Origin of the sequence: Frigoriflavimonas asaccharolytica, from assembly GCF_013294015.1 — a bacterium.
Lineage (GTDB): Bacteria > Bacteroidota > Bacteroidia > Flavobacteriales > Weeksellaceae > Frigoriflavimonas > Frigoriflavimonas asaccharolytica.
In genome coordinates this window covers 1-57671 of record NZ_JABSNO010000012.1, presented here as the reverse complement: position 1 = coordinate 57671, position 57671 = coordinate 1, and the positions used below count along the sequence as shown (strand labels likewise).

General features: G+C 32.2%; 54 protein-coding genes (1 of these 54 running past the window's edge). 37 read left to right on the top strand and 17 right to left on the bottom strand.

Annotated elements, in window-relative coordinates; genetic code table 11:
• Positions 1-1711: the 5' portion of a DNA helicase RecQ gene (gene recQ, locus HNQ03_RS09180; RefSeq protein WP_173779379.1), read on the bottom strand. Its footprint begins 494 nt before the window's first position; 1711 of the gene's 2205 nt are visible here — the first part of the coding sequence; its start codon is at positions 1709-1711; its stop codon lies off the left edge, out of view.
• A 102-nt stretch (positions 1712-1813) separates the two neighbouring features.
• On the opposite strand from recQ, the gene HNQ03_RS09175 reads away from it, so the two are divergent.
• From HNQ03_RS09175 to HNQ03_RS09155, 5 genes are all read left to right on the top strand, one after another.
• Positions 1814-2770 carry a KpsF/GutQ family sugar-phosphate isomerase gene (locus HNQ03_RS09175; protein WP_173779378.1) on the top strand — a complete coding sequence of 319 codons (957 nt, stop codon included), beginning with the start codon at positions 1814-1816 and terminating at the stop codon, positions 2768-2770.
• 90 nt (positions 2771-2860) lie between these two features.
• Positions 2861-3703, top strand: coding sequence for a twin-arginine translocase subunit TatC (tatC, locus tag HNQ03_RS09170; RefSeq protein WP_173779377.1), 843 nt, complete (start codon positions 2861-2863; stop codon positions 3701-3703).
• A gap of 93 nt (positions 3704-3796) precedes the next feature.
• The gene (gene tyrS, locus HNQ03_RS09165) at positions 3797-5089 is read left to right on the top strand and encodes a tyrosine--tRNA ligase (RefSeq protein ID WP_173779376.1); all 1293 of its coding nucleotides are present in this window, start codon (positions 3797-3799) and stop codon (positions 5087-5089) included.
• A 26-nt stretch (positions 5090-5115) separates the two neighbouring features.
• A complete protein-coding gene (locus HNQ03_RS09160) occupies positions 5116-5790 on the top strand; it encodes a hypothetical protein (protein ID WP_173779375.1) in 675 nt (224 codons plus the stop codon).
• 89 nt (positions 5791-5879) lie between these two features.
• Positions 5880-6632 (top strand): acyl-CoA desaturase, encoded by a 753-nt coding sequence (locus HNQ03_RS09155; protein ID WP_173779374.1) that lies wholly within the window; start codon positions 5880-5882, stop codon positions 6630-6632.
• A gap of 87 nt (positions 6633-6719) precedes the next feature.
• Here the strand turns inward: HNQ03_RS09155 and HNQ03_RS09150 are convergent, their stop codons facing one another.
• The gene (locus HNQ03_RS09150) at positions 6720-7136 is read right to left on the bottom strand and encodes a hypothetical protein (RefSeq protein ID WP_173779373.1); all 417 of its coding nucleotides are present in this window, start codon (positions 7134-7136) and stop codon (positions 6720-6722) included.
• Between the two features lie 174 nt (positions 7137-7310).
• Here HNQ03_RS09150 and HNQ03_RS09145 point away from each other — a divergent pair, with 174 nt between their 5' ends.
• The 4 genes from HNQ03_RS09145 to HNQ03_RS09130 all read left to right on the top strand — a co-directional run bounded on the left by HNQ03_RS09145 (position 7311) and on the right by HNQ03_RS09130 (position 11284).
• A complete protein-coding gene (locus tag HNQ03_RS09145) occupies positions 7311-7865 on the top strand; it encodes a LemA family protein (RefSeq protein ID WP_173779372.1) in 555 nt (184 codons plus the stop codon).
• A gap of 3 nt (positions 7866-7868) precedes the next feature.
• Positions 7869-9791 (top strand): DUF2207 domain-containing protein, encoded by a 1923-nt coding sequence (locus HNQ03_RS09140; protein WP_173779371.1) that lies wholly within the window; start codon positions 7869-7871, stop codon positions 9789-9791.
• 208 nt (positions 9792-9999) lie between these two features.
• Positions 10000-10533 carry a YciE/YciF ferroxidase family protein gene (locus tag HNQ03_RS09135; RefSeq protein WP_173779370.1) on the top strand — a complete coding sequence of 178 codons (534 nt, stop codon included), beginning with the start codon at positions 10000-10002 and terminating at the stop codon, positions 10531-10533.
• Positions 10534-10645: 112 nt separating this feature from the next.
• Positions 10646-11284 carry an alpha/beta hydrolase gene (locus HNQ03_RS09130; protein WP_173779369.1) on the top strand — a complete coding sequence of 213 codons (639 nt, stop codon included), beginning with the start codon at positions 10646-10648 and terminating at the stop codon, positions 11282-11284.
• Positions 11285-11483: 199 nt separating this feature from the next.
• Here the strand turns inward: HNQ03_RS09130 and rlmF are convergent, their stop codons facing one another.
• Both rlmF and HNQ03_RS09120 read right to left on the bottom strand, forming a co-directional pair.
• Complete coding sequence (rlmF, locus tag HNQ03_RS09125) at positions 11484-12392, bottom strand: 23S rRNA (adenine(1618)-N(6))-methyltransferase RlmF (RefSeq protein WP_173779368.1); 909 nt, start codon at positions 12390-12392, stop codon at positions 11484-11486.
• 245 nt (positions 12393-12637) lie between these two features.
• Complete coding sequence (locus HNQ03_RS09120) at positions 12638-13414, bottom strand: DUF1223 domain-containing protein (RefSeq protein ID WP_173779367.1); 777 nt, start codon at positions 13412-13414, stop codon at positions 12638-12640.
• 103 nt (positions 13415-13517) lie between these two features.
• Between HNQ03_RS09120 and HNQ03_RS09115 the strand changes: the two genes are divergently transcribed.
• Complete coding sequence (locus HNQ03_RS09115; protein ID WP_173779366.1) at positions 13518-14390, top strand: DUF808 domain-containing protein; 873 nt, start codon at positions 13518-13520, stop codon at positions 14388-14390.
• 1 nt (position 14391) lies between these two features.
• Here the strand turns inward: HNQ03_RS09115 and HNQ03_RS09110 are convergent, their stop codons facing one another.
• Entirely contained in the window at positions 14392-14745 is a 354-nt protein-coding gene (locus HNQ03_RS09110) for a hypothetical protein (protein WP_173779365.1), read from the bottom strand.
• Positions 14746-14836: 91 nt separating this feature from the next.
• Positions 14837-15340, bottom strand: coding sequence for a 5-(carboxyamino)imidazole ribonucleotide mutase (gene purE, locus HNQ03_RS09105; RefSeq protein ID WP_173779364.1), 504 nt, complete (start codon positions 15338-15340; stop codon positions 14837-14839).
• Between the two features lie 63 nt (positions 15341-15403).
• Here purE and HNQ03_RS09100 point away from each other — a divergent pair, with 63 nt between their 5' ends.
• Positions 15404-16312 carry a DMT family transporter gene (locus HNQ03_RS09100; RefSeq protein ID WP_194305175.1) on the top strand — a complete coding sequence of 303 codons (909 nt, stop codon included), beginning with the start codon at positions 15404-15406 and terminating at the stop codon, positions 16310-16312.
• A gap of 17 nt (positions 16313-16329) precedes the next feature.
• On the opposite strand, the gene HNQ03_RS09095 is transcribed toward HNQ03_RS09100, so the two are convergent.
• The 3 genes from HNQ03_RS09095 to HNQ03_RS09085 all read right to left on the bottom strand — a co-directional run bounded on the left by HNQ03_RS09095 (position 16330) and on the right by HNQ03_RS09085 (position 19972).
• Positions 16330-17439, bottom strand: a complete 1110-nt coding sequence (locus tag HNQ03_RS09095) for a 5-(carboxyamino)imidazole ribonucleotide synthase (RefSeq protein WP_173779363.1) — start codon at positions 17437-17439, stop codon at positions 16330-16332.
• Positions 17440-17526: 87 nt separating this feature from the next.
• A complete protein-coding gene (locus tag HNQ03_RS09090; protein ID WP_173779362.1) occupies positions 17527-18081 on the bottom strand; it encodes a DUF1543 domain-containing protein in 555 nt (184 codons plus the stop codon).
• 22 nt (positions 18082-18103) lie between these two features.
• Positions 18104-19972 (bottom strand): SulP family inorganic anion transporter, encoded by a 1869-nt coding sequence (locus tag HNQ03_RS09085; protein WP_173779361.1) that lies wholly within the window; start codon positions 19970-19972, stop codon positions 18104-18106.
• A 249-nt stretch (positions 19973-20221) separates the two neighbouring features.
• Here HNQ03_RS09085 and rpsF point away from each other — a divergent pair, with 249 nt between their 5' ends.
• The 15 genes from rpsF (at position 20222) to HNQ03_RS09010 (ending at position 35070) form a co-directional block, all read left to right on the top strand.
• On the top strand, positions 20222-20563 hold the full coding sequence (gene rpsF, locus HNQ03_RS09080) for a 30S ribosomal protein S6 (protein ID WP_173779423.1): 342 nt from the start codon (positions 20222-20224) through the stop codon (positions 20561-20563).
• Positions 20564-20587: 24 nt separating this feature from the next.
• Positions 20588-20890 (top strand): 30S ribosomal protein S18, encoded by a 303-nt coding sequence (gene rpsR / locus HNQ03_RS09075; protein WP_173779360.1) that lies wholly within the window; start codon positions 20588-20590, stop codon positions 20888-20890.
• Positions 20891-21052: 162 nt separating this feature from the next.
• The gene (rplI, locus tag HNQ03_RS09070) at positions 21053-21601 is read left to right on the top strand and encodes a 50S ribosomal protein L9 (protein ID WP_173779359.1); all 549 of its coding nucleotides are present in this window, start codon (positions 21053-21055) and stop codon (positions 21599-21601) included.
• Positions 21602-21701: 100 nt separating this feature from the next.
• Entirely contained in the window at positions 21702-23063 is a 1362-nt protein-coding gene (locus tag HNQ03_RS09065) for an aldehyde dehydrogenase (protein ID WP_173779358.1), read from the top strand.
• Between the two features lie 73 nt (positions 23064-23136).
• Positions 23137-24012 (top strand): lysophospholipid acyltransferase family protein, encoded by an 876-nt coding sequence (locus HNQ03_RS09060; protein ID WP_173779422.1) that lies wholly within the window; start codon positions 23137-23139, stop codon positions 24010-24012.
• Between the two features lie 4 nt (positions 24013-24016).
• Positions 24017-24985 carry a glycosyltransferase family 2 protein gene (locus HNQ03_RS09055; protein WP_173779357.1) on the top strand — a complete coding sequence of 323 codons (969 nt, stop codon included), beginning with the start codon at positions 24017-24019 and terminating at the stop codon, positions 24983-24985.
• A 388-nt stretch (positions 24986-25373) separates the two neighbouring features.
• A complete protein-coding gene (locus HNQ03_RS09050) occupies positions 25374-25610 on the top strand; it encodes a YdcH family protein (RefSeq protein ID WP_173779356.1) in 237 nt (78 codons plus the stop codon).
• Between the two features lie 256 nt (positions 25611-25866).
• Entirely contained in the window at positions 25867-26724 is an 858-nt protein-coding gene (locus HNQ03_RS09045; RefSeq protein WP_173779355.1) for an alpha/beta hydrolase, read from the top strand.
• 27 nt (positions 26725-26751) lie between these two features.
• Positions 26752-27519 carry an alpha/beta hydrolase gene (locus HNQ03_RS09040; protein ID WP_173779354.1) on the top strand — a complete coding sequence of 256 codons (768 nt, stop codon included), beginning with the start codon at positions 26752-26754 and terminating at the stop codon, positions 27517-27519.
• Between the two features lie 4 nt (positions 27520-27523).
• Positions 27524-28081, top strand: a complete 558-nt coding sequence (locus HNQ03_RS09035; protein ID WP_194305174.1) for a 3'-5' exonuclease — start codon at positions 27524-27526, stop codon at positions 28079-28081.
• Between the two features lie 124 nt (positions 28082-28205).
• Positions 28206-29354, top strand: a complete 1149-nt coding sequence (locus HNQ03_RS09030) for an alpha/beta hydrolase (RefSeq protein WP_173779353.1) — start codon at positions 28206-28208, stop codon at positions 29352-29354.
• A gap of 129 nt (positions 29355-29483) precedes the next feature.
• Complete coding sequence (locus HNQ03_RS09025; RefSeq protein ID WP_173779352.1) at positions 29484-31994, top strand: cation-translocating P-type ATPase; 2511 nt, start codon at positions 29484-29486, stop codon at positions 31992-31994.
• A gap of 287 nt (positions 31995-32281) precedes the next feature.
• Complete coding sequence (locus HNQ03_RS09020) at positions 32282-33232, top strand: YARHG domain-containing protein (protein ID WP_226927477.1); 951 nt, start codon at positions 32282-32284, stop codon at positions 33230-33232.
• A 157-nt stretch (positions 33233-33389) separates the two neighbouring features.
• Positions 33390-33809: a hypothetical protein gene (locus tag HNQ03_RS09015; protein ID WP_173779350.1), complete on the top strand. Its 420-nt coding sequence runs from the start codon at positions 33390-33392 to the stop codon at positions 33807-33809.
• Positions 33810-34002: 193 nt separating this feature from the next.
• Positions 34003-35070: a CNNM domain-containing protein gene (locus HNQ03_RS09010; protein WP_173779349.1), complete on the top strand. Its 1068-nt coding sequence runs from the start codon at positions 34003-34005 to the stop codon at positions 35068-35070.
• A gap of 211 nt (positions 35071-35281) precedes the next feature.
• Here HNQ03_RS09010 and apaG read toward each other — a convergent pair whose 3' ends face one another.
• The 7 genes from apaG to glgB all read right to left on the bottom strand — a co-directional run bounded on the left by apaG (position 35282) and on the right by glgB (position 46127).
• Positions 35282-35668 (bottom strand): Co2+/Mg2+ efflux protein ApaG, encoded by a 387-nt coding sequence (apaG, locus tag HNQ03_RS09005; protein WP_173779348.1) that lies wholly within the window; start codon positions 35666-35668, stop codon positions 35282-35284.
• Positions 35669-35743: 75 nt separating this feature from the next.
• Positions 35744-36976, bottom strand: a complete 1233-nt coding sequence (gene odhB, locus HNQ03_RS09000) for a 2-oxoglutarate dehydrogenase complex dihydrolipoyllysine-residue succinyltransferase (protein ID WP_173779347.1) — start codon at positions 36974-36976, stop codon at positions 35744-35746.
• Between the two features lie 114 nt (positions 36977-37090).
• Positions 37091-39901: a 2-oxoglutarate dehydrogenase E1 component gene (locus tag HNQ03_RS08995; protein ID WP_173779346.1), complete on the bottom strand. Its 2811-nt coding sequence runs from the start codon at positions 39899-39901 to the stop codon at positions 37091-37093.
• 111 nt (positions 39902-40012) lie between these two features.
• Positions 40013-41044, bottom strand: a complete 1032-nt coding sequence (locus HNQ03_RS08990; RefSeq protein WP_173779345.1) for an SRPBCC family protein — start codon at positions 41042-41044, stop codon at positions 40013-40015.
• Positions 41045-41121: 77 nt separating this feature from the next.
• Positions 41122-42390, bottom strand: coding sequence for a glucose-1-phosphate adenylyltransferase (locus tag HNQ03_RS08985; protein ID WP_173779344.1), 1269 nt, complete (start codon positions 42388-42390; stop codon positions 41122-41124).
• A 61-nt stretch (positions 42391-42451) separates the two neighbouring features.
• Positions 42452-43858 carry a glycogen synthase gene (locus HNQ03_RS08980; RefSeq protein ID WP_173779343.1) on the bottom strand — a complete coding sequence of 469 codons (1407 nt, stop codon included), beginning with the start codon at positions 43856-43858 and terminating at the stop codon, positions 42452-42454.
• A gap of 19 nt (positions 43859-43877) precedes the next feature.
• Positions 43878-46127, bottom strand: coding sequence for a 1,4-alpha-glucan branching protein GlgB (glgB, locus tag HNQ03_RS08975; RefSeq protein WP_173779342.1), 2250 nt, complete (start codon positions 46125-46127; stop codon positions 43878-43880).
• Between the two features lie 187 nt (positions 46128-46314).
• Between glgB and HNQ03_RS08970 the strand changes: the two genes are divergently transcribed.
• The 11 genes from HNQ03_RS08970 to HNQ03_RS08920 all read left to right on the top strand — a co-directional run bounded on the left by HNQ03_RS08970 (position 46315) and on the right by HNQ03_RS08920 (position 57061).
• The gene (locus tag HNQ03_RS08970) at positions 46315-47439 is read left to right on the top strand and encodes an alpha/beta hydrolase (protein ID WP_173779341.1); all 1125 of its coding nucleotides are present in this window, start codon (positions 46315-46317) and stop codon (positions 47437-47439) included.
• A gap of 13 nt (positions 47440-47452) precedes the next feature.
• Positions 47453-48877: a leucyl aminopeptidase family protein gene (locus HNQ03_RS08965; protein ID WP_173779340.1), complete on the top strand. Its 1425-nt coding sequence runs from the start codon at positions 47453-47455 to the stop codon at positions 48875-48877.
• 142 nt (positions 48878-49019) lie between these two features.
• The gene (locus tag HNQ03_RS08960) at positions 49020-50231 is read left to right on the top strand and encodes an ATP-grasp domain-containing protein (protein WP_173779339.1); all 1212 of its coding nucleotides are present in this window, start codon (positions 49020-49022) and stop codon (positions 50229-50231) included.
• Between the two features lie 30 nt (positions 50232-50261).
• Positions 50262-50975, top strand: a complete 714-nt coding sequence (locus HNQ03_RS08955; protein WP_173779338.1) for an alpha/beta hydrolase-fold protein — start codon at positions 50262-50264, stop codon at positions 50973-50975.
• Between the two features lie 167 nt (positions 50976-51142).
• On the top strand, positions 51143-52099 hold the full coding sequence (locus tag HNQ03_RS08950; protein WP_173779337.1) for an ATP-grasp domain-containing protein: 957 nt from the start codon (positions 51143-51145) through the stop codon (positions 52097-52099).
• A 77-nt stretch (positions 52100-52176) separates the two neighbouring features.
• Positions 52177-53286 (top strand): carboxylate-amine ligase, encoded by a 1110-nt coding sequence (locus HNQ03_RS08945; protein WP_173779336.1) that lies wholly within the window; start codon positions 52177-52179, stop codon positions 53284-53286.
• A 46-nt stretch (positions 53287-53332) separates the two neighbouring features.
• On the top strand, positions 53333-54166 hold the full coding sequence (locus HNQ03_RS08940) for a type 1 glutamine amidotransferase (protein WP_173779335.1): 834 nt from the start codon (positions 53333-53335) through the stop codon (positions 54164-54166).
• 255 nt (positions 54167-54421) lie between these two features.
• Positions 54422-55603 carry an ATP-grasp domain-containing protein gene (locus HNQ03_RS08935; protein ID WP_173779334.1) on the top strand — a complete coding sequence of 394 codons (1182 nt, stop codon included), beginning with the start codon at positions 54422-54424 and terminating at the stop codon, positions 55601-55603.
• A gap of 85 nt (positions 55604-55688) precedes the next feature.
• Positions 55689-55913 carry a hypothetical protein gene (locus HNQ03_RS08930; protein WP_173779333.1) on the top strand — a complete coding sequence of 75 codons (225 nt, stop codon included), beginning with the start codon at positions 55689-55691 and terminating at the stop codon, positions 55911-55913.
• Positions 55901-56200 carry a type II toxin-antitoxin system RelE/ParE family toxin gene (locus HNQ03_RS08925; RefSeq protein WP_173779332.1) on the top strand — a complete coding sequence of 100 codons (300 nt, stop codon included), beginning with the start codon at positions 55901-55903 and terminating at the stop codon, positions 56198-56200. The genes HNQ03_RS08930 and HNQ03_RS08925 overlap by 13 nt, the downstream gene beginning before the upstream one ends.
• A 369-nt stretch (positions 56201-56569) precedes the next feature.
• Positions 56570-57061, top strand: coding sequence for a hypothetical protein (locus tag HNQ03_RS08920; RefSeq protein WP_173779331.1), 492 nt, complete (start codon positions 56570-56572; stop codon positions 57059-57061).
• 226 nt (positions 57062-57287) lie between these two features.
• Here the strand turns inward: HNQ03_RS08920 and HNQ03_RS08915 are convergent.
• A partial coding sequence (locus tag HNQ03_RS08915; protein WP_226927476.1) for a transposase occupies positions 57288-57671 on the bottom strand: 384 nt, incomplete at its 5' end.

Sequence of the window (57671 nt, the reverse complement as noted above, 5' to 3'; positions counted from 1 at the left end):
GACTTGGTTCCATAAAAACCGTATATGGTGGTACTCCATGCTTTTCTCCGACTTTCTTTTGTATTTTTTTCAAATGAGCAAAAAGTACTTCGTCTAAAACTCCCGATGCACTATTTTGAGCATTATCAGAAGCAAATTTTAATTGTTCTAAGTCATATTCTTTATCTTGAGCTATTAAAAAAGATTCTTTAAATTTTCCACTAATTACTATTTCAGCCTTTTCAGAAATTTTTAAAACGCCATATGTTTCTATATCTTTCGTAAGGAAACCTTGCACTGTAGCTTGACGGATAATACTTTTCCAATAATTTTCTGATTCCGCTTTTCCAATATTGAAAAACTCTGAAGTTTCTAATTTGTATGCCTTGGTGACTGCACTTTCTTTACCAACCAAAACATTGATTAGATCTTTGGTTTTAAATTTTTCGTCTAATTTCATTACCATATTTAGCACAACTTTTAAATCTTTCGTCGCGTCTAACAAAGTTGGTGGATTGAGGGAATTGTCGCACATTTTTGCACCTTCTCCTTTTACAGGATCAAATTCTTCCCCAAAATAATTTAAGATATATTGTCGTCTGCTCATAGAAGTTTCTGCATAACCGACTACTTCATTTAGCAATTGCAGACCAATTTCTCTTTCTGATACTGCTTTTTGTGCCAGAAATTTTTCTAATTTTTCTATATCTTTTGGATCATAAAATGCTAGGCAAATTCCTTCTCCTCCATCTCTACCAGCTCGCCCAGTTTCTTGGTAATAGCTTTCTAATGATTTTGGAAAATCATAATGGATTACAAACCGCACATCTGGTTTGTCTATTCCCATACCAAATGCTATGGTTGCAACGATGATGTCACAATCTTCCATCAAAAATTTATCTTGATTGGCAACTCTCGTCTTTTGGTCCAAACCTGCATGGTAAGGAAGAGCGTCGATGCCATTTACTTGCAAAATTTGAGAAAATTCTTCTACTTTTCTTCTGCTTAAACAATATACGATACCAGATTTGCCTTTATGATTATTGATAAATTTCACAATTTCTTTATCAATATTTATTTTTGGACGAATTTCATAGAATAAATTAGCCCTGTTGAAGCTTTCTTTAAAAACGACAGCATTGTTCATCCCCAAAGTTTTTTGGATGTCGTCTTGTACTTTTGGGGTAGCAGTTGCGGTAAGTGCAGCAACAGGAACATCTGCAATTTTATCAATAATAGATTTCAAATTTCTATATTCTGGACGAAAATCATGTCCCCATTCAGAAATACAGTGCGCTTCGTCTATTGCTACGAAAGAAATTTTTACATTTCTTAAAAACTCCATATATTCTTCCTTCACCAAAGATTCTGGTGCTACGTAAAGTAATTTGGTAATGCCGTTCGTAATATCATCCATCACCATTTTCGTTTGTCCTTTGTTGAGAGAAGAGTTGAGAACGTGTGCAATACCTTCTACATTAGAAAGTCCATTTACTGCATCCACTTGGTTTTTCATCAAAGCAATCAACGGAGAAACTACGATCGCTGTGCCTTCCAAAATTAATGCAGGAAGTTGATAACAGAGAGATTTCCCACCTCCTGTTGGCATCAAAACGAAAACATCTTGCCCATCCATCAAGGATTTTATTACTGACTCTTGGTTTCCTTTAAATTTTGAAAACCCAAAATATTTCTTTAATTCTTTTTTTAAATCTATGCTTTTTGTATCCATCTAAAATTGTTTGCTAAATTTGCATCTTATTCCAAAGTTATAAAATTATTATTAAACATTATAAAATGGCTTTGTAGCTAATTTAAAAAAAAAATACTTAACTTGAAAAATTCTACCATTCTTTCTCTAGCAAAAAATTCTATTGAAATAGAAATAGAATCTCTGGAAAATCTTAAAAACAGATTAAACGATAATTTTGCGAAAGCTGTATCCGTAATAAACGAAGCAAAAGGTAAATTAATAATTGTAGGTATAGGAAAATCTGCTCATGTTGCAAATAAAATAGTTGCAACCTTAAATTCCACAGGTACGCCATCTCAATTTTTACATGCTGCAGAAGCGATTCACGGAGATTTAGGTGTCATCCAAAAGCAAGATGTTGTTTTGTGCATCAGTAATTCTGGAAATTCGCCAGAAATTGTGATGCTACTACCCTATTTAAAATCTTACTCGTCCGCATTGATAGCAATGACGGGAAATCTTGAAAGCAAATTAGCCCAAAGTGCCAATATCGTTTTGGATAGTTCTGTAGAAAAGGAAGCCTGCCCGATAAAATTGGCGCCAACAAGTTCTACAACTGTGCAAATGGCTTTGGGAGATGCTTTGGCTGTCTGCTTGATGGACATTAATGGATTTAAAGATAAAGATTTTGCAAAATTTCATCCTGGTGGAAATATAGGTAAAAATCTTGCATCCGTTTCTCAATTTGTTTCAGACCAAAAACCTTCTGTACTAGAAAATTCAAGCATAAAGGAAGTTATTTTTTCTATTTCCAGTTCTAGACATGGTGTAACTGCTGTTACAGAAAACAATAAAGTTATCGGGATTATTACAGATGGAGATTTGAGAAGAATGCTTTCAAAAACAGACGATATTTCAAAAATTACCGCAAAAGATATCATGAGTACTTCGCCAAAAACCATTGAGAAAGATGCACTCGCAAAAGAAGCGATGCAAATTTTAAAGCAAAAAAATATTGGACAATTAATCGTTACAGTAAATTCTACCTATTTTGGAATTATAGATATTCATAGGTTGTTGGACGAAGGAATTAATTAAAAAACATATCGAACAAAAAGTAGTTTAGAAAATTATATTGATTAATTTTGCAAAATAATAGATGTTTCATCCTAATCCTTATAAAATAAAGTGAGCGAAGAAAAAGAAATGTCCTTTCTTGGGCATATTGGAGAATTAAGAGGTCATTTGGTGAGAGCTGCAATAGCGATATTTGTAGGTTCACTTGTAATTGGTTTTAATATTAACTTTATAATGGATCACATTTTTTTTGGTCCCACGAGGCAAGATTTCATTACTTTTCGTACTATTAATTTTTTTTCTAGGGAATTAACTGGTGAAAATAGCATTAATCTTCCAGGCACTTTTGCAGTACAACAAAAAAAGTTGCTAGAACAATTTAATGTAATGATGTCCGTATCCATTTTTGGTGGAATGGTGCTTGCTTTTCCATATTTAATTTGGGAACTGTGGCGTTTCATAAGACCAGCACTACATCCAAGAGAGAGAAAAAACTCTGTTTTTGTCATCAATTTTGTTTGGATTTTATTTATGATGGGAGTAATGTGTGGTTACTTTTTAATATTACCATTGGCCATAAATTTCGGATTGGTTTTTAATATTTCTTCATCCATCACGCAATTATTTGATCTTACAGATTATTCCGCCCTTTTTCTACAAGTTGTATTGGGTATGGGCTTGATATTTCTCTTCCCCATAATAGTTTATTTCCTTACGGGAATAGGAATTATAACGCCAATGTTTTTAAAGACATATAGAAAACATGCTACTATTGTAATTTTGGTTGTAGCAGCATTAATAACTCCAGCAGATGTGTTCAGTATGTTTGCCGCAGCTATTCCCTTGCTTTTACTTTATGAATTTAGTTTATTTATGAGCGGAAGAGTTTACAAAAGATTGCTAAAAGAAGAAGCTTTATTAAATGCTTCCCTTCAAAAATCTGCGAATCAGTAAATTAAATTAGCTTTTTAAATTCATCTATTTTTAAAAATTCTTCTACCGAATTTTTAACCCAATTTCATTATCTTTGCTGCAAATTATTTAAAAATGAACTCATTTGTAGAAGAACTAAAATGGCGCGGATTATTTTCGGATATGATGCCAGGAACGGAAGATCAACTCAATAAAGAAACTACGACAGCATATATTGGTTTTGATCCTACAGCAGATTCTTTGCATATCGGAAGTTTAATTCAAATAAAAATTCTAGCGCACTTTCAACAGCATGGTCACAAACCAATTGCTTTGGTTGGTGGTGCAACAGGTATGATTGGAGATCCTTCTGGTAAAGCTGCAGAAAGAAACCTTTTGGATGAAGCAACCTTAAATCATTATGTAGATTGTATCAAAAACCAACTCTCGCACTTCCTAAAATTTGAAGGAAATGAAGAAAATACAGCAAAACTAGTAAACAATTACGATTGGATGAAAGACATCTCTTTCCTCGATTTTGCTAGAGATATTGGAAAACATTTGACCGTAAATTACATGATGGCAAAAGATTCTGTGAAAAGAAGATTGACCGGTGAAGATGGTGCCGAAGGTATGAGTTTTACTGAATTCACCTACCAATTGATGCAAGGTTATGATTTTCTGCACTTATACCAAAACGAAGGTGTGAAATTGCAAATGGGCGGTTCTGATCAATGGGGAAATATCACGACTGGTACAGAGTTAGTTCGTAGAAAAGCACGCGGAGAAGCTTTTGCTTTAACGGTACCTTTAATTACAAAAGCAGACGGATCTAAATTTGGGAAAAGTGAAGCAGGTGAAAATTATTGGTTAGATAAAAAGAAAACTTCGCCTTATAAATTTTACCAATTTTGGTTGAATGCTACAGATTCTGATGCCGAAAGATTTATTAAATTTTATACTTTTTTATCAAAAGAAACGATAGAAGATTTAATTATAAAACATCAAGAAGCTCCACACGAACGTTTGTTGCAAAAAACTTTAGCTAAAGAAGTTACGATTTGGGTTCATAATGAAGAAGAATTTGAAAAAGCAGTAAAAGCCTCTGGAATTTTATTTGGAAAATCTACAGCAGAAGATTTGGTAAGTTTGGACGAAGAAACTTTTCTAGAAATTTTTGGCGGCGTACCTCAAAAAGAACTACCAAAATCTGAGATAATCGATGCAAATATTGTTGATTTATTAACAAAAAGTGAATTTCTAAAATCCAATGGTGAAGCTAGAAGAGAGCTTGCAGGAAATTCTATTTCTATAAATAAAGAAAAAGTGACCGAAGAATTTACAGCAAATGAAAAAGATTTAATAGACGGTAAATTTTTGCTTCTGCAGAAAGGGAAGAAAAATTATTTCATCTTGAAAGCAATCTAATTTTTGAAAATAGCGTAAATAGTTTTATGAACTCTGAATTTATTACTTTTCGTACATTTCATGATGATGAAAGTCTTACTTTTTTTAAAAAATTTTTAGAAAACCAAGATATTCCATTCATTGTAGAGAATCACTCCCAAAGGTTTGATCCGTCTTTTGCCTACAATAGTTTTAACAAAGAGTACAGCGTAAAAATAGCAGCAGAAAATTTTGAGAAAATTTATTCTTTGGAAGAAAAAGATGTAGAAATGCAATTAGAAAATATTCCGAAAGATTATTATTTATTAGATTATTCCATCGAAGATTTACAAAAAATAACTTCTGCACGAGATGAGTGGAATGCTTTTGATTATCTGCTTGCGAAAAGATTATTAAAAGAAAAAAATGCTTTTTCAGAAGAAATTACTGATGATAAAAAATTAAAAAATAGAGTTGAAAACTTGAAAAACGTTTCGGGTATTAAAACGATCTGGCTTATACTTTTTTACATTATAGCTTTCTTTGGTGGATTTTTCGCTATTTTCATTGGGTATTACATTAAAGTTGCTAAGAAAAATTTACCAAACGGAGAAACAATTTCTAAATTTACAAAACGAGATGTTTTGCACGGCAATATTTTGTTTTTCGCGGGTATTTTCTTTCTTGTTTTTTGGATCGTTCGAGGATACTATTTCTTTCCATTTCTCCATTTTAAATATTAAAAAATCAATGCTTTACATACAAATCGATGCTAAATTTAGAACTATACCATTCTATATTTCGTAAATTTGATTAAAATCTTTCAAAATATATGACTATTATTATTTTCATCATCGTTCTCTGGTACTCCGGTTTATTTTTTCAAACTTTTTTCTTGCATCGATATGCTGCACATCAAACCTACTACATGTCTAAATTTGGCGAAAAGTTGTGTTTTATTTTAACGTGGATTACGCAAGGTTCTAATTATCTTTCTGCATACGGATATGGCGTAATGCACAGAATGCACCATGCATTTGCAGATACAGAACTAGATCCGCATTCTCCGAAATATGACCCAAATTTATTCGCAATGATGTGGCGTACAAAAAACATCTACGCAGATATCAATAATGAAAAGATTGAAGTAGAAGAAAAATTTACTAAAAATGTGCCTCAATGGAAATCCTTTGATAAGTTTGCTAGCTCTTGGGTAAGCAGAATTGGCTGGGCAATAGTGTACATCACATTTTTTGCAATATTTGCAGATGCTTGGTGGCACTGGTTATTTTTACCAATGGCATTATTTATGGCGCCAATACATGGGGTAATCATCAACTGGTTTGCACATATCTATGGTTATACAAACTTCAAGGTATCTGATACTTCTAAAAATTTGTTAAAATTTGATTGGTTGATGATGGGCGAAGGTTACCATAACAATCACCACAAATTTGGCGGAAGAGCTAATTTTGGTGGAGTAAGATGGCATGAAATAGATGTTACGTATTACATCATGATTGTTTTAGATAAATTAAAACTTATAAAACTAAAACCAGGACCTGTTGTAACCAGAGAAAAATAAATAAAAAAAACCGAAACAAATAAATGTTTCGGTTTTTTCATGGTTAAAATTTATCAGAAAATTTAAATAAATTAAATTTATATCTATTTATTTTATAAAATTGTATTGAGCTTTTGCAGTAAGCGAACCGCCACCTTGTGCCAAATCAATTGCTTTTTCTTGTCCGTTTACAATAATTTTTGCTGTAACCTTTGAATCTGCATCTACTCCAGTTGCAGTTACGGCTAAATGCAAAGCGCCAACAGATGTACTCACAATTCTTGGTACAGAATTATAGGCATTGCTAGTGAAAGTAAATTCTTGAGCTTGGTCTACACCAATTTGTGTTACCACAGCTTTCAATACTACTCCTGCTGTAGATTCTACTTTAAATTGAATAGTTACATCTTCGAAAGGATCAGTTTCTTCATCTTTACAAGAAGATAAGATTGCAAAAGTAGATAACATTATTAATGCTAAAAAACTAAACTTTAGTTTGTTGGATAAAAAATAAACTTTTTTCATGAGCTAAATTATTTTAAGTATTCAAATATAGTTTTTTTTAATATATTTTCTACAATATAATTGTCTAATTTTAAAGTAGTACGCATTTTGGTAACATTTAAATATAATTAATATTAAATTAATTGTTTAATCATTATCTTTAGCATAAAATATTTAACTAAAAAACTATAAATTATGATCTATTTTTTAATTGTTGTCGGTATTGTCGCACTTATTTTTTTCTACGGAGTTGGTATTTACAATAGACTTGTAAAGCTTAAAACACTAGTAGAAGAAGCATTTAGTAGTGTAGATGTTATGCTTAAAAAACGCCACGATTTGATACCAAATCTTGTAGAAACTGTGAAAGGATATGCAACCCACGAAAGAGAAACTTTTGATAGCGTAACGAGAGCAAGAGCTGCAGCAATGGGTGCAAATACTGTAGGTGAAAAAGAAATTGCAGAAAAAAACCTGAGCCAAGCAATGGTCAATTTAAATGCTGTTGCAGAGCAGTACCCAGATTTGAAGGCCAATACAAATTTCATGCAGCTTCAATCCGAACTTTCTAATATTGAAGGAGATATAGAAAAATCTAGAAGATATTACAATGGAACCGTGAGAGAAAATAATATTTTGGTAGACACTTTCCCAAGCAACATTATTGCGAATATGTTTAAATTTTCTAAAGCTACCTTTTTTGAATTGGAAAATGAAGCAGAAAGAAACGTACCGCAAGTAAAATTTTAATTAATGAAAACTTTCTTTTTTACTCTATTTCTACTAGTTTTTAGCTTTGGAGCTGCTCAAGATACTGATGCTGCACCAGAATTAATTAATTATGAGCATATTCTTTCCTTTCATTCAGATATTTCTATAGATAAAAATGCACAAGTAAGCATAATAGAAAAAATAAAAGTATATGCAAGTGGAAATATTATAAAAAGGGGTATTTTTCGTTCTCTTCCAAAATATAGAAACATTAATGGAAAAGAGGAAAAAATTAAATATAATATTATTTCTGTAAAAAGAGACGGCGAAGAAGAGGAATACCACACAGAAAGTTCAACTTCAGATTTTCAAATTTACGTGGGAGATAAAGATATATTCTTAGACCCAGGATTATATGAATATGAAATCACCTACAAATCTTCTAATCAAATTGGCTTTTTTAGTGGATATGATGAGTTTTACTGGAATGTGAATGGCAATCTTTGGGATTTTGCTGTAGATGAAATTTCTGCAAAGGTTGTATTTCCAGACAATGCGAAAATTTTACAAAACTCATGTTATACTGGTAGTTATGGAAGTTCCGAATCAAATTGTACCGTAAATAAAATTTCTGATAGTAGTATAGAATGGTCTGCAAAAAATCTACAACCAAACGAAGGATTGACAATTGCTGTCGGTTTTGCAAAAGGACTTTTTGCGCCTCCACCTCCACCAACGGATATAGAAAAATATGGGGTTTTATTTGCGATGATTCTCACTGGTTTGGGCTTGCTTTTTCATTTCTATTTTCAATGGCAAAAGTGTGGTGTAGATCCAGAAAAGCCTACTATTTACCCACAATTTAATGCTCCGCAAAATCTTTCTCCCGCTTCTATTGGATATTTACAGCAAGGATATTATTCCGGAAATATGATATCTGCTGCGATCGTCAGTTTAGCAACTCAAGGTTTTTTAAAAATTATTGAAGACGACAAAAGAATTCTTGGCATATTTGGCGGAAGAGAATATTCTCTAGAGAAACAAAAAGAGCAAGATCAAACTTTATCAAAAGAGGAAATTAACTTGATGAATAATTTATTTTCTAATGGAAAAAAAAGGGTAACATTTGATGGAAAATTTGATGAGGATATCAAAAATGCTGTAGATGATTTTAAAGTTACTTTAAGTTTCCAGCATGATAAATTTTTGAATAAGGGAAACAATTCATCAAAACTAATACTTCCAGCACTTATTATTGTAGGAGCTTATATCATTGGACTTTTTTTAAGTTTTAATTTCACAGATAATGATGCACTTCTAGGAATTGGTGTTGGTTTAGGAATAGCAGTATTAATACTTACTATTTTATTTTCAGTTTCATACGAAAGATACCTATCTGCAAGAATTTTGTTTTGGATAATTTCTACCATTATGATTTTGTTCATCGTATTTATTTCTGCTAAAAATGATAGAAGTTTACAAAACATAGGCTTTTATGCTAGTTATGCTTTCATTGTTTTAGGTTTTATTTCATTTGTTCTTTTCCAATATTTAATTAAGCTACCATCTATAGAAAAGCTGGAAACACTTTCACTAATAGAAGGTTTTAAAATGTACTTAGGAACTGCGGAAGAAAAAACTTTGCAATTTCACAATTCTCCAAAGATGACACCACAAATTTTCGAAAAAATGTTGCCTTTCGCAATGGTTTTAGGTGTTGATAAAATTTGGGGCGAAAAATTTCAGAACATGATTAAAAATTCTGCAATTGGACAAGAAAATTATCAAACAAATTGGTTTGTAGGAAATTCTGTTATGAATATGAATTTTGGAAATACACTCAATTCTTCACTCTCACAATCTATCGCCAGTTCTGCTACACAACCATCCAGTTCTGGAAGTGGTTCTGGTGGTGGTGGATTTTCTGGCGGCGGCGGCGGAGGCGGCGGTGGTGGTGGTTGGTAGCGACTACATTATCCAAAGAATCTAAAATAATAAAAGCGGCATATTCTAAATTGCCGCTTTTTTTTTTAAAAAAAATTGAAAATATTTTGAAAAATTTTGAAAGCAATTTAAATACAAGACTTATAATTTTACATAACAAACATTAATTTTTAGACTAATAATTAAAAATCTTATTAATACGTAAATCATTAACTTAAAATAAAACATTATGGCTACCAAAAAGAAAGAAACGGAGAAAATTCAACCAAAAAAAGATGCGGCAGAAAATTTAAGAGATTTTCTGGTAGATGGTTTGAAAGATTTATATTGGGCTGAAAAAGCTCTAGTGAAAAATCTGCCAAAAATGAAAAAAAATGCAAGTTCTAAAAAATTGCAAGATGGCATAGAAAAGCATTTGGGCGAAACAAAAAATCAAGTTACAAGATTAGAAAAAGCTTTTGAAGCGATGGGAGAAAAGCCCAAAGCAGAAAAATGTGACGCAATGGATGGACTTTTGAAAGAAGCAGAAAGCATCATGGAGGAAACAGAAATTGGTGCAATTAGAGATGCAGCAATTATTGCTGCTTCGCAAAAAGTAGAGCATTATGAAATTGCATCTTATGGAACATTAGCAACTTACGCAAAACTATTGGGGGAAAAAGAAGTGCATAAATTATTAAAAGAAACCATCAACGAAGAAAAAAACTGCGACAAAGATCTGTCGAAATTAGCAGAATCAGAAATAAACATTAAAGCAAAATAAATAGAAGCGGCAAATTAGCCGTTTTTTTTTTATCTATTATTTACAAAATTATTGTAATACTATTTAATTTTTTATACTTGATGCTCACAAAAAATAAAATTATCTTTGCAAAATGGAATTACAATACCTCGTAAGAGAACCAGAAAATATTACACCAAGCACCACAATTCTTTTCCTACTTCATGGCTACGGAAGCAATGAGCAAGACCTTTTTTCCTTTCAACCTACCCTGCCAAAAGATTGGTTGGTGGTAAGTTTTCGTGCACCAGGAAATACTCCATACGAAGGTTTTTCTTGGTATGATATAGATCTTGCCGACGAAGAAAATCGTGTGAATGTAGAGCAAGCCAATCTATCTTTGGATATCCTTTTAGAAAACATATTGAAAGTAAGTAATAGATATGGTTTGGTAGATAATCAAACGCATCTTGCAGGTTTCAGCCAAGGTGGAATTTTGAGCTATGCCTTGGCTTTAAAAAATCCAGATTTATTTACCAAAGTAGCTTGTATGAGCTGCTATCCTGAAATGAAAATTTTAGAAAACATCTCTAAAGATAAAAAGAAATTAGAAAAACTACAATTTTTCATTTCCCACGGTTCCGAAGATGCCATAATTCCTCTGGATTGGGGAAGAAAAGCTGCAGATTATTTGTATCATTTAGGCTGCTACTTCACCTTTCGAGAATATGTGAGCGGACATGGTGTAAACCAGAAAAACTATCTAGATTTGATGGATTTTTTTAATAAATAAAGGTAAAAGGCATTCTCTTTACTAAATTTTAAAAAGGAAGCATTATTCTAAAGCTTTATAAAATAAAAAAGGAACAAAATTTAAGTAAAGTTAAATTTTGTTCCTTTTTTTTTTAATTAATAATTTGAATTTGTCTTCTAACTGCAAGAGATTTACAACTTTTTGTAAGCAGTTTTTCAGCATCAATTTTTCTACATGCTTAGAATTTCCAAGCTACAATTCTGGTTTGTTTATTTCCCGTTCCCATGTCTATCGTCTCAATTTGAGTGGCTGAAATCTTGTCTAATAATTTGTAGATCCTGCTTAAATTAGAATTTTTTGAGACCAAAGTGGTAAACCAACCTATATTTTTAGCATAAATTTTACTTTCTCGGATCATATTTTCTATAAATTGAATTTCACCTCCTGGATAAATTAATTCTTGGCTATTTCCTGAAAAATTTAAGGCAAAATTTTCTACTTTTTCAGTAGAAAGGTTGATCAATTTTCGTCTGCTTGCCTTTTCTGCGGCTTCTTCGCTTTCATGAAACGGCGGATTGCAAATACAGATGTCTATTTTTTCGTTGTTTTCTAAAATTCCTGTGAAGATATGATTGCTATTCCCTTGCAAACGCAATTGTACTTTATCTTCTAAGATTGTATTATTTTTTATAATTTTTGCCGCAGATTCTAAAGATTTTGAATCTGTATCTGTGGCTATAAAATCCCAAGAATATTCGGCAACACCTATTATAGGATAAATGCAACTTGCTCCAGTTCCAATATCCAAAGCGGTAATATTACCCTTATTGGGCATTCTACCAAAATTATTTTCTTTTAATAAATCTGCTACATAATGCAGATAATCTGCTCTACCTGGAATTGGTGGACATAGATTTTCTGCAGGAAATTCCCAAAATTGAATATCATAATTTTGAATTAATAGCGCCTTGTTTAATAATTTCACCGCTTTTGGATTGGCGAAATCGACGGTTTTGGATCCATATTTATTTAAAATTATATAATCTTTTAGTTCTGGTAGTAATAGTACAAGAGCATCCAAATCATATCCATTCCTATTTTTATTTCGTGCGTGAAGGTTAGATTCTTTACTTATTTTTTTTTCCAATTCTTAGTTTTTATTTGTAATTGCTTTATTCAACGCTGTAAAATTGTTATTTCGTCATTGTTCTTTTTTCCTATCTACAAAAATCATCATCAACTATAAAGATTAAGTAATAGGTTTGTTTACAAGAAAAAATTATAAAAAAGACGAACAAAGCGCAGGCAAATTTACGAATAATAAAAGTCTAAATATTTAGATTTAAAAATAGTGAAAGTAAAATAATGAAAAAATGGAAGTTTAATTGATTTTTAAAAGTCAGAGAACTGTTTCGCAACACTTATATTTAAATTTTTATCTTGCGTATAAAAGATAATGTCCGTAAATTTTATATCGTTTTTTTCTATTTTCGCACTTACTGATTTACTTTCAGTGTCTAATATTTCAGATATTTCACTTAAAACAATGTTGGTAGATATTAGTTTTCTACCTCCGTTTTCACCACGTTTCACAGAGGTTTCTTGTTCATTCTTTACAAAAGCAATCATCAAGTTTTGATTTAATAACGATGTAGAAATTTTATATTTAAAAGTAATATTTTCACCATCAATTTTTAAGTCAGTAATATTTAAAGAATTATTATTCTCCAAATTTTGATATTTTTTGATGAGATTTTTCACCTCACGTTCGCTAGATCCTACCGTGTGTTCTGCACCATTTACCACTGCTTGCGGAGTGTAAACGCTGCCGTATTTAAACTTATTTTCGTAACTATATTGTTTTTTAGTAAATTTTTCTTTGCTAAAAACGTCTTTCCAACCTAATCTGTTCCAATAGTCTACGTGATAAGATAGAACAAATAAATTTCTTGCAGTATTTTCATCTTTCAGTTTTCTTAAAAGTTCATCAGCTGGTGGACAACTACTGCAACCTTGCGAAGTAAAAAGTTGAACGATTGCGAAAGAATTTTGAGATAAAGGTTTTATAGCAAGAGGTTCATTTTTCTTTCCGGTAGTTTTAGAATTTTGAGAACAAGCCATTTGGAATAATCCGAAACAAAATAATAAAGCAAATATTGCGTTTTTCATACTAAAATTTACGTCATTTAAATTTAATAAGTTTTATATTATTGGTTATTATTTACTACAATTAAATATTTACCTTATTTTTGCAACAATCAAAATAAAAAATATGGCTTCAGGATTTTTCGCAGTTTTAGATGATATTGCAGTTCTTTTAGACGATGTTGCAATGATGAGTAAGGTTGCTGCAAAAAAAACAGCCGGAATTTTGGGAGATGATCTTGCTGTAAATGCTGAAAAAGCCTCGGGATTTGCTTCTAGTAGAGAATTACCTGTACTTTGGGCAATTACGAAAGGTTCACTTTTAAATAAATTAATTATACTTCCAATAGTATTTTTGTTGAGTGCATTTTTACCAATTGCGATCAAAATTTTATTAATTTTAGGCGGTATTTATCTATCATTCGAAGGTGCTGAAAAAATTTATGAATGGATATTTCCACATCCAAAAAGTAAAGAAATTCAAACGGTAGAAAATGAAGCAGACATTTTGGCGTTGGAAAAAACTAGAGTAAAAGATGCAATTTTCACAGATTTTATACTTTCTTTAGAAATTATCATCATTGCATTAAATGCCAATGAAAGCACGGATCTATTAAATCAAATATTAACGGTAAGTTTTATTGCAGTTATTGCCACTATTGGAGTTTATGGTATTGTTGCATTAATCGTAAGGATGGATGAAGCCGGATACCATTTGGTAAAAAAGAGCAAAAGTGAAAAAAGCCTAAAAGCGAAATTTGGAAACATACTTATAAATGCGCTTCCTTATGTGATAAAAGGATTAACGATTGTGGGAACAATAGCATTACTTACGGTTTCTGGAAATATATTCCTCCACAATATCGAATTTCTCCATCATTTTTTAGAGACGCTACCTGGTATTTTGAGAGAATTATTGATTGGTCTTTTAGGCGGAATTGTTGCTGTGATTTTGTTTAATATATTTTTGAAAATAAAGTCTGTTTTGGTAAAATCTTAAATTATATTGCAAGCTTCAATACTCTCTCAAATTTTTTGAAATTAGTTTTATTTTTTTCATAATCAATAATTTGAGTTGGCAAAACACAGATGGATTTAAAATTTAGTACAATAGAATTTTCTTTTTCTACAATTTTAATTTCAATATTTTCAGCAAAAGACCAAATTGAAAAATTAGCTTTAGCATGAAATATTTTAGTAACATTATCAAATTTTATATTCTTAAAGTTTGCTTGCTGTAAGGCATTTTCTATTATTAACATATTATCCTCCAGATTTCCTTTTAGCTCTTTTTCAGTTGAAAATTCACTGGTGATTGCAAGAGTCTTTTTGGATATTATTTTATAAATAATCACGGCTGCGATAGTTGCAGAAAAAGCAATAAAAAAATATTAAAGTTTGTTATTTCCATTACTAATGTTATAATAATTATAATTGCGGCTTCGGCTATTGATCAAAGAAATTTGGATGCACTTTCTTGATATCGTCAATGCTATCCATCACTTTAGAATGTAAATTTTGTTGATATTGTTCTAGTTTTTTTGCAACCTCTTCATTAGAAATACCAACGATTTTTGCGGCTAAAATTCCGGCATTTGTTCCGCCGTTTAGAGCAACAGTTGCCACAGGAATTCCCGACGGCATTTGCAATATAGACAAAATAGAATCCCAACCATCTATAGAATTGCTAGATAAAATGGGAACTCCAACTACAGGTAGTGTGGTGCAACTTGCCACCATTCCCGGTAAATGTGCAGCTCCTCCTGCTCCAGCGATAATCACTTTTACACCACGAATTTTTGCATTTTTTGCAAATTCAAACATTCTTTCTGGCGTTCTGTGTGCAGAAATGACCGTCAATTCGTAGTCAATTTCTAATTCTTTCAAAAAATTTGCGGCTTGCTCCATTATTGGCAGATCGCTTTTGCTGCCCATTATTATTGAAATCATTTATTTCTATTTTTTACCTTGTAAAGATACTAAAGATAGAAGATAAACAAATATCTTTGCGCGATGAAATTGAAGGATATTAAAAATATCAAACTAATACTTGCAATATTTGTGGTCGCAATAGTTTGGGGTACTACATTTCTAGGAATTAAAATTGCCGTGGAAACTATTCCACCTTGGTTTGTATCCGGACTTCGTCAGTTTTTTGCTGGCCTTATTTTGCTACTATATTTATTAATTTCTAAAAAATTGCGATGGCTCGGTTGGAAAACTACCATGCAACAATTCTTGATTTCTGGTCTAATGTTGATCTCCGCTAATGGTCTCACTACAGTGGCTGTACAATATGTAGATTCTAGTTTAGCATCATTGGTGTCTTCTTGTTCACCGATATTAATTTTCATTTTAAGTGCAATATTTATCGTTAAAAAAATAAAAATAAGATCCCTAATTGGTGTATTAATGGGATTTTGTGGAATCGTTTTTGTTTTTTGGAATGGACTAGAAAATATGGAAAACGTAGATTATCAAAAAGGTCTCACGTTGCTTTTTCTCGCAGTTGCTGGTTGGTCAATTGGTACGGTTTACAGCAAAAAAACATTAAAAAAAAATGCAGATATTATTCTGTTGCTTTTCTATCAATTTTCATTTGCAGGTGTAGTTCAGCTAATATTTGCGCTTTTGTTTTCGTCAGAAATTGACATTCAAAGTTGGAATATTACTAGCATTTTGGCGGTAATTTATTTATCAGTTTTCGGATCCATCATTGCATTTTTTTGCTTCAATTATTTGCTACAAAAATTGCTACCAACGCAAGTTGCAGTATTATCTTATCTAAATACTATTGTCGCAATATTTTTAGGATGGCTTATTTTAAATGAAGAGATTACCATTAAATTTGTGATTGCCGCAATTTTGATAATTTCTGGTGTTTTTGTGACAAACTACAAAACAAAAAATGAAAAACTTTAAACTTTTATATATTCTGGTTAAATAGAAATAACTTTTATTAATGATTTTATTAGAATTAATTTTTCTATTAAATCTTCTCTTGTTTCTGCTAAAACATTGATATGTCCCATCTTCCGACCGGGTTTTGTCGTTTTTTTTCCATAGAGATGAATGTAAGTTTTTGGCATTTTCATCACCTGATCTAAACCTTCGTAAAATACTTCTCCAGTATAATTTTCTGCACCAATTAAATTTAGCATTCCAGAAAACCCAAATGAATCTGTATCTGCTAAAGGTGCATTTACAAGTGTTCTATAATACTGTTCAAATTGAGAATTGGCGTTTCCTTCTTGAGACTGATGTCCGGAATTGTGCAATCTTGGTGCAGTTTCATTCACCCAAACTTTTCCTGCTTTATCTAAGAAAAATTCAATAGCAAATAAGCCAGAAGAATGTGCTGCAGAGATAAATTGGTGGGCAATACTTTCCACTTCATTTTGAATTTCTACAGAAATATCTGCCGGGCAAATATTAAAATCGAGCAAATTCAATATAGGATCTGCCACCATTTCTGTAATCGGAAAAGTTTTTATTTCGCCGCGTTCATTTTTTGCGATAATGATGGAAAGTTCTTTGTCAATATCTACCAATTTTTCTAGAACAGATGGTTCATCCCAAAATTGATCTAAATCTTGTTCATTTTTGATGATTTGCACACCTTTTCCATCATAACCTCCGGTATTTAATTTCTGTACGAAGGGAAAAGGAAAATTAATTTCGTCTTTATTTTGAACAATTTGAAAATTTGGTGAAGGAATATTATTATTTTTATAAAACTCTTTTTGCAATATTTTTTGCTGAATTATTTTAATAATATTTGCATTGGGAATTACCTTAATACCCACTTTTTCTAACTCAGAAAGTGCATCTGCGTTCACGTGTTCTATTTCAATAGAAAGTACCTCTTTATCTTTCCCAAAATTTAAAACGGTTTCGTAATCTTTAAAATTCCCTTTGGTGAAATGAGATATATTTGCACAAGAGCAGTTTTCATCGGGATCTAGAGTATAGAATTCGTCATCATATTTCAATGCGCTTTGTATCAACATTCTGCCTAACTGTCCGCCTCCAAGAATTCCTATTTTCATATGTAGATTTTTATATTTTCAAAAATAATATACAATTGCTAGAACTTAATTGGTATTTTATCTCCAAGCTCGTTCAATTTAATTATACTAAATTTTAGGTTTTTTCAATTTAAAGTAGCCAATATTGATTTCATTTTCTAAAGTAGAATTTTCGTTTTTCTCCAAAATAATGGAATATTTTTCTTTCATTTTTTTTGGTAAAAGATCTGTTACTTTTGCCAAATCGTCTACATCTACTCCATATTTATCATCAATATGGCTTTCCGAATTTTTGAAGGTCATTTCTTTGTAAAAGTCTGTTTTCTTTGCTCTTCTTGTAATTTCAGATAGGGATTTGCCTACCATTAATATCTGCTCGTGCAATTCTACAAAAACACCTGGTTTATAACCACCAAGATTCATAAAATATAGATTTTCTTCTGCTTTTTCAGCTAGTTTTGGCACCACTTTCACCTCATAACCATCGATGTAATTCACTTCCATGTAAGCATCCATATGAATTTTCCCTTTGGCTTCTTTCCAAAATTCGTTGAAATCTTTTATTAGATCGTAGACATTTTCTGCGATACCAAAAAAAACATCGTGTTGTTCTGTATTTCTACCTTTTGGTGTAGCACCAAGGATGACGTAAAATAATTTCAAAATAATCAATTTTTAAATTTTATCAAAAGATATTTTTCACATTTTTCTGTATCCATTCCACTGCAGAAGGATAATCTAGGAAGATTTGATCTTCACTAATTAATTGCGGAATAATTTGAATTCTTTCCATTAAATATCTTGGTTGCTTTTGTAGATTCACCAAAACTATATCTATTCCTTTGTTTTTAATAACCATAAAGGCGTCTTCTAGCGCAAAAACACCACTTTGATCCATATAATTTACTTTCTCCATAATCAGCACCAAACAATTTGCTGTTTCTGGTATGGCAGATAGCTTTTCTTTAATTTCGTCTGTAACTCCAAAAAATAAAGGCCCTCCAAATTCTTTTACATAGACTTCTTCAATTAAATTTTTTGGTAATTTTTCTGTGAGTGTTAAGGTTTCATTTTTTTCTTCAAATTCTTCAACCGTCTGCACAATTGAGCTTTTGGCGGTATTGTCTCCCATTTTTTTCATGAAAACGAGTGCAGAAATCACCATTCCCAGTGCAACTGCTTCTATTAATCCTAAAAACACGGTTAAAACCAAGACTAAAATCATCACAAAAGCATCTGCAATTGGTATTTTTCTGATGGCTTTCAAACCTTTATAATCCATCACACCTATACCAACTGTAATTAAAATTCCTGCCAAAACCGCTTTAGGAATCATAGAAGCAACAGGACCTAATGCTAATAGAATAAAGAGCAAAAGGATACCGGCAGTCATACCAGAAAGTCTAGTTTTTCCACCAGAATTGATGTTCACTACAGTTCTTATTGTTGCGCCTGCACCAGGAAGTCCGCCAAAAAATGCAGCCATAGAATTTCCGATACCTTGTCCTATTAATTCTTGGTTGCTTTCATGTTTTGTTTTCGTCATATTATCTGCAACTACTGAGGTAAGAAGTGAATCTATAGCACCAAGAATTGCCAGAGAAAAAATATCTGTAATGTGGTTTGAAAATATTCCAAAATTGGCGTTTGCAATCATATTCCCCAATTGAAACTTTGGAAATCCTTGCGGAATTTTATCTATTAATGTAAGATTCCAGCCGACTAAAAAGACGAGTAAACTGACGACAATAAGCGCAACTAGCGTACTTGGAACTTTAGTGGTAACTTTTTTGAAACCATAAATAATAAATATGGTAAGCATCACCATTGCAAAATGAAGATAATTTATATTTTGCAAGGCGTTTGGTAAAAATTTCACGGTTCCTTCGGCGGTTCCGGTATCTCTTTTTGTAATTATTTTGGCTTCATTTCTGATTTCTTCTGTAGAAATTTTTTTGGCTTCATATAATGTTATTTTATAATCATCTAAAACTTTGATGCCATCACCAGCTTCATTCACCAGAATTTTATCTAATAGCCTTTCTTTTGCTCGCGGAATATTTTGTCTAATTAAAGATTCATCGTTCATTGGCTCATATCCTAGCACAGGAAACAGTTGTGTAATAATGATGATAACACCTATCCCACTCATAAAACCAGAAACCACAGGATACGGAATATACTTTATATATTTACCAATCTTTAGAATTCCAAAAATAATTTGAACAACTCCTGCAGCGAAAAAAACCATTAAAATTGTGGGCAAAGCTCTTTCTAATTCTCCATCAAATTGTTGCAAAACTCTACTGATTACGAGATACGAAACCGCCGTCATCGGTGCAGTTGGTCCGCTTATTTGCGTATTGGTTCCGCCAAAAAGTGAAGCAAAAAAACCAATGAAAATTGCCCCAAAAAGTCCTGCAGCAGCACCCATTTCTGTTTGCTGTCCGAAAGCTAACGCCAATGGCAAAGCAACAATACCTGCTGTAATACCTCCAAATAGATCTCCACGGAAATCTTTAAATGAAAATTTGAAAAAGTTTTTAAATGCCATAATATGTTACTTGCTCACAAAAATATGCAAATCGAATGTTAAAACCTAAATTTGAATGCTATTAGCTAAAAAATAATAAGATGGTAAATTCTTGAACTAAGCTAGCGCAAATGACCAAAAAGATAAAATTTAAATTTCAAAGAATAGAAATAATTGTAGAATCACTAAATTTTTACCAAAAAAGTTTTTGTATTAAAAATAAATCCTTAATTTTGCACCTCGAAATAAATAATTAATATTTTTAACATGATGAATCATTACGAAACTGTTTTCATTTTAACTCCCGTTCTATCTGATGCGCAGGTAGAGGAAGCAGTAAAAAAGTTTGAAGATCTTTTAACTTCAAAAGATTGCAAAATAGTAGCCAAAGAAAATTGGGGACTAAAAAAATTAGCTTATCCTATTCAATTAAAAAAGAATGGATTCTACACACTTATCCAGTTTGAAGGTGAAGGAACTATTGTTGCTGATTTAGAATTAGCATTCAAAAGAGATGAGAGAATCATCCGTTACCTTACTACAAACCTAGACAAGTATGCATTGGAATATGCAGAAACTAGAAGACAGAAGAAAAAATCTTCAAAAGCTTAATTTAACCCCTAAAACAAAAGAACAATGGCAATAGACGATATGGCGCAACAAGCAGCCGCAGGTGGTGAATCTGAAGTAAGATATCTTACACCAGTAGACATCAACACAAAATCTCAATCTAAATACTGTAGATTTAAGAAATTTGGAATTAAGCATGTAGATTATAAAGATGCAGATTTCCTTTTACAATTCGTAAACGAGCAAGGTAAAATTTTACCAAGAAGATACACTGGAACATCTTTGAAATACCAAAGAAAAGTGTCTTCTGCAATAAAAAGAGCAAGACATTTGGCTTTGATGCCTTATGTAGCAGATTTACTTAAATAAAAGCTATAAGCTGTAAGCAATAGGCTTATAGCAAAATAGTTGCTGAATAATTAAAATTAATTCTAACGATTTTAGAGAATGTTAGTAAAGAAAATTATAGATATAATATCGACGATCTTTCATCAATTATCATTTATCAAAAATTAAAAACGGACAACAACAATGCAAATTATATTAAAAAAAGACGTAGAAAATTTAGGTTTAGAGTTTGATACTTTAGACGTAAAACCAGGATATGCAAGAAATTTCTTACTTCCAAAAGGTTTAGCTTTATTGGCAACACCAAAAAACAAAGCGATGCTTGCAGAAACTTTGGAAAGTAGAAAAGAAGTAGAAGCTAAAATTGTAGCAGAAGCAAATGCTAAAATTGCTCAATTAAAAGAATTAACTCTTGTAATTGAAACTAAAGTAGGTGCAGCAAACAAACTTTTTGGTTCTATAAACAATGCAAATCTTTCTGAAGAATTGAGTAAAAAAGCTATCGTTATTGATAGAAAATACATCAAAATTCCTGGAAACACGATTAAAACTGCAGGTAAATATGAAGCAGTAGTTAGACTTCACAGAGATGTTGAGTACAATTTCCCTTTTGAAATTATCGCAGATGCTCCTTACGAAAGCACTAAACCAAAATTAGAAGCTAGAAAAGAAGTTATCAAAGAAAAATCTATATTTGATATGGATAACGAAGCAAACAGAGTGATTTTGTAGTCACGAAGTTTCAAAATTTATATAAACCGTTTCAATATTGCATTGAAACGGTTTTTTTATGAAAAAATTTCATTAAATTACATTCTTATAAATTAATATAATGGGAATTACAAAAATAGTAAAGAAGCAAAAAAAATATTTTTCAACTCAGGAAACGAAATCCATAGAATTTCGAAAAGCGCAACTGGAAAAATTAAAATCTATACTACTTGAAAATAAAGTGATGATGTATGAAGCCATCCAAAAAGATTTTGGTAAATCTGCTTTCGATACTTACGCTACAGAATTTTCCTTCATTTTAAAAGATATCCAATACTACCTCAAAAATCTTTCGGATCTAGCGAGGCCGCAAAAAACTACTACAAATCTTTCGAACCAGATTGGGACAAGCAAAATTTATTCAGAACCTTTGGGTTGTTGTTTAATTATCGGTGCGTGGAATTATCCTTACCAACTTTCCCTTTCTCCTGTTGTCGCGGCTATCGCTGCGGGAAATACCTGCGTTTTGAAACCAAGTGAGATTGCAGAAAACACAATGCTAGCAATGGAAAAAATAATTAATGACAACTTCCCATCAGAATATTTACACATTGCAACAGGTGGCGTAGAGGAAACTACAGAGATTTTAAAAGAAAAATTTGATAAAATATTCTTTACAGGAAGTACCAAAGTAGGCCAAATTGTATATGAAGCGGCCGCAAAAAATTTAACACCTGTTATTTTAGAATTAGGTGGCAAATCTCCTGTAATTGTTACTAAAAATGCCAATCTAGATATTGCAGCGAAAAGAATAGTTTGGGGTAAATTTTTAAATGCTGGGCAAACTTGTGTAGCACCAGATTACATCTACTGTGATAAAGATGTTGAAGAAGATTTTCTCTTGCTGCTAAAAAAATACATTGAAGAATTTGAATATACTCCAGATTCTCCTCAATATACAAGAATTATCAATGAAAGAAATTTTGAAAGATTAGAGAAATTAATTGATCATGACAAAATCGTTTATGGTGGAAAAACAACCTATGAAAGTTTGTACATTCAACCTACAATTTTACACAATGTGCAATGGGAAGATGCCGTAATGAAAGAAGAGATTTTCGGACCTATTTTGCCAATATTATCTTTTGATAATTTTGAAGAAGTTTTAAAAATTATTGCATCTAAAGAAAAACCACTTTCCGCTTATATATTTAGCAATAACGAAGAAGAACAAGATCTTTTCCTATCAGAAATTTCTTTTGGTGGTGGTTGTATAAATGATGTTGTGATGCATCTATCAAACGATTATCTGCCTTTTGGTGGGGTTGGAAATTCAGGTTTTGGTAGCTATCATGGTAAATATGGTTTTGATGCCTTTTCACATCAAAAAGCAATTTTGAAAAAAGCAACTTGGGGAGAACCAGACCTAAAATATCCACCATACACAGCAGCTAAAATGAAATGGCTGAAAATTTTAGCATAATCATTATTTTATATCAAAAAACAAGATTGTTAGATTTAGAAGGTAAATTTTAAGTAAATTTGCATTTTCTATGATGAAATTTTTATTCAAAATTGTCCTTCTTATTTCTAAACTCCCGTTGAAAGTGCTTTATCTTTTTTCGGATATGCTCTTTATATTAATCTACCACATTGCTGGATACAGAAAAAAAATAGTTTTTAATAATATCAAAAATTCTTTTCCAGAAAAAAGTGACCAGGAAGTAAAGAAAATTAGCAAAGAATTTTTTAGAAATTTATCAGATTATATCGTAGAAACTATCAAATCTTTCACGATATCTTCAGAAAATTTACGTGTAAGAGTGCAGCATATCAATCAAAATATTTTTTCGGAAGCAAATGCCGACGGAAAAAATATCATATTGCTTTGCGGTCATGTTTTTAATTGGGAATGGATAACAGCACTCGCAACTGTTGTACCACAGAAGCATTCTTTTCCCGTATATCGTAAAATGCAAAATCTTTTTTGGGAAGAAAAATTAAAGAAAATCAGAAATAGTTTCGGTAATGAAAGTATAGAAGCTAATGATGTAGTGAAGCATATATTTCGCAACAAAAATGATGGCAATTCCATCTATATGTTTGTGGCAGATCAAACGCCCAATCATTTCCATGTAGATGTTGGCTTGGAATTTTTGCACCAAAGAACACCTGCATTCATAGGTTATGATAAACTGGCAACTCGCATGAATTTAGAGTTTGTGTACTGTGATATGAAAAAGATCAAACGCGGCTTTTATCAAGTAAATTATTACAAAATTTTGCCAGATGGAGAAAAATTTGTGGAATATGAAGTGGTCAGAAAATTTCATAACATGTTGGAACAAACCATCAAAAATAATCCTGCAAATTATTTGTGGAGTCATAGAAAATGGAAATACAATCATTTGATAAAAAAATATATCTCGTAATATCTTGAAAGTAGCAATTGCAATTTTAAATTACAATGGTAAAAATTGGTTAGAAAAATTTTTACCAACAGTTATTATCCATTCTCAAATTGCAGAAATTTATGTGATTGACAATGCTTCTACGGATGATTCGGTAGCTTTTCTTAAACAAGAATTTCCAGAAATCTCTGTAATTATTAATAAAAAAAATTATGGTTTTGCTGGTGGTTACAATGAAGGTTTAAAAACCATAATTGCAGATATTTTTTGTCTATTGAATTCCGATGTAGAAGTTACTGCAAACTGGATTTCACCAATTGTAGAATTATTTGAAAAAGATGAAAATATTGCAGCAGTTCAACCGAAAATTTTAAGCTTTACAAATCGCGAGTTTTTTGAGTTTGCGGGAGCTGCAGGTGGTTTTGTAGACAATCTGGGCTACCCATTTTGTAGGGGGAGAATTTTTGAAAATACCGAAAAAGACAACGGTCAATATGATGACGAAACAGAAATATTTTGGGCATCTGGTTGTTCGTTATTTATAAGGTCTGTAGATTTTTGGAAACAAAATGGTTTTGATGAACGTTTTTTTGCGCATCAAGAAGAAATAGATCTCTGTTGGAGATTAAAAAATGCTGGCAGAAAAATTTATTATAGCCATAAATCGACTATTTATCACGTTGGTGGTGGAACTTTAAACAAAACCAATCCAAGGAAAACATTTTTAAATTTCCGAAATAATCTTAGCATGCTCGTAAAAAATCTACCATTCTCTACTCTACTTTGGGTGATACCAACTCGATTAGTTTTAGACGGATTAGCAGCTATATTTATAGCTAAAAAAGAAGGTTTTGCACATTTCACAGCAGTTATAAAAGCACATTTTGCTTTTTATTTTGCAATACCTGCAACTTGGAAACTTCGTGGAAGCCATCAAATAAAAAATTATTACCAACAGAAATGGTTGGTTTTTAAGCATTTCTTGGGAAAATAGAAACATCGTCTCGGTTGCAATATTTCTTCTATTTAGATAAATTCTTTTTATAATATTTGCAACAGTGGAAAGGAAATTTACTCATTATAGTTCCTTCAATATGATTTAAAACTTGGAAAATATCCGGTGCATAAGATTCTATTAAGGTTGGAAAGACGCCCTTTACATTTATCGTCAACTTTTTCCGCAGATTTTTGCACTTCGAATACAGATATAAATTTTGTAAATTTTTAAAGCAATTCCCAAATTTCCAATTACCTTTAAAATTTACTTGAAAACCGAAGAGACCTTTCAGTTTTTAATTTTAAATTTTCCCTATACTGACATTTGTCCTTTTTTATAAACTAAATATTTGCTAAATTTATATAATTAATTAAAACAAATAGATATGATCAAAAAGCACAATTTAGCGGAAGCATTTCCAGAGTTTGAACAAAAAATTCAAAGTTTGAAATTAGAAGACAATCACTTCAAAATTTTATTTACGAAGTATGATGAGTTAGATCACGAAATCTATAGAATAGAAAGTGATGCAGAACCTGCAACCGACGACATCTTAAATAATTTGCGGGTAGAACGCGTAAGATTAAAAGATGAAATTCACGTGTATCTTCTTAAAAATTAGCAAAAAATCTAATCCTCATCTTTTTATATTGTGAGGGTTTTTTTTTCATTTGAAAAAAGATATAAATTTTAATGATAAAAAATTAAAAATAGATTGTAGCATAACATTTTCCTAGAACCATTTGAAATAAAAAAAATGGATAGAGCATTTTTCACAAAACCATTTAAAATGAATTTAGATAATTTATCTCACTATTAAATTTTGTACTTTTGAAATAGGAAAGATTTTCATTAAAATTTCTTTTCATTCCATTTTTATGCACATCAATTATTATTTAATAGCAAGCATCATCGTCATTTCTATTTTGGCGATTGGAATTTTGATATATTTCTTCCAGCACAAATTTTTTTTTCAAGCAGAGAAATTGCCGCAAGATTTTAAATTTGCTTATGAAAATTTGGTAGCAGAAGAAAAGACAGTTTTTCCCGAAAAAGATGCACAAATTAACTATCTACATTTTAAAGTTGAAAAACCGAAAGGGGTTGTAATTTATTTGAAAGGGAATACAAAAAGCATTAAAGGTTGGGGAAAATTCGCTATAGATTTCACCAGATTGCAATACGATGTAGTAATGATGGACTATCGTGGATTTGGAAAAAGCACTGGTAAAAGGAATACTGATGCTATGAAAAGAGATTCTCAATTCATCTATGATCTTGTGAAAACAGAATTTTCTGAAGATAAAATTTTTGTATATGGCAGAAGTTTAGGAACTGGTTTTGCAGCAAGATTAGCTTCTAAAAATAGTCCGAAAATGCTCATTCTCACTTCGCCCATTTTCTCATTAGAAAAAACGATACACCGCTATTTGCCATTTATGCCTGCAAAACCTTTTATGAAATTTAATTTTCCCACACATCATTACTTAAAAAATGTGCGTTGCCCGATAAAAATTCTACACGGAACAGATGACAACTTAGTGCCAATAAAAACAGCGATAGAACTTTCACAAATTAATCCGAAACTTACTAGATTGTATGTAATTTTAGGAGCCGGACATATAGACATTCATCAGTTTGAAGAATACCACAAAGCAATGGAAGAAATTTTTGATCCCAGATTAAATTATATGGATTCCTCTACTACAAGCTTTAACTATAGCCATCGCAAATAATTATTTACAAGAAATTTTCCGATTGAGATGAGCAAAATCCTTCAATATTTACAAGAAAAAGTTGTTTTTCTACCCATTAAATTAGATTCCAACTACGAATATTTCTTTGATAAAAACTTTAAAGAATTAAATTTTGAAACATCAAATAATGGCAATATCAATGCGCTCCATTTCACCGTTGAAAACTCAAAAGGCGTAATTTTATATTTTCACGGGAATGCAGGAAATTTGGTAAGATGGGGAAAAGAAGCTTCTGCATTTACAGATTTTAGGTATGATATTTTGGTAATGGACTATAGAAGTTACGGAAAAAGCACGGGTCCAAAATCTGAAAAAATTTTATTTGAAGACGCGCAATTTTGTTATGATTATCTTAAAAAAATCTATCGAGAAAATCAAATTATCGTTTACGGGATAAGTCTTGGTGGAGCATTTGCCGCAAAAATAGCTTCAGAAAATTCGCCAAAAAAAGTGATATTAGAATGTACTTTTTGCAATCTTCAAGATATGGCTGCACGTTGGATTCCAGAATATGCTACGCAAAAGATAAAACCAAAAATGACTTATATTTTTGAATCTGATAAATACATTCAAAAAATAAAAGTTCCGCTGTATATTTTCCATGGGACAAAAGATGTGGTAGTTCCCATAGAATCTGGTAAAAAATTATTTGAAAATTTTGAGAAATCTCAACCTCAAATTGAGAAAAAATTTATAGAAATAGAAAATGGAAATCATAGCGATTTGCATACTTTTGATTTATATCAAAGGGAAATGAAAACGATTTTAGAGTAAATATATGATAGACTTTATCGCATTAGATTTTGAAACTGCAACAGGACAAAGAAATTCCGCCTGCGAAGTTGGAATTTGTATCGTAGAAAACGGCGAAATAAAAGAAACCAAAAGTTGGCTGATAAAACCGCCATCTTATCCCTATTTTAATTTTCACAATGTTAATGTTCATGGTATTTCGCCAGAAGATGTGAAAGACGCACCCACGTTTGATGAAGTTTGGCATGAGCTAGAACCAATAATGTTTGGCAATTTGATGGTAGCACACAATGCAAGTTTTGATGCGGGAGTTTTGCGGAGCTGTTTGGAGCATTATGGATTTTATAAGCCAAAACTAAATTATCTATGCAGTATCGCAATTGCAAAAAAATCTTGGAAAAATTTCAAAGGTTTTGGGCTAAAAAATCTTGCGAATGCACATCAAATTTCTTTCAATCATCACAGAGCTGGAGCAGATGCAGAAGTTTGTGCAAAAATTTCTTTACTAGGTTTTCAAAATTTAATGATTACAAGAAATGATGAAGTAAAAGAATTGATGAATAAAAGCATAAAACTTTTGTGAAATTGCTAAAACGCAAATTTGGAATTGGATATATCTTAGGCGAAAATAGATTATAATAAACTATATTGTAAAAAAAAGTCTATTAAATAAATTTTCTCGTATATAAATTTTAAAACCAAATCCATTGATACGAATTATCCTCATCTTATTTCTTTTCATACTTTCACTCGTCAACTTTTTTCCGGTTCCCAGTCAAAGTACTTGGTATGCAGGAATCGCAGTACCAGAATTTCCTTGGATTTTCATGCTCGTTGCTTTAGCATTAACAGTCTGGAGTTTCTATGCTAAAAGAATGAGATATTCCTCCATCATTTTGAGTCTTATTACTTTTTTTATCCTTTCTTCGCCAATCGTTCGTGCTTACAATGTAGGCAGCACATTGCCACAAGAATTAGAAAAAGCTTATGGGATAAAAGATACAGATATGATGGGTTTTCATCAAACAAAGCCCTTCAGTTTTTTCCAAATGTTTACTGGAAATGGTGCAAAAGACATCCCTTTCAAAACCTATACTTTCGCAGAACCAAAAGGTGAAAAATTGGAACTAAATTTTACACCATCTGCGCTTCCCGGTATTCGCCCTTGTCTTGTGGTTGTTCATGGTGGATCTTGGAAACAAGGAAACAACAGCGAAATAGCTGCAGTAAATAATTATTTTGCAAATGTTGGTTATCAAGTTGCTACTATTAATTATAGATTGGCTCCGAAACATCCAAGTCCGGCGCAACAAGAAGATTTGCATTCCGCCTTCAAATGGCTGCGAGCAAATGCTCAAAAATTAAAAATTGATACCACAAATTTTGTAATGCTCGGCAGATCTGCAGGAGCACAAATAATTCTCACGATGGCGTATACAGGAAATGAAAGCGGCGTGAAAGGGGTTGCAGCATTCTATGGCGCCGTTGCAATGCCATGGAGCTACAAACATCCAGATAATATCAATATTATGGATTCCAAACTTGTGCAAAGGGATTTTCTGGGCGGTACACCAGAGGAAGTACCAGAAAGATACAATGCAGAATCTCCATTATTTCATGTAAAAGCTAATTCTACACCCACATTTCTAGCTCATGGGATTAATGATGCTCACGTTTGGCACATCCAAAGTGTAGCAATGAAAAAAGAACTAGACAAACATGGCGTAAAAAATTATCTGCTCACAATTCCGTGGGGAACACATGGTTTTGAGTACAATCTAAACGGACCAGCTGGACAATTATCTATGTATTCTGTGGAGAGATTTTTTCAATCTGTAACTAATAAGGGGAAATAGAGGTTCTATTTTTTATAAATATATTTAAACATTATATTTTTTGCTGATGTTCGTAGGGAAAATCATCTCAAAACGAGCTATATTTGTGTATTGATTTCAGTCATAAATTTCAACAAAAAATATTTCTAAATGCCTATAAATAATTTCAATTTTAAGGGTTTGACCAATGAGCAAGTTTTGCTAGCTCGAAAGGAATTTGGACCAAACTCATTGAATTATAAAAAGGAAAATGAAATAGTAGCTGCAATAAAAAGCTTGGCAAAAGAGCCAATGATTATTTTATTATTAGTTGCTGCACTTATTTATTTTGTGAGTGGAAATCTTGGTGATGGATTTTTTCTTTTATCCGCAATTATTATTGTTTCCGTTATTTCTTTGTATCAAGATTCGAGAAGTAGAAATGCTTTAGAAAAATTAAAAAATTTATCCCAACCCACTTGTAAAGTAATCAGAAATTATGAAATAGAAGAAATAAGAAGTGGAGATTTAGTAATTGGAGATTACTTGATTGTAGAAGAAGGCACATCTATTTCAGCAGATGGAAACATTATTCATTCTAATGATTTTTCGGTTAATGAATCTATTCTTACGGGCGAATCATTTGCGGTTTTCAAAGATAAATCTGTAGAAAATCAACTTGTTTTTAAAGGAACTACGGTTGCAAGCGGTTTAGCAATTGTAGAAATTACTCATATTGGTAATGAAACTAAGCTAGGCAAAATCGGGAAAAGCTTAGAAAGCATTAAGGAAGAAAAAACTCCCTTAGAATTACAAATAAATAATTTTGTAAAAAAATTAGTGATTTTTGGCGCTGTCGTTTTTGTAATTGTTTGGGGAATTAATTATTTCCATTCCTATGATATAATAGATAGCTTGCTGAAGGCGCTTACTTTGGCAATGAGCATTTTGCCAGAAGAAATTCCGATGGCATTTACAGCATTTATGGCAATTGGAGCGTGGAGATTAATGAAAATGGGAATTGTGGTGAAGCAAATGAAAACCGTAGAAACTTTAGGTTCTGCTACAGTAATTTGCACAGATAAAACTGGAACCATCACCGAAAATAAAATGACTTTGGCAAAAGTATTTTCCATGGCTTCTCTACAAGTAATTTCTCCTGCTGAACCAAAAGAAGATGAAAAAAATCTTATAAAAATAGCAATGTGGGCAAGTGAACCTATACCTTTTGATCCCATGGAAATTGCGTTGCACAATGCTTATGAAGATTTATTTGAAAATGATGAACGTCCTAATTTCAAAATTATCCATGAATATCCATTAGGTGGAAAACCTCCGATGATGACGCACATTTTTGAAAATGATAAGGGTGAAAGAATAATCGCGGCCAAAGGAGCACCAGAAGCTTTGATGGCTATTTCCCAATTATCAAAATTTGAAAAAGATCAAATAGAAACAGCTATAAAAACGATAACTAGCGAAGGTTACAGAGTTTTGGCCGTTGCAGAAAGCAATTTTAAAGGAAATAATTTCCCCGAAACTCAGCAAGAATTTCCGTTTATATTTAAAGGAATTGTAGCATTTTACGATCCACCGAAAAAGAATATTGCAAGCGTTTTACAAGATTTTTACGCAGCTGGTATTGCTGTAAAGATAATTACAGGAGACAATGCCAAAACTACAACTGCCATTGCAAAGCAAATTAATTTTAAAGGTTACGAAAACAGTCTTTCTGGAGACGAACTGATGCAATTATCGGATGCAGATTTGCAGCAGAAAGTAATGCACACCAATATTTTCACCAGAATGTTTCCCGAAGCAAAATTGCGAATTATAAATGCCTTGAAAGCCAATAACCAAATTGTAGCAATGACGGGAGATGGCGTAAATGATGGTCCCGCTTTGAAAGCCGCTCACATTGGAATTGCAATGGGAAAAAAGGGAACAGAAATAGCGAAACAAGCAGCATCACTCATTCTTTTAGAAGACGATTTATCTAAAATGGTAGATGCTGTTGCAATGGGCAGAAGAATATATACCAACTTAAAAAAAGCCATACAATATATTATTTCCATACATATTCCCATAATACTTACCGTCTTTATTCCATTGGTTTTAGGCTGGGTTTTCCCGAATATACTATCGCCAGTTCACATCATTTTTTTAGAATTGATCATGGGACCAACTTGCTCCATCATTTTCGAAAACGAACCGATGGAAAAAAATATAATGTTGCAAAAACCAAGACCATTTACCACCACATTTTTCAATAGAAAAGAACTGACAACAAGCATTATACAAGGTTTAACAATTACAGTTGGAACTTTAATGGTTTACCAATACGCTGTACATCGAGAATTTACAGAAGCACATACCAGAACAATGGTATTTACAGTCCTAATTGCTGCCAATATTTTTCTTACCCTTGTCAATCGATCATTTTACTATTCTATATTTACTACTTTAAAATATAAGAACAATTTAATTTATCTCATGATTGGCATTACGATTTTTACCACGGCACTATTGCTTTTCGTTACAGTTTTCACTGACTTCTTTGGGTTTGAGCAACCTGATATTTTAGACCTATTGATCTGTATCGGTATCGGTTTTTTATCAGTAATTTGGTATGAATTGGTGAAAATAAATACAAGATTGAGAAGCAATATCAGCAAATTGTAAAAAGATAAATAGCTATAAAAATAAATTATATTCATTATATTTTGCTATTTTTTTAAAAGCCCATCCTATGTGAGGCTGCTTCCATTTTTGATTATCATACACGAAATTTCTTAATACATTGATGTTTACAAAGATTTAAAAAACGATACCAAATGACAAGACATACTCTGATAATATTATTTTTTCTGATAAATTATTCTGTCTTTGCGAATGACGGGGCTTTTTTTGCGAAAGGGAATCAATTGATACCAATCACTGAATCTCAAATTAGTGTAAAAAAAGAAATTTTGACACTCAAGAAAATTAGAAATCAATTTATAGAAGTAACAGTCTATTATGAATTTTTCAATCCGAATGAAGACAAAAAAATAACCGTTGGTTTTGAGGCATTTTCGCCACAAGGAGATGTTGATGGCGCACCCAAAAACGGGCATCATCCATATATGCGAGATTTTACGGTAGAACTGAATAATACAATTTTAAAGTATAATGTAGCCTACGTTTCGGATTCATTATATAACAAAAAAGGAAAAATAAAATCGTTGGATTTTGAGAAATTTGAAGGGAACAAAAGCGGTAATTATGTTGATTTTTATTATGTTTATCATTTTGAAGCTAATTTTAAAAAAGGACTTAACATTATAAAACATACCTACAATTACGATTTATCTGGTTCAATTGATTACAATTACGATTTTGAATATGTTCTAACTGCTGCAAATCGTTGGTCTAATAAGCAAATAGATGATTTTACGCTAATTATTGATATGGGAGAATTTGAAACATTCTCTATAGACAAATCATTTTTTAAATCAGCGAATGACTGGTTAGTAAATGGTATAGGAAAAACAGAAAACGTAATTGGTGTAAAAAATTCATTTATAGAAAAAGACGCATTAAAATTTCATTTACAAAAAGGAAATCTTATTTTTCAGAAAAAAAATTTTAAGATTGATGGTGATTTACGACTGTATTCTCAAAATTATATAGGTATCGAAAATTTATCATACATTCCTTTTTCATATCATCAAATAGATAATATTAACGAGCCACAAAACAATCTGCAAAGAAAAATATTGAGAAATCTACCTTTTGCAAGGCGTGGGTACATTTTTAAAAATAAAGAATTGAACGATTTTTACACAGAAATGGAATGGTATATTCCAAATCCAAACTACGAAGCCAATATAGAAATATTGACAGATGATGAAAAGCATTGGATGGAAAAATGGAAATAAAACTTCTGCTAATAGATATATTTTTAGCATTTTTTATTTTCCCAATTGGACTTTATTTATATGTGGATAATGGCATGGAACAAAATTTTATAAATACTACTTTCTATTTCGGCAATACAGAAATTTGAACGTAAATTTACAAACAGGAATATTTAGAATGAAAAAATTGACACTAATTAGTACATTAATTATATTAAGTCTTACTTCTTGCAATTCTAGATTTATAGAAAATGTTGAAGCTGGCAAGAAAACGAAATTTGGGTTTGAAGTTACAGCACCCAACAAAACTGTCTATTTTGTGGAAAATGAAAAAATAAACACATCACAAATTGAAAGCATTAAATTTAAAAACACAACTAACAAACTTTACAATAATTACGGACCAGCAACTGATATTTTTTACATCGGAAGAACTAACGCAAAAGATTTAAAATTCAATTTAAATGATAAAACATATTATTTAGAAATATCAAAATTACCAAAACGAAATGCTATGGTTTTATTTGATGGGAAACACAAACCTAAAATTGTTTTTAAATCCAAAAAATTTGAAAAATTGATTAAGAAAATAAAGTAGTGAAAATGTTGAGAGAACTAAAAGTGGTATTTTAGAAATGATACAATGTCAATTTATGTTTCTTACACGTAGTTTTGGTAATGGTAAATCGTTTAGCATTAACTAATTTAAATTTTAAATTTTTTTTTTGATTTCTATTCAAAATTTCCTCAACTTTCTTATCGATTTTTTTTAACTTGTAAAAAAATAATCTATGACTTTATTAATAATTTACGCTGTACTTTCAATTTTTTTTTCTTTCCTATGTTCTATTTTGGAGGCCGCTCTATTAAGTTTTACACCCAATTTTATTCGGATTAAAAAGCAAGAAGGTCACGCTTATGCAACAACTATTGCCAATTATAAAAAGGATATAGATAAACCTTTAATTTCAATTTTAACCATCAATACTATCGCGCATACTGTTGGTGCAATTTTGGTTGGTGTACAAGCCGAAAGTCTGGAGTACGATATCAACATTCTAGGTGTCAACATTGTAGGAATTGTTTCTGGTGTGATGACCTTTCTTATTTTAATACTTTCAGAGATTATTCCTAAAACCATTGGCGCTACATATTGGGAAAAATTAGGACCATTTACGGCTACATTTTTAAAAGTAATTATTTTTCCATTAAAATACACAGGAATATTGTGGCTACTGATGTTTGTAACCAAAGCAGTTGGAAGTTCTGCACACGTGAATGCAATGAGCCGTGAGGAATTTCTTGCGATGACCAATGCTGCAGAACAAGAAGGCGTATTTGAAGAAAATGAAACTACTGTTATTAAAAATCTATTGGTTTTCAAATCTGTAAAAGCCAAAGATGTAATGACTCCTTTCACAGTTGTAACGGCTGAAAGTGAAATAATGACTATGAATAAGTTTCAAGAAATTCATAAAAACATTAGATTTTCAAGAATTCCTGTCTACGAAAATAAAATGACCAATATTACGGGTTTTGTTCTAAGAGATGAAATTTTGGAATCTATTATTAATAATGAAGGCGAAAAGAAATTACTAGACATCAGGAGAAATATGAGTGTTGTAAATTCTGAAAGACCAATACCAGAATTATTTGAGATTTTCATCAAAGATAGGGTTCATATCGCTCAAGTTGTAGACGAATTTGGAAATACAATTGGCATCGTCACGATGGAAGATATCATAGAAACTTTGCTTGGTTTAGAAATTATGGACGAGATAGATTCTGTAGAAGATATGCAAGTTCATGCAAGAAAAAATTGGGAAATTCGGGCAAAAAAAATGGGTATAAATAACTAGGTTTTTGTGTAAATTAATATTACAAAAATGATTATACTAAAAAATTAGTCGAAATAAAGGTTTTCAGTAAATACGAGTTTGTAGAAAAAGGATTTCATATTGTTTAAAATATTTTCTAAAATATCAAATTAATTATAAAAATAAAAATTGTGAAATTCGGAGATATTTCCTAGTGTTGAAAATTTGTAACTGGTTTATTAAATAATTTTACTTAGTTACTTAAAACTTCACTCATTAAAGAAAAGCGAGGTATTTCTATCTCAAAAGTAGCATCTGTCAAAAGATCTTTTACCAAGTAAAATCCGCTCATGTGTCCGACTCCAGAGCGAACCTGTACATTAGAAAAATAATTAAATTTCTCGCCAAATTTTATTTCTGGTTTCAATCCAATCACACCATCACCGATTACTTCTGTAAAGCCAAAGCCTAAATCATAAATCAACCATTTTCTTTTTAAAATTTGGATAGGAGTATTTCCCAAATTTTCTATGGAAATATTGTACTTAAAAACAAATCGATTCTCTGAAGGAAAACTGTTTCTTATATCGTATTCTGGTTGAACTGAAACTTGAATTTCGGAAGTGATTTTGGAAACCATAATTTTAATTTAGAAATTTAATACAAAAATCCCGCCTTTTTTCAAAAGCGGGATTCTATATTTGATAGATATATTCTATAATTCTAATGCTTTTCTAGCATCACCATTCATTAATAATTCCAAAGGATTATCAATTGCTTCTTTGATGGCTACCAAAAATCCTACAGATTCTCTACCATCGATAATTCTATGATCATAAGACATGGCTAAATACATCATCGGACGAATAACCACTTGCCCATCAACAGCTACAGGTCTTTGGATAATGTTGTGCATACCCAGAATTGCAGATTGCGGTGGATTGATAATTGGCGTAGAAAGCATAGACCCGAAAACACCACCATTAGTTACAGTGAAGGTTCCACCCGTCATTTCGTCTATTGTAATTCTTCCATCTCTCGCTTTCTCAGCAAGATTTTTTACTTCTGCTTCTACTCCACGGAAACTCATATTTTCCGCATTTCTAATTACTGGAACCATCAATCCTTTTGGACCTGAAACAGCAATTGAAATATCACAGAAATCATAATTTATTTTATAGTCACCATCCAAAGATGCGTTTACATCTGGATACATTTGCAATGCTCTGGTTACAGCTTTTGTAAAGAATGACATGAATCCTAATCCTACTCCATGTTTTTGAGAAAATTCATCTTTAAATTCTTTTCTAATTCTGAAAATTTCAGACATATCTACTTCATTAAAAGTAGTCAGCATTGCGGTTTCGTTTTTCACAGAAACTAATCTTTGTGCCACTTTTCTTCTCAACATAGATAGTTTGGAAGTACTGCTGCCTCTCGCTCCTGTAGTTAGATTAGCAGATCCCATTGCAGCTACTTTTGCAGTATGTGCATCATCTTTGGTTATTCTGCCATCTTTACCGCTTCCAGTAATTTGAGAAGGATCTACACCTTTTTCGTCTAATATTTTTTTAGCCGCAGGAGAAGGAGTTCCACTAGCATAACTGGTTGGTTTTGCTACTTCAGCTTTTGGTGTTTCTACTTTTGCAGCTTCTTGTTTTGGTTCTTCCTTTGTAGCTTCTTCTTTTGGAGCGTCAGTAGGTTTTTCTGCAGACATATCTATTAAACAAACTACTTGCCCTACTTGTACTACATCTCCTTCCTCAGCTTTTAAAGTAATAATTCCACTTTCTTCTGCTGGCAATTCTAAAGTTGCTTTATCAGAATCTACTTCTGCAATTGGTTGATCTTTTTTCACGTAATCCCCATCACTTACCAACCAAGAAGCGATTTCTACTTCTGTAATAGACTCTCCTGGAGAAGGAACTTTCATTTCTAATATTGACATGTCTTGTATTTTTTTTATTTTAAATTCTAATAAGATATCGATGAATTTGATTTTTTTTTAATCTTTCAAAATCTAACGATTCACTTTAAACATTTTACTTTAGCTTTACACCATTTACACCGTTACAGGTCTTGCTTCTGGTGCTTCTTCTGTGCCAAAAACTCTATTCATAATTCCACATTGTATTCTTTCAAACATTTTGTGACTTCCTGGTGCAGGTGTTGCACTTTGTACCGGAGAAATTACTTCAATATTTGTTTCTCGGAAATTACGTAAGATATAACTCCAAGCACCCATGTTTTCTGGCTCTTCTTGCGCCCAAACAAAAGATGTTCTTGCATTATATTTATCTAATATTTTGGAAATTCCATCTGTATTTAAAGGATAAATCTGCTCTAATCTTACAATCGCAATTGTATCATCGTTCAATTTTTCTTGTCTTTCTAGAAGCTCAAAATATATTTTTCCGCTGCAAAGAACGAGTCTTTTTACTTTTGCAGGATCTGCAGTAGGATCATCTAATATAGGTTGAAAACTTCCTGTTGCAAAATCTTCCAATTTAGAAACCACTTTTGGATGTCTTAAAAGAGATTTTGGAGACATTACGCACAAAGGTTTTCTAAATTTCCATTTCATTTGTCTTCTCATTAAATGGAAGAAATTTGCTGGCGAAGTAATATTGGCAACTACCATATTTTCATTTGCACAAAGCGTAAGCAAACGCTCTAATCTTGCCGAAGAATGCTCTGCACCTTGTCCTTCAGAACCGTGTGGCAAAAGCATTACCATACCACTTTGCATTTTCCATTTTTCTTCTGCTGCTACCAAATACTGATCTATCACGATTTGAGCTCCGTTTACGAAATCTCCAAATTGAGCTTCCCAAACAGTTAAAGTTTTTGGTGTAACGATAGAATATCCATAATCAAAACCTAAAACTCCATACTCTGAAAGATGAGAATTATATATATCGAACTTTTGATCTGTAATTTGTCTTAATGGAACGTATTCTTCTTCTGTATCTTCGGTTTTTAAAACAGCGTGACGGTGTGAAAATGTTCCTCTTTCTACATCTTCACCAGAAATCCTTACGTTGAAACCTTCATTTAATAATGTTGCATAAGAAAGCAATTCTCCTAAAGCCCAATCCAAAGAATTTCCTTCAATCATTTTTACACGATTTTCAAACAATCTAGTGATTTTCTTTAGAAAATTTTTGTCTTTTGGCAAAGTTGAAATCTCTAATGCCAATTTTTTTAATTCTGTAATATCAAAAGTTGTATCTACAGCTTTCTGCAAAGATCCTTTTTCACCAAGTGGATAGTCTTCCCAATCTTCTTTCATGAAGACATCCATCGTGTTTTTCTCGATTTCTTTAGAAGCATCAAAATTATCATCCAAAAGTGCTTTAAAATCAGTTTCCATTTTTTCTAAAACCTCATCAGAAACAACTTTTTCATCGATTAATTTTTCTTTGTAAATTTCTCTAGGATTTGCATGTTTAGAAATTAATTTATACAAATTTGGTTGTGTAAATCTAGGTTCATCACCTTCATTATGACCATACTTTCTATAGCCTAATAAATCTATATAAACGTCTTTACCAAACTCAGCTCGGAAATCCGCAGCAAAATTAATTGCGTGAACAACGGCTTCCACATCATCTGCATTTACGTGCATCACTGGTGAAGATGTTACTTTTGCAATATCTGTACAATATATAGATGATCTTGCATCTAGATAATTTGTGGTAAATGAAACTTGATTATTCACAACAATGTGCACTGTTCCACCGGTTTTGTAGCCGTCCAAAATCATCATTTGTGCAACTTCATAAACAATACCTTGCCCTGCAATGGCTCCATCACCATGGATGATTATTGGTAATACTTTTTTGTAGTCTCCATTAAATTTGATATCTACCTTTGCGCGGCAAATACCTTCTACCAAAGCTGCAACAGTTTCTAGATGCGAAGGATTTGGCGTTAAGTGTATCGAAACTTCTTCGCCAGAAGCAGATTTTATCACCTTACTAGAACCTAAATGATATTTTACGTCTCCAGAAAATACGTCTTCTTCGAATTCTTTTCCTTCAAATTCTGAGAAAATTTGTTTGTATGATTTTCCAAATATATTTGTTAATACATTCAATCTTCCTCTATGCGCCATACCCAAAACTACCTCATCTACTCCATTTTTGGAAGATCTAGATATTAGTTGATCTAATGCAGGAATCAAAGATTCTCCACCTTCCAAAGAAAATCTTTTCTGACCTACAAATTTTGTATGCAAATAATTTTCAAAAGCTACAGCTTGATTTAACTTAAGTAAAATCTCCGTTTTCTCGTCTGAGGAAAGTACAGCATGATTTTCATTGGTTTGAATCCAATTGCGAATCCATTTTTTTTCTTCTACATCGTTGATGTACATATATTCTAATCCTATAGAATCACAATATATCAATTCTAAATAATCTACTATCTCTTTCAAGGTAGCAGCTTCGTTCATTCCTATAGAAATAGAACTGTTGAATTTTTTTGTTAAATCTGCTTGTGTAAGTCCAAAATTTTCTATTGCCAAAGATGGTTCATAGTGTCTTCTATCTCTTACAGGATTTGTTTTGGTAAACAAATGTCCACGAATTCTATATGCTTCTATTAAGTTAACGACACGAAATTCATTTTTAACTTCTTCAGAAACTTCACCTTCAGCTATAGATGCAAATTTACTTTGAATAGGGTTAGAATTAGCGTTAGAAACCGGATTTTCATCTTCAGTTTCCCCATAATTTTCTAATGCGAAATCAAAACCTTGAAAAAAGGCTTTCCAAGATGGCTCCAAAGAATCTGGAAACTTCGTGTATTGTTGATATAAATCCTCTATTAATTGGGAATGTGCAGCGTTTAAGAATGAAAATCTATCCATTATTTACAGGTTATCTGTGTTTATTTATTGAAAAAAAGTAAAAATCAAAATTACTAAAAAAAACCGATTATTGCATTGTTTTTTGAGCAAAAAAAGTACTAAGAGAATGTATTATCTTAATGGCAGAGAAAATTTCATCAAAACATCTCTGTCTGCTGTCGGAGTTTCTAGAAAGACTTGCTGCATTTCGCTGTAATCTAATGATTCACTTTTTGCTTTTTGCAACAGTGTTTGTATTGCTCTTACCCTATTTGCATAGTTTCCTTTGTAGTAAATTGTAAATGCTTTTGAGGCTTTTATTTCTTTAAAATTAAAATTATTATCTGTGATAGTCACTTTTTTTGACAGGGGAAAACCTAAATAATAAGATAATTCTTTGTCTTTGAAGTTTGTAGCAGTTGTTATAAGTACTGGAAAACCAAATTCGTCTTCTTTTTTATTGAGATCGTTGGTAATGAAGTTCGTAACTTTGGAATAATTCAGCAAAATATTTTTGTACAGTGCATCACTTTTATTAGAAGTAGTAACGTTTACGCCAAGAAGTAATTGCTCATTCAGGTTTTCAACCATCAAACTATCAAATTTAATATCTTTAAGTAGTTCTTCTTTATCAATCTTATTGCTTAAAACTGTTTTTAGGTTCGTCATGCTTTTGTCTACAATTTCTACAAAATCAGAATCTGACCATAGATTTGAGTACCGCTCTAAAACAGACTTTTCTGGGGTGAAAACAGTCCAAATTATTTTTGTTTTTTCTGTAGAAACTGGTAAAAACTTTACGGTAATATTTGTAGGTGTTGCATTTTTATCTTGATACAGTTGGTACTTTAACGTTCTAAGTGGGTTTTCATATGAAATTTGAAGCTCTCCGCTGTGCGAATCATCTGAAAAGCTCATAGAACTTCCATTGCCTTCATAAGGTTGATAATATTCTGTAAAAAATGTTTTAGATTCTGAAAAAAAACTATTCCAGCGAGAAAATTTTTGCAGATTATTAAATTGTGGATAGACTTTATCTATGCCATAATTGATATCTCGCTCAACTTTGATTGTGGAATTTTTTTTCACAAAAATATACATAGAAGCTGTATATACTCCCAAAATTAGCAACAAGAAAATTATAGAAAATTTGAACCAACGCATTCTGCAAAATTAAAATAAAAAAGAAGAGTAGCCAATATATTTTTGACTACTCTAAATTCTTTGGAAAAATAAATTATTTAACTAATAACTGTTCCAGGCTTGATAGTAGCTCCTTTTTGCACTACTACGATACCATCTTTTATAGAATAATTTTCAAAATCACCATCTGGGAGATGCTTACCGCCTATTATTTTTACATCATTTCCAATGTAACAGTTCTTGTCTATAATCGCTTTATCTATGTAGCAATATTTTCCAATTCCCATATTTGGTTTTCCGGCTTTATCATTATCTACTATGGATTGTGTTTTTTGATAATAATCTGCACCCATTATATAGGAATTTACAATTGTTGTTCCTTTATCTATCCTCGTTCTATTTCCTATAATAGAATTTTCTATTTTATCCGCCATTATAATACATCCTTCTCCAAAAACAGCATTTTTCACATAAGATCCGTTTACTTTTGAAGGAGGAAGCATTCTTGCTCTTGTGAATATGGGCGAACTGCTGAATAAATTAAATTTCGGAAAATCTTGGCAAAGGTCTAGGTTTGCTTCGTAGAAAGATTCTATAGTACCGATGTCTGTCCAATATCCATCAAATTGAAAACTTAATGTCTTATATTTATCGATACCATTTGGTATTAATTCTCCACCAAAATCGTCTCCTGGATCTTCTTCAAACATCTTCTCCAATACAGATTTACTGAATACATAAATCCCCATGGATGCAAGATAATCCTTGCCATTTGCTTTGCTTTTTTCAGAGGTTTCGGATTTCCAATTTTGTAATTCTACTGCATCTGGCTTTTCTATAAATGATGTGATTACATTTGCATCATCAGATTTTAAAATTCCAAATCCTGTAGCATCTTTTGCATTTACGGGTATGGTTGCAATCGTTACATCTCCATTATTTTTTTGATGAAAATCAATCAATTCTCTATAATCCATCTGATATAACTGATCACCAGAAAGAATTAAAACATAATCGTAATCATATTTTTCCAGATGTTTCATGGATTGGCGAACTGCATCTGCTGTACCTTGGTACCATTTATCGTTACCTACATTTTGCTCTGCTGCAAGAATATCTACAAATCCTTTGCTGAAAATATCAAAATGATAGGCATTTTTTATGTGTGAATTTAAGGATGCAGAGTTGTACTGCGTCAATACCATAATTTTATTATATCCTGCATTCAAACAATTGGAAATTGGAATGTCTACCAATCTATATTTACCTGCAATAGGAACTGCTGGTTTTGATCGAGAATATGTGAGTGGAAAAAGTCTGCTTCCTTTACCTCCACCTAAAACTATAGAAATTACGTTGGCTCTCATATATTTTAGTTTATTTAAATGTTTATTTCTTGATTCATTAATTATTGAACAAGGTATTAAATTATTGTTGATATAAATTTACATAATTTTCAGCAGATTTTACCCAAGAAAAATTAAAATTCATGTTACTATTTATTAATTCATCCATCAAACCTGGATGATGGTAAATACTTAGAGCGCGATGGATTGCATTTACAGCATCATCTACAGTTGCATCATTAAACAAAATTCCTGCGCCACCAGTAGAGATATCTTCTACAGTATCCTTCAAACCACCAATATATCTTACAATTGGCACGGTTCCATATCGCATTGCATACATTTGGTTTAATCCACAAGGTTCTACACGAGATGGCATTATCAAAAAATCTGCGCCTGCATATATTTGATGAGAAAGCGGTTCTCTATATCCTAATTCTAATCCTAAATTTGTGTACGTATAATTTAATTCTAACAATCTATTTTCTACATGCGTTTCTCCACTACCGAGAATGATAATATTTAATGCTCCATAAGTTTGTTGGATGCTTTTCCAAACGATATCTGGCAATAGATCTGCTCCTTTTTCACCTGCAAATCTGCCGATAAAACCTACCAAAGGTAAATCTGGGTTCAAATTATATTCTTCACATATTGCCTTTTTATTTTTAAATTTTCCTTCACCCGCTGTTTTTACTGTGTAATGATGCTCCAGGTAAGCGTCTGTTTCCGGATCCCAAACTTCTGTATCTATTCCATTAATTATTCCAAATGCTTTCGCATGTTCAGCTTGTACCAAACTTTCCAAACCTCGTAGATTTTGGTAGAGTTCATCCATATATCCTTGAGAAACAGCATTGAAAGCCGAGCAACATTTCATCATTGCTGCTAATGGGTTGATGTACCCGTCCCAATCTAAAAGTCCCCATTGATAGCTATCAAACCACGGCATATATTTAGCCATATCCCAACGCATTTGTCCTTGATATTCTCCATTATGTATGGTACCAATAGTTTTTACACCTTTCAAAAATTCAAAAGAGGGGCAATTCTGTATCATGAATGGGACTAATCCTGTATGATAATCATGACAATGCAAAACATCTGGACGAATCTGCATCGCACTCAACCAATGCAATACACCATGTTGAAAAGCTAGAAACTGATAACTTTCGTCTTTGTAGCCATAAGGATTTTCACGATCCAATAATCCTGGAATCTTCACCAAATACAAATCAAATCCCAAAGTACTTTTCAATTCTTTGTAAACTATCACTTGCAGCATGTCTTCACCTTGATGTATGAAACCATCAAAAACAGTTTCAAATTCGTTTTCGTAAATGAATTTTTTATTATACCAAGGCATTACAACACTTGCTTTTATACCTTTTATTTTATTTTGATATTTAGGCAATGCTCCTACAACATCTGCTAAACCGCCCACTTTCGCGACAGGATAACATTCCATAGAAAGGTGAAAAATATTCATATTTTACTTTAATTTTTGGTTATAGTTTCTTTTTAGCATTTTGGGCAGTCGAAGAATTTTTTGAAGTTGTTGCTGCATTTTTTTCTACTAATTTTGAAGTAACAGCGATTGTATTTTTGAGTGCGGGAGCTTTCGTAAGTGGTTTTGCGATAGGTTCCGACTTCAAAGTTCTAGGCTTTGTAGGCACTTTTAGCGCTGGTTTTTTAGTAATGGTCGCTTTCCTTACAGGTTTTTGCTTTTCAACTAATGCTGAAGTTATATCCACAACTTCACCAGAAATAGAATCTGTTTTTTTTGTAATTTTTTTTACTGGTTTTACGGCGGCTGGTTTTCGCACTCTAGAAGCGACTTTTTTTGGTAGTGCTTTTCTTTTCATTTTTAAAACCAAACCGCAAAGTGGTGGTAGCTTTAAAGAAATAGAATTTTTTCGATTCATCCATTCCTCATTTTCTTCTAAAAATAAATCTGCCTCTACCCCGCTACCAGCATATTTTTTGTCGTCGGAATTGAGAATAACATTCCAAGTTGTATTTTCATCAACTCCTATTTTATAATCAAAAACTTCTGATGTTAGGTTTAAAACCATCATCAATACATCATCTTCAGAATTCCCTTTTCTTAGGTAGACATAGGTAGATTTCTCTTCATCATTGGCTTCCACCCATTCAAAACCATCTTGCGAAAATTGATTTTCAAATAGTGCAGTTTCTGTTTTGTATAGCTTGTTTAAATCTTTTATTAATAATTGCAAACCATTATGAACAGGATGTTCTAATAAATTCCAATTCAATGAAGCTGCGAAGTTCCATTCATTTGTTTGCCCAAATTCATTACCCATAAAAAGCAATTTCGCGCCAGGATTTGTGAACATATAAACATACAAAGCGCGCAAATTTGCAAACTTTTGCCATTCATCTCCTGGCATTTTATAGATCATACTTGCTTTTCCGTGCACAACTTCATCATGAGAAAGAGGCATCATGTAATTTTCATTAAATTGATACATGGATGCAAAAGTCAATTTGTGATGATGGTATTTTCTATCGTTTATTTCTTGTTTAAAATATTTCAGCGTGTCGTGCATCCATCCCATCATCCACTTCATCCCAAAACCAACTCCACCATCGTGCACGGGTTTTGTCAAATTTGGAAAATCCGAACTTTCTTCAGCAATAGTTATCACATCTGGAAATTCTTTATATACTGCAATATTAAAATCTTTTAAAAATTCTTCTGCTTCCAAGTTCACGTTACCACCAAATATATTTGGTTCCCATTGTCCTTGTTCTCTCGCATAGTCTAGATGCAACATGGAAGTCACAGCATCAACTCGAAGTCCGTCTGCGTGATATCTATCTAGCCAAAATAGTGCGTTCGAAATTAAAAAAGATTTTACTTCCGGCCTTCCATAATTAAAGATATGAGAATTCCATTCTGGATGATAGCCTTTTCTTGGATCTTCATGTTCATATAAAAAAGAACCATCAAAATAATGCAAACCATTGGCATCCCCCGGAAAATGTGAAGGAACCCAATCTAGAAATACGCCAATTTCATTTTGATGCAATTCATCAATCAAAAACATTAAATCTTGGGGCGATCCAAAACGTGAGTTTGCAGCAAAAAATCCTGTTATTTGATATCCCCAACTTGGTTCATAAGGATGTTCCATTACAGGCATAAATTCTACATGCGTGAATCCCATTTCCTTTATATAAGGAATTAATTTCTTTGCAATTTCTTTATAATTTAAAAATACTTCTGGCAGTGCTAGATCTCGCATCCAAGAGCCAAGATGTAATTCATAAACGGAAAGTGGCGCTTTTAACGTATTTTTTTTGAAACGATTTGCCATCCAATTGGTATCTTTCCACTCAAACCAATTGGTAGAAACCATTGATGCTGCTTGTCTATTTTGCTCAAAACTTAAACCAAAAGGATCACTTTTTTCTAAAAGTTCAGCTTTTGTAGTTCTAATGCCATATTTGTACAAAGTTCCCCATACTAAATTGGGTATAAAACCCTCCCAAATTCCACTCTTGTCCCATCTTGGAAAAAGAATATGCGCTTCGGAGTGCCAATTATTAAAATCCCCAATTACAGAAACTTGCACAGCGTTTGGTGCCCAAACTGCAAAATAAATCCCCTCTATACCATCTACTTTCGCAGAATGAGATCCAAATTTTTCATATAAACGGTAATGTTTGCCTTCCCGAAAAAGATAAACATCTTCCTCTGTAAAAAGTGAGAAAGGTTGAATTTTTTGCATTGAATTATGTTTAGAATTGAAACTAATGTACGAATATAATTCGTTTTTCCTTAATAATGAAATTAAATAAAATTAATTTTGAATTAATAGAATGTTATTATAAACAATTCAATCATTTATAAAAACTATCGCCGAAAAATGAATTAAATTTTTTAAATTGTGCTTTCTAACAGACGAATAAATAGTAATGATTTTTAATTTAACAACCATCGATCAAGATGAACGTCCCGTTTATATCACTGGAAATTTTAATAAGTGGAACCCAAAAGACGCAGCATTTCAATTAACAAAAAATAACGACGAGAGTTATAGTATCGAAATTGATGACGACTTATTGCCAGAAAAAATAGAATTTAAATTCACAAAAGCTGGTTGGGAAAATGTGGAACTAGATAGATTTGGAAACATCACCATCAACAGAAAAATAGCAAAAAACAAAAAATCTTGCGATAGTGTAGTGGAATTATGGAGATTGAATTGGGGCCCATTTAAAGATGAATTCAATCCAGTTGTAGAAGTTATTTCGGAAAACTTTTACATTCCACAATTAGATAGGTATCGCAAAATTTGGGCACTTCTACCGTATGATTATTACAGCTCTGAAAAAAGATATCCTGTTTTATATTTACAAGATGCTCAAAATTTATTTAACGAAGGTTCGCCTTTTGGTAATTGGGAAATAGACAAAAAGCTATCTATTCTTGCAGAATATTCTCGTGGAGATGTTATCGTAATTGCCGTAGAACATGGTAGCGAAGACCGCATAAATGAATACATATTTGATAATGACAAGGTTGCAAGCGGATCTGAAGGCAAAAAATATATTCGGTTCATCACAGATACTTTGAAACCTTATGTAGATTCTGTTTATAGAACAAAAAAAGATAGAGAAAATACAGGAATTGGCGGAAGTTCTTTGGGCGCTTTAATCAGTATTTATAGTGGTTTTCTCTACCCAGAAGTCTACAGTAAGTTGATGATTTTTTCGCCCTCACTTTGGATAGAACCCAACAATAATTTTCCGATGATGAGTTTTCGCAAACCTTACAAAATTAAAGCATACATCTATGGCGGCGAAAAAGAAGGCTCAAAAATGGTGAAGAGAATTAAAATGTTTGAAAAACAACTAGTAAAATGGGATGAGCAAAATATTTTCTCTTTTGAGTTCAAAACAAACATCAATCCGGAAGGTACACACAACGAATTTTATTGGTCGCAAGAATTTCCACGAGCTGTAGAATGGCTCTACTACGACAATAGTGAAAATCCGATTGAAACCGCACCTATACAAATTTACGAAGCAAACGATTAAAAATAAAAAAATAATGATAAAAATTTCAAGTACAAACGAGACAAATTTTCAACAAATTTTCAGTTTTTTCACAGAGGAAAGTTGGAATTTAGAACAGAAAAATTACCCTAAAAACATAGCGCAATTTTTTAAAGGAAAAGCAAAAGAAATCTATATAAATGCTGAAGAAAATTCAATTCAATATTTAATTGGTGTTGGAAATTCTGATTTAAAACCATTCGAAATACAAAAAATAGCGAATCAATTTTCTCAAAGTAAAAAGAAAAATTTTTTGGCTGTAGAAACTAAAATCGAAGCAGAATTTATTAATGAAAATCTATTTTCAGCACTAATTGATGGGTTGTTTCTAGGAACTTACCAATATGGGATGAAAAAAGACCATACCTTTTGGCAAGATGGCTTTTCATTAAATATCAATAAATTTTCTACCGAAATTTTAAATAAGATTTCCGCAAATACAAGCGCACTTTGCAACGGACAATTTGCTTGTATGGAATGGCTGAACAAACCTGCCAATCTTAAAAATGCGGATTTGATAAGCAGCTTTCTAAAAGATTTATCAAGCGAAAAAGGCTTTAAATACACCGTTTTCAACAGAGAAGAATGTGTAGAAAAAGGTTTGGGAGCTTATCTAAGTGTAAACCAAGGTAGCGCAAAAGATGCAGCATTTACAATTATAGAATACACACCACAAAACAACACTAAAAATTTAAAAACCATAGGATTGGTTGGTAAATGTGTCCTTTTTGATACCGGTGGGATTTCCATAAAGGGCGGAGACAATATGCACTATATGAAATCTGACATGGGAGGTGCAACTGCCGTTATCGGTACTTTAATAGCTGCAAAAGAGATGGATTTAGCTGTAAATTTAATCGCAATATTGCCAATCACGGATAATGCAGTTTCTCGAGATGCCTATCTTCCAAGCGACGTGATAAAAGCCTACAATGGAAAAACAATCGAAGTTTTGAACACAGATGCAGAAGGAAGAATGACGCTTGCAGACGGACTATCGTATCTTTCTAAAAATTACAAAACAGATGTGATGATAGATTTGGCGACACTTACGGGAAGTTCCGTGAGAATGTTTGGCGATACTTGTGGCGCTTTGATGGGAAATAACGAAGCATTGATACAAGAATTAATTTCTTGCGGAAATGAGACCAACCAAAGATTATGGAATCTACCATTGTGGGATATTTGGAAAGAAGATATTTCCTCAGATGTTGCGGATTTCAAAAATATTTCGTTAAAACCTATCGGAGATTGCATTATTGCTGGTAAGTTTTTAGAGCAATTTATAGAAGGACATACCAACTGGGCACACTTAGATATTGCTGGTGTTGCCTTTGGAAACGTGAATTATGCGAAAGAAAAAGCCGCAACTGGATATGGCGTGCAACTTTTGTTAAATTTTCTTAAAAGAAATTGCTGAAAATTAGTTTTTAAAAGAAAATCATTGTATTATTGATATAGAATTTTCACATTAAAAAAGATTTAAGAATATTGATAATAATTATTTAATAAAAATCATTTTAATTTTTTGATAATTCAACATTTATATAAAATTGATGAATATGGCAGAAAAAACTTTCGTTTGTATCTCTTGTTACTACAAAGGCTACGAATTTATGGATGAAATAAAAAAACTAGGCAATAAAGTTATACTTATTACATCAGAAAATTTAAAAGATAAAAAATGGCCATGGCATGCAATAGACGAGGTTTATTATATGCAAGAATTAGAGCCTTCTGTTTGGAATACAGATCATTTGGTACAAGGTTTTTCCCACTTGATGAAAGATAACAGAATAGATGCAGTAATCGCATTAGACGATTATGACGTAGAAAAAGCAGCTCTTATTAGAGAAACTTTTAGAATACCTGGAATGGGTCAAACTACGCATCGCTACTTCAGAGATAAATTGGCAATGCGGCAAATGGCCTTGGACAATGAAATTGAAGTTCCGCAATTTTCTTCTATTTTTAATAATGCAAAATTAGAAGAATTTACCGCTCAAAATCCTCCACCATGGGTTCTAAAACCAAGATCTGAAGCTTCTGCAAGTGGAATAAGTAAAATAAATTCTGTAGAAGAACTTTGGCCTGCAATAGAAAAATTGGGCGAAGAAAGACACAAATTTTTACTTGAATCTTTCAAACCGGGAGATGTTTATCATGTAGATAGTTTGGTTTTTGAGAAAGAAATCATCTTCACCTCTGCTTCCAGATATCTTTCGCCACCGATGGAAGTTTCGCACGAAGGTGGAGTTTTTCGCACAAAGACCTTAGAAAAAAATTCTGAAGAATATATTGCCTTAGAAAAAGCTAACAAAAAAGTTTTAACAAAATTTGGTTTGGTTTATGGTGCTACGCATACAGAGTTTATCCGTGGAAAAGCAGATGGAAAATGGTACTTTTTAGAGACTTCTTCCAGAGTTGGCGGTGCACATATACCAGATTTGGTAGAAGCTTCTACAGGAATTAATATTTGGAGAGAATGGGCAAAAATTGAAGATTCTTTATTAAAAAAGACCAAATATTCTTTAGCAGACTCTACGGATTTTACGGCGGGATTAATCATTGCATTAGCAAAAGAGCAAAAGCCAGATACGAAACAGTTTGAATGCAAATATGTCTCTCAATTTTTAGATTTAGATTATCACATCGGCATCATTTACAAAGATAAAGATGAAAAGAATATTCAAAAATGTTTGGATGATGCTGCCGTAAAAATTACACAAGATATTTTAAATATTTTGCCACCCAAAATGAAACCAACTGCTTAACAGTAATTAAAAACAAAAAAACTATAAAATATGCCACAAATAGAGCACACAAATTTTTATTCTCACATTCTTGGGATGAGTTTAGATGTAGAAGTTACCGGACATTTTGGTATGCCTATCGTCATGTTTCCCACCACGAAAGGAGATTACACACAAAATTTTGATTTTAAATTAAACGAAAGCGTGCAACAATGGGTAGATGAGGGGAAAATTAAATTATACAACATCCAAACTATTGATAAATATAGTTTGTACGACAAGAATATACATCCTGCAGATCGCATCAGAAACTACGAAAAATGGGTGCAATTTATGATTCAGGAGTTTATTCCTTATCTTCAAAAAGCGCATCAAACACATAGAATCGGTGCTGCAGGAGCAAGTTTTGGTGGATATCACGCATCCAATTTAGCTTTTAGATATCCAGATTTATTTTCACATTTATTTTGTCTTTCTGGCGCATTTACGATCAGAAGTTTTATGGATGGATACGATGATGAATTGGTTTATTTCAATTGTCCGAGAGAATTTGTGAAAAATGATGAAGCTTGGAAATATAAACACATGCATATTGTTTTAAGCACATCAGACCAAGATATTTGTAAAGAGCAAACCAAAGAAATGGCTCAAATTTTAAATTCAAAAGGCATCAACAATTGGTATGACGAAAGACAATGGATCGGGCACGATTGGCCACTTTGGAGAATGGTATTCCCAATGTTTGTGGGGAGATTTTTTTCTTAAAAAAATATTGCTACCAGCATTAACTTTGCTACATGAAGTGGCTCTACGAGACAAAGACGAAGGATTTTTTAAAAAAAACTTTTGCGCGCGCTGCGTTCAAAATTAAAAATCAAAAAGTTGATTAAAGACAAATAATATAAAAATATAAAAATTAAAAATCAAAATTTATGGCACCAAAAAAAGTAGGAATTTTATTCGGAATGGAAGACACATTTCCATGGGCTTTCATAGATAAAGTGAATGAACTAGGAAAAGGAGATGTAGTTGCAGAAGCAGTACAAATAGACAAACTAGAGCAAGCAGGAGATTATGGATATGCAGTAATAATCGATAGAATTTCACAAGACGTTCCATTTTACAGAGCTTATCTAAAAAACGAAGCCTTGATGGGAACATACGTGATGAACAATCCCTTTTGGTGGAGCGCAGACGAAAAATTCTTCAACAATTGTTTGATGAAAACTTTGGGAATTCCTTTGCCAAATACTGTGCTTCTGCCTTCTAAAGCAATGCCAGAAAACACGACAGAAACATCTTTTAGAAATTTGAAATTTCCGCAGGATTGGGATTATATCTTTAATTATGTTGGATTTCCTGCTTACATAAAACCACATGATGGCGGTGGTTGGAAAAGCGTTTACAGAGTAGAAAACGCCGAAGAACTTTGGGAAAAACTAGAAGAAACTGGAGAATTGGTAATGATGATGCAAGAAGAAATTGTATTTGAAGATTACTATAGAGTTTATTGTTTGGGCAAAAAACACGTGCACATTATGCCTTACGAACCAAGAAATCCTCATCATTTAAGATACGTAACAGAATCTAAATATGAAGGAAAACAGCTAAAAGATATTCTTAAAACAATTCATGATTATACCATTAAGATGAATGAAGCTTTAGGGTATGATTTTAATACCGTAGAATTTGCAGTAAAAGATGGAATTCCCTACGCGATAGATTTTTGTAATCCGGCACCAGATGCAGATTTAAAATCTGTGGGCGAAGAAAATTTTGCTTGGGTGGTAGAACATGCTGCAAAATTTGCGATAGAAAAAGCCAAAGAATACAAGCCAGGAAAACCTAATATCTCTTGGGGAAGCTTCGTTAAAAATACAATTAAGTAACATTTATAATTGTTTAGCAATCAATAATATATGTTGATTGCTAAATAATTACTTTAACTTTATAATCATGATTTTTTATGCATAAATTTACAATCGGGATAGAAGAAGAATACCAAATTATTGATAAAGATACGAGAGATTTGGTGTCGCATGTATCCAAAATTATTGAAGGTGGAAAAGCAGTTCTCAGCGAAAATTTGAAGCATGAAATGCACGAATCCATGATTGAAATGGAGACTGGTATTTGTGGGAACATCAAAGAAGCACGAGCAGAATTAACCATGCTTAGAAAGCACCTCATCAAAACTGCACACGATCAAAACCTTCGCGTTTCTGGTGGTGGCACACATCCGTTTTCCAATTGGGAAACAAACTCCATTACGCAAGGAGAACGCTACATAAAAATTGTAGATGATATGGGAGATGTTGCAAGAGGAAATTTAATTTTCGGTTTGCATGTTCATATTGGAATTCCAAGCAGAGAAGAAGGTGTGAAAATACAAAATGTCATGCGCTATTTCTTGCCGCATGTATTTGCGCTCTCTACAAATTCCCCGTTTTGGGTAGGTAGAAATACAGGTTTTAAATCTTATAGACAACAAGTTTTCGTTAAATTTCCGAGAACAGGTATTCCGAGTTACTTTAGTAGTGTTGGCGAATTTGATGATTATGTAAACCTATTGGTGAAAACAGGAACGATAGATAATGCCAAAAAAATATGGTGGGATCTTCGTGTACATCCTTTCTATCCAACCATAGAATTTAGAATTTGCGATATGCCCATGCGTTTGGATGAAACCGTGTGTCTGGCTGCAATCATGCAATGTTTGGTTGCCAAAATTCACAAGCTTCACAAACAAAATTTGAGCTTCCGAAGTTATAGAAGATTATTGTTGCAAGAAAATAAATGGCGTGCTGCAAAAGATGGTATCAATTCTCATCTGATAGATTTTGGTAAAGAAGAAAGCGTGCCCTACAAAGATTTATTAAAAGAACTTCTAGATTTTATAGATGATGTGGTAGACGAATTGGACTGCAGAGATGAGGTCAATTACGCTTGGACCATCATGGAACGCGGAACTGGAGCAGACAGACAATTGCAGGTATTGAAAGAAACAGGCGATCTGAAAGCTGTGGTAGATTATATGATTAGTGAAACCGAATATGGAATGGTACCAGAATCTTAAGTCTAATTTCAATTTTTGTAATTTTGCCATCTTAAAAGATTATTAAATGAAGACGATCAACATTGCACTCTTGGATATGAACAATAACAGGGCAAACCAAGGAATGCGAAACATAAAAGAAATTGCAGAGCATTATAAAAATATTGCGGAAGAGAATATAGAAATTCACGTATTTGATGTAAGATTTAAAAATGAAATACCAGAAGTAAAAGATTTTGATATCTTCATCTCTTCTGGTGGACCAGGCACACCTCACAAACAAGGACATCCGTGGGAAAAACCCTACGCTAAATTTTTGAATGACCTTTATAATCACAACATAGAAAACGAAGACAAAAAATTCGCTTTTCTTATCTGTCATTCCTTTCAGATTGCGAGTATCCATTGGAAATTAGGCAATATTTGCAAAAGAAAATCTTATTCTTTTGGGGTAATGCCGATGCATAAAACAGTGGAAGGAGAGCAAGATTTTGTATTAAAAAATTTACCAGAACCTTTCTATGCAGTAGATTCTAGAGCTTATCAATTTGTAGAACCGAACAAAGCACGTTTTGAAAAATTGGGTATGGAGATCATGGCATTAGAGAAAATGCGACCACACATACACTTAGATAGAGCGGTGATGGCGGTGAAATTTTCTAAAGAAATTTTTGGCACACAATTTCATCCAGAAGCTGATCCAGAAGGGATGATGAAAAATCTGGAGGTAAAAAAGAACAGAGACGCCATGATAGAAGCATACGGAAAAGAAAAATTTTTGCAAACCGTAGATCGCTTGAATGATGATGATAAAATAGTACTCACACAACAGCAAATTTTACCAAGATTTCTGCAGCATGCCACAGAAAATATTATGAAAAATAATGCTGTGCCTGCGTAAAATCTACACTTAGAGCATTATCAAACTTTATTTAAAATGCTAAGCACAAATTGAAGATTCGCCATTTTTGAAGTAAATAAAAATTGAGAAGTGCAGATTACTATTATTGAATTTATAGAATGAATTTTAGGATAAAATAAGTATGAAATATTTATTTTCTCTTTTAAATTTGTTTTAACTTCTTTAGCTTTTGTTCCCTTTATGCTTAAAAATTCTTTCAACCTTTTCTTTATTAAAAACTAATATTATTACCGAATGATACAAAAATACAGACAACAATTCAACGAAGAATTTTCTAAGGAAAAATACCAATTGACGCAAGATAAAATAAGAGACAATGCTGGTATAGAAGCAGGATTTCGACTATCTGAGAGTCCTATTTTTTTATCTAAAGATTTTAAGAATAAACTAGACGATGCTTGCGAAACCATTGTAGCACAAATAAAAAAGATTCCTGAAGAGGTTTTTGCGAAAGCCATTCCAGAAAATTGTAAGGTGCCGAATGATAATGCAAAACCACATTTTCTAGCGATAGATTTTGGAATTTGTAAAAATGAAGCGGGCGAAATTGTACCTCAACTGATAGAATTGCAAGCCTTCCCTACTTTGTATGCCTTTCAAGAGGAATATGAAGGGGTGATTTCTGAGGTGTATCCTTTCTTGCAAGATCTTCGGAATTCTATGCCGAAGCCGCAGTATATTCAATTTTTGAAGGATGTGATTGTTGGGGAAGAGAATCCTGAGAATGTGATCTTGTTAGAAATTTATCCAGAGAAACAGAAAACTGCTGTAGATTTTGCGTTGACGGAAAAGTATTTGGGTATCAAAACGGTATGTTTGACGAAAGTAAAAAAGCAGGGTAAGAAATTGTTTTATGAGAATGAGGGGAAATTAATTCCGATCCATAGAATTTATAATAGGGTGATCTTTGATGAGATTGATAATATACCAGATCTTGTGACCGAATTTGATTTTCGGGAAGATGTGGAGGTAAAATGGATCACGCATCCGAATTGGTTTTTTAAGATTTCTAAATATATATTGCCGCTGCTGGAGCACGATTCTGTACCGAAGAGTTATTTTGTACCCGATTTTCCTGCGACAGAAGATTTGAAGAATTTTGTATTGAAACCTTTGTTTTCTTTTGCAGGAAGTGGGGTAAATCTAGATCCTACGCAGGAAACTATTGATGCTATTGAGGATAAAGAAAATTTTATTCTACAAAGAAAAGTTCATTATGAGCCCTTATTTTTGGATACGAATGGTGAATATTCTAAAGCCGAGATCCGTATGCTTTTCCTTTGGAAGGAGGAAGATGCTACACCAACGCTGATGGACAATCTTGTGCGCATGACGAAAGTGGCAATGGTGAATGTAGATTTTAACAAGAAAGATGCGATATGGATTGGGAGCTCTATCGGTTTTTTTGAGAAGTAATAGCAAATGATAATATTTATTTCATCATTTAAATTTAGATTTCGTAAGTTTAATTGTTAATAATTTAATTATATAATACCAATTTATGGCAATTCTAATACACACCAATTCTTTCGAAGAGCAGACATTTTTGGAAAATTTACTAAAAAAGATGCAGGTTTCTTTTGAAAGAAAAGATATTGAGCAAAAAGTTTCTGTTTCAATAGAGGAGATGGAATCTATAAGAACAGGATTGGAGCAAGCAAATAAAGGAGAATTAAAAGATAGCGAATCTGTGCATCAAAAAGCTAAACTGCTATGTTCACGGTAAAGTGGACACCAGAAGCTGAGGAACAATATTATAAAAACCTGGATTTTTGGATTGAAAACAATAAATCTTCAACTTATTCAGAGAAGATTATTGAAGAAGTTATCTACATGGAATCTTTATTAATTGCAAATCCTCTCATCGGAATTATTGTGGAAAATACAAATAATGAAGTGAGAAGAGTTCTAATTTTGACAAATTTTGCTCTTTATTATCGTTTAAAAAATGAAGTGATAGAGATTTTAACTTTTTGGGGAAATAAAATGAATCCAAAAGATCTGAAATTTTAATATTTAAAAGATGTACTCGGAAAATTCTTTGTTATTAGGTTTCTTGAGAAATAGATTTCTTGGTTTCTTGTGCTTGTTTCTGAAAGCACGGATGCCTCAACTATAAATGCAATTTTAGTGAGTTGTGCACGTAACTTAAAGTCGGGAGACTTTGTACAGCGCGAGGTTGTAATTAGCAAAGTGGAATGAATGAATGATGAATCTAAAAGGTGAAGTTTTATTGAAAGCTTGCGGAATTTTAAACTATATTTGTTTTTAAATAAAGTATCACTTTTGTGATACATATCTCTACAAATTTGGGTGGATATGTATCATTTTATGATACATATATGCAAGTTACCGGCAATCGCAAAAAAAAACCATCATAAAATGAACTTGGAAAAATTAGTCATCTATCTTTTTAGTTTTTGGATGATACTTTCTTGTTCATCTAATAAGACAAATACTAATGAATTAATTGGGAAAAAATTCACGGCAAAAACTGAAAACAGAAGACTTGAAATTAAGATCATTGATACTGAAGATTTGGAGATTACTAATGAATTCTTTTGCACAAATATTGACGAAAAATATAGAAAAATTGTATTCAAAAAAAAATATCATAGAATTCAAAACTCAATAATTTTAACTGACAGTATATTTAATTTCAACTTACCTTATTTTAATAATTCTAACTGCTTATTTCTGTCAGAAAAATATCGAAGCACAAAAGATCGAAAAATATTTGACGGAAGAACGATGAATAGCAACCAAGAAGAACTCTATTCTATTTGGAATATCGATACTTTAAAAATCATCGAAAACAAGTTAATCTATCTGAAAAAATTAAAAAGAGGTTCTAAAGGATATTTGTTTGAATGAGAGCGACAGCCGGTAACAGCGGTTTGCAAAAATGGCGAAATATTTGGTAAATTCACGTTTATCTTTCGCAAGAAATTTTATCTTAGCCGAAAATAATCGGTTACGAAGTTCGCCACTTCTGCAAGCCGCCAAACGTCAGGCTGTGAAAAAACTCAATTTTCACCTAATTATTCAATTTAATCAACCTTTCAAACCTCAATAAATGCGTTTTTAAGCACGCTGTTTTTTAGGCTGCAATTGATAATGTATTTTTTACATAACCGAAAACAAGCTCAAAATAAGTCGTTTCAAGAACAAAACAAGACTTCGCTTTGTAAGGCGACTTCCAGTTTTTGAGTTTCGCAATTAATTCCGGAACGCCCAGAATATTCATCGCTCGTTTGATGTTGTAGACCAGCATGATCAAGCTGTGTTCGCCATTTACTTTCTCCAATCCCGTTAAATTTGTGTGGTTATATCCCCATTGTCGCTTGATTGTACCGAAAATATGCTCATTAATCTCTTGCCGTTTTCGGTACAATTGTGCGTTGGCTTTGTAGCGTTCATTATTTTCGGAAACTGCGTCTGCAAATTCGCTTCTATCAACCTCTCTTCCGCCTTTTCTACTCGT

Bases quoted from the DNA above. Each gene is read 5' to 3' on its own strand.
- tyrS (WP_173779376.1), top strand. From the start codon at position 3,797: ATGAACTCATTTGTAGAAGAACTAAAATGGCGCGGATTATTTTCGGAT.
- HNQ03_RS09160 (WP_173779375.1), top strand. From the start codon at position 5,116: ATGAACTCTGAATTTATTACTTTTCGTACATTTCATGATGATGAAAGT.
- HNQ03_RS09155 (WP_173779374.1), top strand. From the start codon at position 5,880: ATGACTATTATTATTTTCATCATCGTTCTCTGGTACTCCGGTTTATTT.
- HNQ03_RS09150 (WP_173779373.1), bottom strand. From the start codon at position 7,136: ATGAAAAAAGTTTATTTTTTATCCAACAAACTAAAGTTTAGTTTTTTA.
- HNQ03_RS09145 (WP_173779372.1), top strand. From the start codon at position 7,311: ATGATCTATTTTTTAATTGTTGTCGGTATTGTCGCACTTATTTTTTTC.
- HNQ03_RS09140 (WP_173779371.1), top strand. From the start codon at position 7,869: ATGAAAACTTTCTTTTTTACTCTATTTCTACTAGTTTTTAGCTTTGGA.
- HNQ03_RS09135 (WP_173779370.1), top strand. From the start codon at position 10,000: ATGGCTACCAAAAAGAAAGAAACGGAGAAAATTCAACCAAAAAAAGAT.
- HNQ03_RS09130 (WP_173779369.1), top strand. From the start codon at position 10,646: ATGGAATTACAATACCTCGTAAGAGAACCAGAAAATATTACACCAAGC.
- HNQ03_RS09120 (WP_173779367.1), bottom strand. From the start codon at position 13,414: ATGAAAAACGCAATATTTGCTTTATTATTTTGTTTCGGATTATTCCAA.
- HNQ03_RS09115 (WP_173779366.1), top strand. From the start codon at position 13,518: ATGGCTTCAGGATTTTTCGCAGTTTTAGATGATATTGCAGTTCTTTTA.
- purE (WP_173779364.1), bottom strand. From the start codon at position 15,340: ATGATTTCAATAATAATGGGCAGCAAAAGCGATCTGCCAATAATGGAG.
- HNQ03_RS09100 (WP_194305175.1), top strand. From the start codon at position 15,404: ATGAAATTGAAGGATATTAAAAATATCAAACTAATACTTGCAATATTT.
- HNQ03_RS09095 (WP_173779363.1), bottom strand. From the start codon at position 17,439: ATGAAAATAGGAATTCTTGGAGGCGGACAGTTAGGCAGAATGTTGATA.
- HNQ03_RS09085 (WP_173779361.1), bottom strand. From the start codon at position 19,972: ATGGCATTTAAAAACTTTTTCAAATTTTCATTTAAAGATTTCCGTGGA.
- rpsF (WP_173779423.1), top strand. From the start codon at position 20,222: ATGAATCATTACGAAACTGTTTTCATTTTAACTCCCGTTCTATCTGAT.
- rpsR (WP_173779360.1), top strand. From the start codon at position 20,588: ATGGCAATAGACGATATGGCGCAACAAGCAGCCGCAGGTGGTGAATCT.
- rplI (WP_173779359.1), top strand. From the start codon at position 21,053: ATGCAAATTATATTAAAAAAAGACGTAGAAAATTTAGGTTTAGAGTTT.
- HNQ03_RS09065 (WP_173779358.1), top strand. From the start codon at position 21,702: ATGGGAATTACAAAAATAGTAAAGAAGCAAAAAAAATATTTTTCAACT.
- HNQ03_RS09060 (WP_173779422.1), top strand. From the start codon at position 23,137: ATGAAATTTTTATTCAAAATTGTCCTTCTTATTTCTAAACTCCCGTTG.
- HNQ03_RS09050 (WP_173779356.1), top strand. From the start codon at position 25,374: ATGATCAAAAAGCACAATTTAGCGGAAGCATTTCCAGAGTTTGAACAA.
- HNQ03_RS09045 (WP_173779355.1), top strand. From the start codon at position 25,867: ATGCACATCAATTATTATTTAATAGCAAGCATCATCGTCATTTCTATT.
- HNQ03_RS09040 (WP_173779354.1), top strand. From the start codon at position 26,752: ATGAGCAAAATCCTTCAATATTTACAAGAAAAAGTTGTTTTTCTACCC.
- HNQ03_RS09035 (WP_194305174.1), top strand. From the start codon at position 27,524: ATGATAGACTTTATCGCATTAGATTTTGAAACTGCAACAGGACAAAGA.
- HNQ03_RS09025 (WP_173779352.1), top strand. From the start codon at position 29,484: ATGCCTATAAATAATTTCAATTTTAAGGGTTTGACCAATGAGCAAGTT.
- HNQ03_RS09015 (WP_173779350.1), top strand. From the start codon at position 33,390: ATGAAAAAATTGACACTAATTAGTACATTAATTATATTAAGTCTTACT.
- HNQ03_RS09010 (WP_173779349.1), top strand. From the start codon at position 34,003: ATGACTTTATTAATAATTTACGCTGTACTTTCAATTTTTTTTTCTTTC.
- apaG (WP_173779348.1), bottom strand. From the start codon at position 35,668: ATGGTTTCCAAAATCACTTCCGAAATTCAAGTTTCAGTTCAACCAGAA.
- odhB (WP_173779347.1), bottom strand. From the start codon at position 36,976: ATGTCAATATTAGAAATGAAAGTTCCTTCTCCAGGAGAGTCTATTACA.
- HNQ03_RS08995 (WP_173779346.1), bottom strand. From the start codon at position 39,901: ATGGATAGATTTTCATTCTTAAACGCTGCACATTCCCAATTAATAGAG.
- HNQ03_RS08990 (WP_173779345.1), bottom strand. From the start codon at position 41,044: ATGCGTTGGTTCAAATTTTCTATAATTTTCTTGTTGCTAATTTTGGGA.
- HNQ03_RS08985 (WP_173779344.1), bottom strand. From the start codon at position 42,390: ATGAGAGCCAACGTAATTTCTATAGTTTTAGGTGGAGGTAAAGGAAGC.
- HNQ03_RS08980 (WP_173779343.1), bottom strand. From the start codon at position 43,858: ATGAATATTTTTCACCTTTCTATGGAATGTTATCCTGTCGCGAAAGTG.
- glgB (WP_173779342.1), bottom strand. From the start codon at position 46,127: ATGCAAAAAATTCAACCTTTCTCACTTTTTACAGAGGAAGATGTTTAT.
- HNQ03_RS08970 (WP_173779341.1), top strand. From the start codon at position 46,315: ATGATTTTTAATTTAACAACCATCGATCAAGATGAACGTCCCGTTTAT.
- HNQ03_RS08965 (WP_173779340.1), top strand. From the start codon at position 47,453: ATGATAAAAATTTCAAGTACAAACGAGACAAATTTTCAACAAATTTTC.
- HNQ03_RS08960 (WP_173779339.1), top strand. From the start codon at position 49,020: ATGGCAGAAAAAACTTTCGTTTGTATCTCTTGTTACTACAAAGGCTAC.
- HNQ03_RS08955 (WP_173779338.1), top strand. From the start codon at position 50,262: ATGCCACAAATAGAGCACACAAATTTTTATTCTCACATTCTTGGGATG.
- HNQ03_RS08950 (WP_173779337.1), top strand. From the start codon at position 51,143: ATGGCACCAAAAAAAGTAGGAATTTTATTCGGAATGGAAGACACATTT.
- HNQ03_RS08945 (WP_173779336.1), top strand. From the start codon at position 52,177: ATGCATAAATTTACAATCGGGATAGAAGAAGAATACCAAATTATTGAT.
- HNQ03_RS08940 (WP_173779335.1), top strand. From the start codon at position 53,333: ATGAAGACGATCAACATTGCACTCTTGGATATGAACAATAACAGGGCA.
- HNQ03_RS08935 (WP_173779334.1), top strand. From the start codon at position 54,422: ATGATACAAAAATACAGACAACAATTCAACGAAGAATTTTCTAAGGAA.
- HNQ03_RS08930 (WP_173779333.1), top strand. From the start codon at position 55,689: ATGGCAATTCTAATACACACCAATTCTTTCGAAGAGCAGACATTTTTG.
- HNQ03_RS08925 (WP_173779332.1), top strand. From the start codon at position 55,901: ATGTTCACGGTAAAGTGGACACCAGAAGCTGAGGAACAATATTATAAA.
- HNQ03_RS08920 (WP_173779331.1), top strand. From the start codon at position 56,570: ATGAACTTGGAAAAATTAGTCATCTATCTTTTTAGTTTTTGGATGATA.